Raw genomic sequence first — 45,838 nt, forward strand, 5'->3', positions numbered from 1 at the left:
AATCTTTAGCAAATATCCCCATGCGGGGCCCCTGCTTCATGCGGTATTAGTCCGACTTTCGCCGGGTTATCCCCCTCTGATAGGTAAGTTGCATACGCGTTACTCACCCGTGCGCCGGTCGCCACCCGGTATTGCTACCTGTGCTGCCCCTCGACTTGCATGTGTTAAGCCTGTCGCTAGCGTTCATCCTGAGCCAGGATCAAACTCTTCGTTGTTTAAATTATTTTATTATCCTCGCTCCGGAATCCGTTATTGTAGTCCAAAGTCATACTTCTTTGACGGTATCAATCCGGAAAATTAATTTTCCTATACTTGTACTACTTGTTGAATTATGTAAATCTCTCAAAGAACTCTTTTGTCGCTTTCGTTTTGCGAACGTGGATGCAAAGATAAGGACTTTTATTTTAAACCTCCAAATTATTTCGGAACTTTTTTTCTAAAAGTTTGTTTCATCATTTTGGACCGGCGTTCTCTCTCGAATGCGGGTGCAAAAGTAGTGCTATAAAACATAACTACCAAACATTTTCAGTATTATTTTTCAAGTTTTTTTCAAGACTTAACAAGTTATATAATGTACGTGTGATAAAGCCATACTACTCGATTCTCACCCTATTGGAGACATCCTGTTATAGAGACATAGCATGCCGCACTTCTACATGGAGGTATATTATGATTTATTGAGTGGCGATGTGATAATTTTCCATACAATAAGTGCGTGAATGATACAAAAACATAAATCACTGAACATTAACAGTTTAAAAGCACGATTATGTTTTACCGGAAAGTCGTACATGTTTATGAGAAAAGTCGTACGTGTTTTCAAAAAAAGTCGTACGTGTTTTTCCGAAGTCACATAATAGAAAATAAGAGTAGATAAAAAATACACAATAAGCATAGCCCAATCTCAGGATCAACATTTCTTTCAATCTTTTTCAGGAAACCGCCAAGACGTAATTATCTATGATAATCAAAAAACGATTTTAATTCTTATCACGAATCGAAACGAAGGTAATTTGCTAGAAAGAATTCAGACAATGAAATTATAAAGCTGAAAAACAAATTTATTCCTTACCTTTAGCACAAATAAAGCAAAAGACCATGATACACGTATTAATAAACACACTCGCAGAGAAAATGAACGAATTTCTTTCCAGCTATTATGAACGGGCAGAAATTATAGTGGAAGCCGGAAGTATTGATGCGACTCCAAATGAGGATCAATCGGATAAAATCATACTTTCTATCGTGAATATAGAGCGAGAGACAGCAATGGGAATCTCTGCCCCCTATAGGAACACAAAAAATAACACATTCCAACAAACATCTCCACCATGGTACTTGAATATATATATTATGGTTGCCGCTGTTTTTTCATCTAAAAGATACTTAGAATCTATACAAATATTATCGGATTCAATCTCCTTCTTACAACAAAATTCCATTCTTAAATTACCAGACCAAGGTACCATAACGCTCGAACCCGTAACAATTAGTATGCAAGAGCTCAGCAATATATGGAGTATATTAGGAGGGCATTATTATCCATCAATCCTATGTAAAGCACGAATCATATCTTTTGACGGAACAGAAATCAAGGATATAAAACAACGAATATCAAGTCAAAAAACAAATTAGAAATAATGTTATCAAACATATAGCATTTAATATCATGCCATATTCTTTTTATCTACTTTTGGAATATTATAACTATAAAACAAACCAATGATGAAATTTGACTTTTTAATTAACATTATATTTAGCCATGAATATTATAATGAATGTATTCCTTCTGAAATCTTCGAGATAGAACCCAGGAGAACGAATAGAGTCGTATTAGGAGGACCTAAATATCCTTTTAGGCAAACGGGTCGAAATCAATATGCACTAATTGGAGATCGAGAAGAGCTTCTTGATCACCTTTCAACCTCCCCGGATGGTCTCAACCTTGAGTTTCAAGCACATTCAAAAGATCCGAATTTTTTACTGTATACACAATCCCTGCTACCGGAAGAGCTAAATGATTCAGATATACAATTAAGTGTTATCGATAACCGACTGAATCGGCTCAATGTGATCATTCATGTTACCAAAGAATTATTAAAAACGAAATGCCCAATACAGAAAGAAATCCATTATCACACAAAAGAAGCCTATTGGGATTTTATCTTGATACCTCGTAATCCAGAAAATGCGTCAATGGATATTTTTATGGAGGATAATGGACCGGAAAATATTAGCTTCAAGAATCCCGAGCAAATCCGTTTCATGAATAAGGACATTTTTCGTATCAGCACAGAATATCCGATAAAGATTAAGGAAGAGTCTTATTACCAAAGAAGATCAGATATCACGATTTACGAGAAAAGAGAATATGCTAAAAGAATGCTATTAAGGCATGTTCCTGTTCCCTCTTTGGGACGTTTCCTTATAAAGGAATTACAATCTACCGAGAATTCTATTATACAAATTCTTTATATCTAAATCCTTAAAAAAATAACGTATGGCACAAATGAAAACCCCTGGCGTTTATATCATAGAGAAAAACGCTTTTCCTAATTCAGTCGTAGAAGTCGCTACCGCCATCCCTGCCTTTATCGGGCATACCCAATTCGCACGGGACGGTAACAAGGATTTGACCGGTATCCCTTTCCGTATATCTTCTATGGCTGAGTTCCATTCGTTCTTCGGTTTCGCTCCCACCTTGCGATTCGGAATTCGTCCGGAAGATTCCGAGAGTGAGGACACCACCAATGACATAAACGTATTATTCCCCGACGGAAGTTGCCAGCTTACTTTGCCAAAAACGTTCTATGCTTTATATTATAATATGTTGTTGTTCTACGCTAACGGTGGAGGACCGTGCTATATCGTCTCCGTAGGAGATTATGAGCATGACTTTAAAAGCATAGACTTTACAAATGCGCTCTTAGCCTTAAAAAAAGAACAGGAGCCCACGTTGGTCGTCGTTCCGGAAGCCGTATATATGGAGGAAGGCGATTGTTACAAAGTTCAAACTGCCGCTTTGATGCACTGTGGTAACGATATGAAAAATCGCTTTGCCATATTAGATGTTTTCAACGGATACAAAGATGAAAACGGTGCGGTTATCAAAAGTTTCCGGGAAAATATAGGTAGCAATTTCCTTGCGTACTGTGCCTCCTATTATCCATGGATAAATACATCTATCGTCACCGAGAAAGATATCACTTTTTATAATATAGAAAAGGATAGTTTAGAGAAATTGGAGGAACTGATCTTGAACGAATTCTCAAAGAAGTCCGGTGTAACGAATGAGGCTGTCAATGAACTTATGGACAAGTTCAAGCTTTTGCTTACCATGAAAGAGGACGAGGCGGAACGTTTCCATACCTTATTATACCAAGTCAGTTCCGTATACCGCTCCATTTTGAGAGAGATTCGCTTGAGGATCAATTTACTTCCGCCTTCAGCTTCGATGGCCGGTCTTTATACTATGGTAGATAACACCCGGGGAGTATGGAAAGCCCCTGCGAATATTTCCATCAATAACGTAGTCACACCCGCACTCTCGATCACAAATGCCGAGCAAGAAGATCTGAACGTACCGATGAACGGAAAAGCCGTAAACGCAATCCGTAGCTTTCCCGGTGAAGGAATCAAGGTTTGGGGTGCTCGCACGATGGATGGTAACTCGTTAGACTGGCGTTATATTAACGTAAGGCGTACGATGATCTTCCTAGAGGAATCGATCAAGAACGCCGCCCGTGCCTATGTATTCGAACCGAATGTAGCAAATACATGGGTAAATATGCGTAGTATGATAGACGGATTCTTACGGGGCGTATGGAAACGAGGTGGATTAGCAGGAACTTCCCCCGAAGACGCATATAGCATTCATATCGGATTGGGAGACACGATGACTCCCGAGGATATTCTGGAAGGTATCCTCAGGATATCCGTATTCGTGGCTATTACCAGACCTGCGGAATTTATCGAGATCACATTCCAACAACAAATGCAAAAAAGCTGATAATTTAAGAATTAAAACCTATTAAAGAAATACGAATATGGCAGGAGAAGCACAAGATAATGTATGGCCGTTACCCAGTTTTTATTTTAAGGTAGAATTAGGTAGCCTCGGGGAAATCGCTTTTAAAGAGGTATCTGGTCTGGATATGGAAGCCCAAGTAATTGAGTACCGACATGGTAATAGCCCGGTTTTCTCAAATATCAAGATGCCGGGACTGAAGAAGACGAGCAATGTCAGTCTAAAGAAAGGGGTTTTCAAAGCGGATAACAAATTATTCGATTGGTTTAACAAGATAAAAATGAACACAATACAGCGAGAAGATGTAACAATCAGCTTACTGGATGAAGCAGGAAGCCCTACGATGGTTTGGAAATTATCGAACGCATGGCCGACTAAGGTTACCGGTGTCAGCTTAAAATCCGATGGAAACGAGGCCGCCATCGAAACCTTAGATTTAGCGCATGAAGGATTGACCATAGAAAACGCTTAATGCTAAGGTTTGATCATATTGTCCCTCCTCCGGTAGCGTTTTATTTCAACGTGACTTTCGAAGGATTGATCGAGACCTCTTTCCAAGAGGTCTCGGGACTACAACTTGAAATGGAGACGGAAACGATTAAAGAAGGGGGAGAAAACAGTTTCAGCTATCAGGTGCCTACCCGACGAAAGCACGGTAACCTTGTGTTGAAACGTTCTTTAATGCCTTTGCCTCATGTGCTAGAGACATATGTGGTTAAAGTATTGGAAAATAATGGAAGTGCCCAGATCGTTCCCGTCAATTTAACTATATCATTGCTGGATGCCGGGCATTTTCCCCTAAATAATTGGTCTGTGCTCAATGCTTACCCTGTAAAATGGGACATTAGCGCATTGAATTCCCAAAAGAATGAGTTGGTGATTGAAACATTGGAGATGGCTTATACTAATTTGATCCGTATGTCGATAAGAGATACAGAAGATACGAAAAAAGAACAATTTAAGCAATGGCTATAACTATAAAAGAAATCCAAGTGTCCGCAAAAGTGACACAACAGAAAAAGGAACCCGACCTCCCTCTCTCCCGTGATTTGATACAACAAATCAAAGAGGAGATAATTCGTGAGGCCAAGAAAGATTTGTCTAACCTTTTTTCTTGTAGAAAGGAGCGATAAAACATGAACCAAAAGTTGATCATCGAGGCATATAAATCAATTGAATACAAAGGTGGCGAGAAATTGGGTAATATCACCGTCCAAATCAATCCGGATAGCTATAAGTTAAGCAAATCTACCTCCTATAAGAAAGACGAAAGCATAAAAGAGGATAAGCAACTACCGGAGTATAAACACACCAACCCCTCCACTCTCTCTTTTGATATACACTTCGATGGTACCGGTATTATCCCGACGGGGAAAAAAACCGTGACAGAAAGGATCAAGGATTTGGAGAATATCATTTTTCTACCTAGCGCGGAGATCGATCCACCCAGCCCTTGCTTCCTTAAAGTAATTTGGGGGAGTCTCATTTTCAAGGGGAGATTAACCAGCCTAAATTGGGATTACACCTTATTCTCGCCCAATGGCAATCCTTTACGAGCTAAAGGCTCCTTGTCACTAACAGAGGCGATTAGTAGTAGAGAGACACAAGCAAAAAAGAAAAATCAAAAAGCTGAGGGTAAATTCGTTACTTTTAAACAAGGAGACAGTCTAATCGGGTTATGCGCAAAAGAATATAAAAATTCTGGTTACGCTCCAATGATTGCCTCCATTAATAACCTAATCAGCTTTAGAGATATAAAACCCGGAACTCAATTATGGTTCCCTAAAATATAATGAATATGGATAATTCATTTATAATCAAACTATTCCTAAATGGTAAAGATGTAACGGAGCAATACTCCGTAATCAATGCAAAAATATACAGAGCATGTAATAAGATCGATAAAGCAACGATCTCCATCAGCGCTGATATTATCGACAACAGCCAATTTGAAATACCAGACAACAAAATATTCAATCCGGGTACGGAGCTTAAGTTTCAAGCGGGTCCAACAGATAAGGTCAGCACCTTATTTGAGGGATGCGTTACAACCCATCAGTTAAAAATCAATAGCGAACAACAAACTCTATTTGTTTTAGAATGTAGGGGGTTCGCATATCCTGCAACCTTTGGACGTAAAAATAATGTATATGAAAATAGTAAAGATGATGCCGTTATCAAGAAGATTCTGGGACAATACGGGCTTTCTGCCAAAGTAGATAGTACCGGTATAGAAATTCCACAACTGGTACAATATTATTGTACAGATTGGGATTTTGTACTCACACGAGCACAAAATAACGGATTAGTCGTTATCACTGACGGTAAACAAGTCAAGGTATGTAAACCGAATGTATCTGCCTCCCCGGTCTTAATCATCACCTATGGAGATAATTTAATCGCTTTCGATGGTTCTATATCCGCTTCCGAGCAATACACAGATACAAAAGCCTGCGCTTGGGACGTGAGCCGTCAACAAATTATCAAAGCCACCGCCAGCAAACCTTCTCTCAATGCCCAAGGCGATATCGCCGCAAAGGATCTATCCGGTCTGGCAAATGAAGTGATGCTTTATCAAACCAACGCTCCCATCGGCGACGCTTCTTTACATGCTTGGGCCGATGCGCAAGCTTTATGGAGCGGTCTGGCACGTTTTCAAGGCTCCATCACAATTTACGGGAATGCGTCTATTATTCCGGGCTGTATTATCAAATTAGAAGGATTAAGCAAACATTATAGTGGAAACGCATTTGTTCAATCAGTAGAACATACACTACAAGGAGGCGAATGGAAGACACAAGTCTATATGGGTTTCAATCCGGTAGTCATTACCGAAGAGCCCGATGTAGTGGCTCCCGCAGCTAGTGGTTTCTTGCCCGGCATACGAGGATTACAAATAGGGATCGTTAAAAAGATCGGAGATAATAAAGATTTCGAGAATTTTATATTAGTCGATATACCCTTGTTACAATGTGAGAAGACGGAGATATGGGCTCGGCCGGTCAGTCCGTACGCAAGCAATGGGGTCGGCATGTTATTTCTACCGGAAGTCGATGATGAGGTAGTCCTGCAATTCATCAATGAGGACCCCTGCCACCCTGTGATTATCGGAAGTTTGTACAGTCGCAAACGAAAAACGCCGGTTTCTTTAGATCCAAAAAATAATTTAAAGACAATTGTTACAAAAAACCAGTTGAAAATTACTTTGGACGATGATAAAAAGATTATCACAATAGGGACTCCCGGAGAGAACACGCTCATATTGGATGATGACAAAAAGCAAATTCTGTTATCCGATGCTAATAAGAACAAGGTCTGTATGGATAAAAACGGAATTATGGTAGAATCCGGCAAAGATCTCATATTTAAGGCAAGAGGGAATGTCAAGACAGAAGGAATGGGTATCGAATCCAAGTCTAAGCAAGATACCAAGATAAATGGCTTGAATATCGAGGTTTCCGCACAAATGGGAGTTAAAGTAAAAGGGTCTGCCACCGCCGAAATATCCGCATCCGGCCAAACCGTTGTAAAAGGAGGCGTTGTAATGATTAATTAAATCGAATGATTTATGCAGAACAAAAATAGTTTTTTAGGTAAAGGATGGGCATTCCCCCCAGAATTCAGCCATAATGATAATCCCACCCGCATGTCTAATTATGAAGAAGACATCCGGCAAAGCTTGATCATCCTTCTCTCCACTCGCACAGGGGAGCGAATACATCGTCCGGATTACGGTACGGAACTATATCGTTATCAGTTTGAACAATTAGATCTTACCATGGAGACCATGATTAAAAGCGCTATCGAGAAAGCTGTTCTCTTATACGAGCCTAGAGTCTCGCTTGATCGCATAGAAATTAATAAGGCTTCGATTCAAGATGGCATTCTGATTATCGAACTTTATTATACGATACGTATGAATAATGTCCAACAAGAATTGACCTATCCTATCTATTTTGATTCTAACCGATGAATAAACAATGGAATAAAGATGGATTGACAAGAAAAAAATTGGAGAATGATTTCCGGATACATGAGCCTTTTCAAGTACTCGAGAAAAATCTCTCCAATTTATTGGCTCGTGCCTTTTCGAAATCATCCTTTTTATATCATTACCAATCCTTAGCCATACTCAATGAGATCAAGCAAACAGATACAATTGGGATCGAACAGAGTTTCATTTTGTGGCAAAATGAGAACTCACCGGAAAGTAACAGAGAAATCACCTATCTAAGAAACGCTCTATACCATAAGTTCTCTGATTGGTATCAAAGATTGAATCATCGGATCTTTAGAGATTCCATGTCCGATTTATTTCTGGATATGGAGAAATATAACCAGAGACTTCAGCTAATAACCCTATCCAATCCTAAAACGGTTCGTAGAAGTCTCTACCTATTATTACGTATCCTCCGTAATTTACAAAACAAACGGGAGATTTACATCCAAGAAATCGCTAAAAGCGGAGAGACCGATCCCTCATTAGCTGTTTTAATCGCTTTCTTGAAAAACTATCAATATCTGGTAGATCAGTTCAATAAACGCTGGGAAGCTTATCCGTTATTTTATGTCAACCAAATATTGAAGGAATCTCCCCAAAAAGCGATTATTCCTTCCGCTTGGTTTATCGCCGTGAAGAATAATACCGCACGGCAAGCCCAGTTACCCAAAGGTACAGGTATTATAACACAGGTACCATTTCCTGCGCAAGATATCCAATTTTGTTATCGTACGGACGAAGATTATTCGGTCAATGACATGAAAATAACGAGTATACATTCGTTACTATTGGAAAAAGATCCGAAAAAATATCCAGCGAGCCGATTAGGCTTCGTTACGTCCATCTGGCAAAAACAGTTGAATGACAGGATCGGAAACGTTCCTTCTAAGAAGCCCAATCTGGACTCAGAGCTAATCTTTGAGAACCAATCCTCTATACAAGCCGGACTGATGATCGAATCTCCCATGTTATTACTTCGGGAAGGACATCGGGATATACATATCACATTCGGATTAGAAGAAGACTCCATATCATATTTCAAAGAATTAATCGCTACCACGGAACAATCTTCCCACGAAACCGGGCGTGTATTAAACGACGCTTTCCTATTGGAGTTAAGCACAGAGAAAGGTTGGGCCCCGATATACGCCTACACCTTGACATTCATCAACGAAAACTCCTTTTATCTGAAATTCGTCCTTAATGAGAAATTCGACCCTACAACACCTTGCTCTGAAGCTCATGGTTGCCAAACACGGAACCCAGTGCTCCGTATATTGATGAACACGGATGCTTGGTTATTCCCCTACTCTTGGGTACACCGTATTTTTATTACTAGCTTAAAGATAAAGGTACATGTATCCGGCATGTCATCCTTGAAAATCTATAATCCTCTGGGAGAAGTAGACGCAAGCGTACATTTCCCTTTATTCGGGTTAGAAGCTCAAAAAGGCTCATGGTTCGCATTCGGTAATTATGAGATAGCGATCAAGCCTATCCAATCCATGGGTATTACTTTGCAATGGGCGGATCTACCTTATTCGGAAGGAGGTTTCTATGATTTGTATCAAGCATATAAGACACCTATCGATAATACCACCTTCAAAGTTGAATGGGAAAAACTAACAGACCAGAAATGGGTAAAATTACCGGGAAGTACATCTTGTCTCTTCAATACGAAAAACAAGCATACTTCCCCTAGGGGAAAGCTCTCGGAGTACAGCGAGATCGTTTACGATAAACCATTCAAAAACATTACGGTCTCCACGGAAGAAGAGCAATATCAATATACGAAAACCCAGCAAGGCTTCTTCAGGATTAGACTCACAGATCCGAACGGCGGATTCGGGCAGACGGAGTACCGGATGCTCTTTGCGGATATCATGATAAGAAACAGCCATACCCGTAAACAGATCCCGGTGCCCAAACCTCCTTACAACCCTATGATTGAAAGTATAGGTATCGGTTATAGCGCCGAGGAAGAATACTTTTTCAATGGCGATACCCCAAGAGATAGATGCCGTATCTATCATATCCATCCATTGAGGCAAAAGGAATTACATGAAATCGATCTACGTCATCCGTTCCCAATGGTGGAAGTTCCCACAGAAGATGGGATTATTCTATTCGGTATTGGTAACTCGATCGGTAACGACCAGATCCGTTTATTCTTCGAGATGGCTGCCTTGAAACGGGAAATCGGAAAAGAATATCTTCCTTGCGTACAATGGTCTTTCTTCAACGGCAAGCAATGGGAGTTTATCAAACCGGGTAATTTACTTTCCGATACAACCGGGAATCTGTTGAATACAGGTTTGGTAGACATCCTACTTCCCTCACCTATTAGCGAGGAAATGCTAGACATAAATGGAGATTTCTGGCTTTCGGCAAAAGTATCTTGCCACACGCAAAATTGTTCATCCATACGAAATGTCTATCTAAACCCAGTGAAAGCCCGGTTAGAAATCCCCGAAGAAATGGAAGCCCTGATCAGTGAGGAACTCGAAAGCTTCACGGGACTCGTTTCTTTCGAGAAAAGTATGCCGGGACTTACGGATATTTACCAGATCATACCCGCTAAAGGAGGACGTTCGCCGGAAACGCCAGAGGATATGCGGCTCCGGATCACCCAAGAGATGTCCCATCGGAACCGGGCTGTATTGCCTAGGGATTACGAGCAAATAACATTGGCTCAGTTCCCCGAAGTCGAAAAAGTACTTTGCTTGCCCGGAATAGACAGTAAAGCTCAAAACAGGAGCCCGATCGTAACATTGGTCGTGATGCAAAAGGAGAAAGATAAAAAGATCTTGCCTTTATGCGAACATAGGCTACTCATGCGAATCGAAGATTATATAGGTGACAAGACAAGTCCGTTCATTACCGTTGACGCTATCACTCCGGTCTACGAGGAAGTAACCGTTTGCTGTAACCTCCGGATAAAGCCCGGATATCCCGTAGGAGATATACTCCGCCAGACAGAGGCACGCATTAATAATTGTATCGCGCCTTGGCGAGATAAGGAAGAGATCCCGGTATTTGGGCTTTCGTTCTCATCGACAGATCTTTATAACTCCATACGAGAGTGTGAAGCCATCGTGGACATTGATATATTAAGCGTAGCGCATGTCGTATATACGGCAAAAGACCAACAAAAGAGCTATTATCTAAACCGCTACCCGGAAGAGGCAAGGCAAAATTTCAACGTTAGCCCTTCCCAACCTTGGTGCATATTAGTTCCTTCTGATAGGCATTTGCTATATATTGACCAAAAAGACGAACTACTGGAACAACTCGGACTCGGATATTTAGGAGTTGGAAGTAATTTTATTATTAACAAATAAAACAAACCGGATATGCCTCGTACAAACAGAAATACACTAAAAGAATACTTTAAGCGCGGAAGTATGCCCAACCAAAAGCATTTCTACGAATTAATCGATTCCATGGTCAATATTTCCGACGACGGGATCGATAAAAATCCGGATGATGGCTTACGGTTAGCTCCTTCCAAGGAAAACAGTCCCGTCATCAGCTTATTCACGAACATACAAGACAATATTCCAGAGTGGAAAATATACCTAGGTAACAATAGCCAACTCCATATCATACGTCAAGGGCAAGATGAACCGATACTATCGCTTCATCCAAACGGTCGCATCGAGATGAACCAACCCGGTATGGATATACGTATCAACGGCAGTCTTTCCGCAACCCGCTTCGACGGTGCGATACGGGGTAAATTTCCCGCAGATGGCGAATGGCATACCCTGCAAATACCAACGGAAGGATGTCGTGCCTACCGCATCATGGCTGGATGCGGTAAGTTAAAAAGCGGACAATACGCATTAGTGGAAGCCACGGCTATCCATTGTTACGGAAAACATCGAAAAATCCGTACGAATCAATCCTGGTTCGGTTCCTTTTTTAACAAGATCAAATTCCGTTGGTACGGCCCCGGACAAAAATGCAAGTTGCAAATACGTAGCGGACGGGATTATGGAGACAACATCTTTGTTTGTTTCCAGATAACCGATTTATGGAAAGATTACCGGATGGACGCCTCCGACCGGAGAAACACCTTTAATCAAGAATAGCCATGGATGATCTGCCCAACCTGCAAGAGCTAAAAAAGGAGGAATCCATATTCGATAGCCTCCAAAAGAATGCCTTGGAAACAATCCGGAAGCTTTCAGGGCAACTGTGGACAGACCATGCCCCGCACGACCCGGGAATCACGACTCTGGACATCTTAAATTACGCCTTAAGCGAATTGGATTACCAAATGAGTTTCCCATTAGAACAATATCTCACCGGATCGGATAATCGTTTCAATCCGGAGGATTACGGCTTGTTCAGTCCTGAACGGGTTTCCGGGATGGCCCCTGTGACACCCAAAGATTACCGAGACCATTTTTTAGATCAATTAGATAACACTGACTTCTTAGTTAACTTATCGGACATACAAATCCATCCCTATAGATCCAATGATCAGATCTGTCACGGATGGTTCGACATATTTATAGAACTCTCGTCCTTTATCTCAGAAGATCAACACAAACAGGAAGAAAAGAAAATCAAGGAAAAGATTAAGAAACTATATCACGCAAACCGGAATTTAGGTGAACACCTACACGCAATCCATTTCGTAAGAAGGAAACCTTTATTACTCATTGGAAATATCGATATAGACGGTAGTATCTCTCCGGAAAAAACCTTGATCGCCATTTATACGGAGGCGATTCAATTATTCGCACCGGGAAGTCATTATACAGGTAGCGCACTTCCCATATACAAGCTTTTCAAAGGGATCAAGCAGATACAAGGGGTTCTATCGATACACTCTTTGGAATTTCAAGGTTTTGAAGAGGGTGAATACGCCTATACATTGGCATTATCTTCCCCTGAGCAAATCAAGATACGACTTTACCAAAACCAACAAGCGGTAGAGATTAATGCCACAAAAGTATTGAATCGTTTGCATTCGCGGAATAATATCAACCATGCAATACGAGAACAGAAAAAACAAGCCAAATCGATCCTCATGGACAGTCGCCATATTCATCTGAATGATTATAGCGTCACAAATGATTTCCCAATTTGCTACAAGGACTCGTTTACCGATTCATTCAAGGCATATCTTTCTATATTCGACCATCTCTTTTCGGAGGGACATGAAGAAATGAATCATCTAAAAGATTGGATGGCCTTAAATATGGAAACACCCGGTTCCGCTTCTATGGAACAAAACAAAGATCTGCTATTGGATACGTTGGATAAAATCTACGGCGAAAATAGCAACCAGCCTTTTCTCCGCTACTCCAATAAAGAGATAAACCGTCAACGAAGAGTCCGGTTCCTGCGACAACTACCGGAACTTATCCGGGACCGGTATCTGGGCTGTAATCTATTCGACGCAGACTCCCTTTCCGGATTGGAAAGATATCTCTATTCCATACTCGGATGGGAAGATGCGGAAGAGCAAATTTTCATTCTGGAAAACATACTCCTGCATTCACCGAAGGCGACTGATCATTCAGTCCCCTCCCGGGAATTTACCTTAACGGCAATCCTCTCGCAAACAGAACGTACGCAGCAACGGCCGGATTTTCAGCTTCGTCTTGAAGAATTCTTGCGAGAGAAGATACCGGCACATCTACGATTCACGGTTCATTGGCTTCCTCCGAAAGAGCTAGCCCTATTTGTCAAGGACTATAAGGCATGGAGAAAAGCTTGGGCCGATAATGACGACAAAGAGATTGGCCGCACTGGAGAAGTCTTAAAGAATAATCTGATACGAATAAATATCGAACTTTAAATTTACCCTTATGTCAACCAGATATCGAACTACCTACCACGGCATTTTATTGGGCTTATTGCTTCATGTAATCATGGCACAAGCCGTTAACGCCCAAAGAAGTCTCTCGGAGCGATTGGATTATTTCCGGAGTTTAGGAGAGCGGAACGAGTTAGAACTGGAAGAGATTCGTACCCCGATCGTCTCTTACCAGACTCTTATGGACTCGATCACCCAGCGTATCTTAACGGAACAATGCGGTTATATCGTTTATCCCGCTGAATTGGGGAATGCTTTCACTTTCGTAACAAACCCGGACGCAAACCAAGCGATCTCACGTTTGGGTTATTTACAGTCCCCAAGTTCTTTATTACCCGATCATGTAGAGCAATGCGCATATACACCTTGGCTGTTCGGAAACGAGTTATTAACCGCATCCAAGAATAAAGCCAATGCGGATCCTCTCTGCCGCTTCTTCGATGAAAAGCTTGGCCCAGTCAAAGTAACGCAAGCTTTGTGGTATTATTTCAATAAAAGAGAACCGGAAAAGATCTTGCCTCCCCCTACCGTCGAGAATATGTATTTCTTCAAAGGTAAAACCGGAGATCTGGATAATATGCAATCGTTGCTCAACTCCGATAAACAAGGCTATATCATTTGTCCCGTATGGACAGAAGATGTTACAGGTGTTCTGGACAACCCGGACGAGAATCCTTCTATCAGAGGAAGCGGAACGATTGAGTTTTTCATCAAGGAAGCCCCTCTTTCCATCGCTCTCAACATTACGCCCTGGGAAGAAGACGCCATCGGATACAGGGAAACCGGCTTCATCCCATTCGTCTACGACACCACTTACACGCAGGCCGTAAAGAACTGGTTGCTATCCGTGCGTGAACTGCGCCCCTACACGGTTCGTACGTTCTTCTGTTATTTCGATAAACGTAGCAAAGAAGAGATCGCCGCACAAAAGAAAAAGGGAAATTGCAGTATTCCCGTATTCAAGGTAGATGGCGCATCATCGGAAATCGAACGCCTATCCGAACGTCTAAGCCAATACAACCAACGAGCTTTTCCGATCGTACCGTATTGGCTGCAATCCGTATATGAGCAATTACCGGCAAACCTTATCCGGAAATTCAGCCGAATGGAATATCTAGGGTATGTAGTGGATACAGAAAGCAGGCAACCTAGCCAAGTAAGCGACTGGCAACAACAGGAGTGCTTGATAGATATGCCCGTTTATTCGGATACACCCGTCGATTTACTAGTCCTATTCCGAAACTCAAAAGCAACGAATGATTTCTTAAGATCGAAAGAATCCCAGATGGCTCTTTTAAATAACTTATTCACAAAGGGTACCGGTACGATCAACCGAAACCCGTCTCTCCGGAAACTCAACGGATTGACTCTTTACTTCCCTGATTTCGATTTTAAACTGGAGAACCGGAGAGAACTTGTACAATTCGTGAAGTCCACTAGTTTCGTAATCGATTCTTTTTGCGTGGATGGTAATAAAATATATAAAAACTACGATCTAAATGTCATATTCCCTATCAAGGAGAAAAAGCACATCGGTTATCTATCTATTCTATTGAAATACCAATTGGTAGACCGCCTTTGTTTCGTCGATTACGATGAAATGGGCGTTCCCGTAACTACTTGCGAAAATCGAGAGAATAAGCAAGAACCAGTACTCAAGATGGTCATGTATGAGGAAGAATGCGAGGTATCCTTACTAGATAATCTTTTCAACTCTTTATTCTATTTGCTAAATCCTTTTCCGCAAGGCGAGCAACTCACCAGTTGCTCCGATGATCTGGCGCAACTGGCAAATACGGAATTCTCCAACCCGATGCTTATTTATTTCGTATTGGGTGATATATTCCTATTTCTCATACTATTAATCCTAATCACCCTGTATATGACATCCAGTAAGTTCTACATGTTGGCACAACATTATAAGCGATATGTCTTGCCTCTATTACTGGTATTCATATCCGAGATCGTATTGGTATTATACCTAATCACCAATATCGTATCCTCACGGGAAACTTTCGACATATGGACTCAAATGATACTGTTGGCGCTCCCACTCTTCTTTTTTCTCTTAATCATCGTACCGATCGGGCACCGGGAAAGAGAGCCGTTGCCTTAAATCACCACCGGCCCTCTTTATTCAATTCCCGGCGGATCGCCATAGATAAGATATCGGAATCTAGCCGGGGAGTGTCTTGCTTTAGCAACCGAAGGGCACAACGCCTGATCACATTCGAGATGGAGCCACCCGATAACTCATAAGTAGCTGCCATACGGATCATCTTGTCCGCATCCGCAGGTAGCCAAGAAGAGGGAAGCATTCTACGCCATAATTCCTCACGTAAGTCTTGATCCGGCATCGGGAAATAGATAATAGACTGGAAACGACGGGAGAAAGCTTCATCAATATTACTCTTTAAGTTTGTGGCTAAAACAACGGTTCCCGAGAAATCCTCGATCCGTTGCAGCAAATAAGCGATCTCTTGATTCGAATGGCGATCATTAGAAGTGTTCGTTGAGGTTCGTTTACCGAATAAGGCATCCGCCTCATCGAAAAAGAGAATCCAATTTCGGTTTTCCGCTTGGTCGAATACATTCGCAAGGTTCTTTTCAGTCTCGCCGATATATTTGGAGACAATCATGGAAAGATCGATACGATATACATCCATCCCGTTCTTCTTGCCGATCAAGGTCGCGCAAAGCGTCTTACCCGTTCCCGGCGGGCCATAAAACAAAGTGCGGTAACCGGCCTTCAAAAAACGACTCAATCCCCAGTCCGAAAGGATGACCCGATGCCCCGTAATCCAATTATTTATCTCCTCCAACTCCTCACGCACATAATAAGGCAATACGGCATCTTCCCAATTCAAAGCCGTACTAATCCGTTTGGCCGGAAAACCCATATTATAGTCCGGCTTATATTCTCCCTCAAAAGATAAACGGTACAAGAAATCCTCCGATATACGCAGTTGTCCGCTCAAGAACGGTTCACCATTCCCGGCTCCTTCCAAGCCAACGACGTGATACATATGGAACCAATGCTCCTCACGAAATAGACGAACCACTTCCAGACGGCGTTCCACACGATCGCCCGCCAACAGGAAAACGGCCGTCTCGCCCGTTGGCAAGAATCCTCCGTGCGATAGTCCTTTCCAACCGCCAAATTCCGTATAAGGACGGTCAAAATTCTTATTATGCACAAAAAAAATATCCAACATCTGCGGAGAAAGATGAGGCATTAAGGCCAACATCAACACCATCCACTCGTCGAAAGTAGGATCGACCTGTTCCGGCAACAACGCCTTCCAAAGCGGTCCTGCCTTCGGGAGTGGGATATCATAGACGGAAGATAAATCGCACTCCTGCCGGAAATACAAACGAATGGAGACATCCAATACCCGCTGGAACCAATCGATCCACTCGTTCATAAGACAGAAGCAGCTTTAGCACCCATCACATCCGCCTCGTGTTCCAAGGATAAATCATCGTTAACGGCCATTCCACCTACCTCGGTAGTAGGCTGCACACGTCCCTCGGCTTGCTGGATGACGTGTGTCAACTCATGTCCCAATAGCTGCTGCCCGGCAGACGTATCCGGTTTGAATTGCCCCGGGGCGAAATGGATATCCGTACCTTGCGTATATGCCAAAGCCCCAACCTCCGGCGCTTTCGATGAATCCGGGTGTACACGTACCGAGGAGAAATCCGTCCCGAAGGAAGACTCCATGCCTTGGATTACATGATCCGGAATCCCTGTCTGGTTCTTCGTTTGCCGTTGGGCCACAAATTTTCCTTGAAGAAGCTCATCCTCATCTTCCACATCCCGCTGAACGGCGAACTTACCTTGCAGCAAATCATCCTCATCCATTGCGTCACATTGCATAGTTTCCACCATTTTAGCCTGCAAGGCAGATTGTACCCGGTTATCTTCTATCAATTGTGTTGATTCACCTTTACGGTTTTGAAAGACCCGCGAAGGTCCTTCTTGAATCTGTATCCGATCCGCATTCATAATGTTATCTTTTAATGTTATTTACCGCCACTTTACTCTAAGTATTTTTTCCATCCATGGAGTTTTAATGAACCTGAAGTTCCAAGCAATCGAATCTAATAAGACGTCAAAAGCTCTCTCCTCGACCGTTAGCGTCCAATTATTCTTCTCCATCTTTAACACTCCCTTTCTCCGGATAAAAGTACTTTGAAGACCTTCCCAGCTCGTATTCCTCATCTTATCCCAATTCATAAGTACCGCTTTCTTCAATTGCTCTATCATCTCTAATTCATTCTCAGTTAAATCACACGAGCGAGGAAGCGGTTCCGGACTATCATAGCCCGTCAAGACTTTGTTTAAGAATAATTCTGGCTCCGGGATTTCCTTCTCATCCGTTACAAAACGTTGAGACGCAAAAATGGCCTTCACTTGGCATTCTCTCGATTTAAAGCCACGTCTGTCATCACTCAAGTAGCCTAACCTATGAAAAAGTATTGGCAGATAGACGGCTATGATCGTCAAGCCCGCATTGTTAATAGACACGCCATGATCTTCTAACTGGCCATTCAAAACATCCATATCCATATTATTTTTAAGTTGATATATAAAAACTGACAATTCAGATAAATTAGTTGTATGTCGACATATAAAAGTCTCTATCTTATGCAATTCCTCCTCTGACACAGACTCCCTCAAATGCTGCCAAAAGAGGAACAACAATCCATCTTTGGAGTAATTCCGGTAAACGTTGCCGGAAAGAGCCTGTAACCACCCCAACCAAAGGTTCTCTTCCAACCCGAAGCTATTGAGACGAAACAAGCGGATTACCTCCTCGACAAGTAAGCGCAAAGCGGGAGTTGCCCCTGTATATAATTCCTCCAATAATTCCATCTTTTGGGAATTGGACGGATAGATAGCGGGAAAAGCAGTACGGATGGGAAGCTCGGGCGCTTTCCCCGGTTTCGTGCCCAGTAAAGCATCCATGGTACGTGTAAACGCATCCATATTCTCCAACATACACTCATGCAATAACAAGCGCAGCCGAGCAGCATCTCCAAATGTACGATTCTCTTTTACATTCGTAAGGTATTGGATCAAGGATACCTGATTCGGAAAAGCCAGACCGTATTCACGGATGACAAGCAGTAATAAGGAAGCGAAGATACGAGCGGCCTCTATCGGTTCTTCCACCCTTATTCCAGATGAAGGAATATCCTTCAATTGCCGTAATTGGTCCAGTAATATTTTCGAGTTCGTCTTCTCCAAACCACTCACGTACTCGAATAGATCGCCCAGCGGTTCATCGGAACGGCCCGTGATTATAAATTGTCCCAACCGATACGCTTTCCTCTCCTCATTCAACCAAACAGAGAATAAAAGCTCGGGAGATTCCTTATCCATATCCTCGTACAGCAGGTCTATTATCTCACGTAACTCTTCCGGAACCCACGGATATTCCCCATGTGTTCCCTCATGAAAATAGGAGATCAACTCCCGCACCGTGATATTATAATGAGCAGAGAACTGTCCCAACACCGAACGTACGAATTGTTTCCGGCTAAAAGCGGTTAATGGCCCGCTAAACAGTACCAGAAAAATAAACTCCCATTTCAACAGCCGGAACTCGCCGCCCACCCTTCCTTCCAAACGCCCTTGCTCTTTCCCCTTATCCAGCGTCTGCGCATACCGGATAATGAAATGGCTTTCCACCGGAACGATTTGCCTAACCACCGAATAGATTTGCTCCTCGCGCAAGGAACGGATAAAGCGACGGCACAAACCGGAATTAGACAACCGATCTTTCAAATCTTCCGGGTAATAAACGGATATATCGGCGGGAGAATCATCGAGAGCATTCAAGTACAAAGCAATGATCAATTCCCGAACGGCTGGATAAGCCGTTAGCAGCCCACTTGCCAAGGTACGGTAAAAATATCCCAATAACTCCATTACCGTCAGATTGTAATGCGCCGCCAACTCCTTTAACACGGAGAAGGCGAACTGATGGCGGGAAAATACGCTTCCCCCCCTACCGAGAATAACCTCGAAGATAAACACCCATTTCAGTATCCTGAAATCATTCCCGGCTTTCCCTTCGAGCATACCCAATTCCTTCTCCTTATCCAACGCTCTCGCATAGTCAATGACAAACGGACTCTCCGCAGGGATCACCTGTTCCACGATCTGGTAAATCTGTTCCTCATTATACCCGGATAAGAAAGTCAAGCTCTTCTCCCGCCGCACGAGCAAAGCCTTCAATTCTTCCAGAGAAAAAAGAGAGAGATTTTTAGTGAATTCCTTTTCCGATAATGTCTCTAGCCGGATATCCTTCAAGAGCGACAATAACTCGGGCATGAACAAGCGGGTAGAGGCGAACTTATCTAAATCATACGTCAGCATCCCCAGTAAATCCACAAAAGAAATGGAATAATAGCCGGATAATTCCCGCAGCGTGTACGTCACCATTTGTTTCCGGTTGAAATAGCCTTGATCCTGAGATAATAAATATCCCCATAGGATTATCCAGATGGCGTTTCTGTAATCATTCTTCCCTATCTCCGGACGCTTTATCTCGGGATAAGAGTCTTGCAAGAAACGGGCATAAGCGTTTATAAACGAGCTTTCCGAGGGTGCCACCACATGTACCAAACGTTCTTGATAGATATCATCCAATTGAAAGACCAGACGTTTACGAATGGTAAGCGCCTTTCCCTTCTCACGCAGGAAATGACTTAATTCTATCCGGGATATTCGTACTAATTTATCTAGAAGTTCCGGTAAGGTGAGCCTCTCCTCTTCCAGCCAAGGCCAATATCCGTGCGACATATAATAGGTAAATACTTCCAGCCAAGATTGCTTGATGGGAACAACAGCGATTCGGTCGGGATGCTCTTCCTTACTTCGCAAATAAGAAGCGAAAGTCTCGTCCAGTCTCTCTGCCAGTCTACGGGGGAATTGCTCATAGAATTCATCTTCTTCTAGCTCACCTAGATCCAAGTCTAAACTCTCGATCCGGATCAACTCATCTTCCGTATCATAACGGCTTAAAATCTCATCCACGATCCCTTCTAAAGAGGTTCGGTTAAAGGTATCCCAACGACCATATAAATCATGAACGAAAGGTTCTCGATCCGCAACTAAATCTAGTTTTAAGGTGCCTATTGTTATCATATGGTTTGCAGGGTATTTCAGTCTTTATTAGATGCATGCAATATCTATATTATTCTTCGATTAAACAAGTATTATCCAGATTCTTTTCCACAAAAACATATAAAAGTTGATTGTGCCAGAATAAAACTTATGCGTACCTATAGGTAAGCCTGATCGGTACCTATTCTATTCTTAAATTATCGCCACTGATTTTACAATCAGCGGCGGCATTTGTATATTCAGCGGCTGTGAATATAAATTCAGCGCCGCCAAATTAAGAAATAGAGCTTATTCGACAAAGAATATATAGGCTCTTGGAGAAGTATTTCGTAGGGAGAGAAGCGTTTTTCCTCCAACAGAGAGAGATATCAAAGATATTTACGTAAATTTGCCATTCAGTTACAATTTATCAACCTAAATTCTTTATTTACATGGAATCTGTAATGAAAAAAACAGCCGCCACAAGCTTGTTAGCCTCTTGTGCGGTATCGCTGGCCTTGTTTTCCTCTTGTGCCAGTCAAGAACAAAACACACTTACTCCCGAGGAAATCGCCGACGGATGGGTTCTGCTTTTTGATGGAAAGACATTGGATGGTTGGAAAGATTACAACGGGACTACATTGACACAGCCTTGGCATGTAGTGGATGGTTGTATACAAGCCAAAGGAGATGGCAGCGACGCTAGTGGCTACATCGTAACCGATAAAGAGTATGAGAACTTCGAGCTTTCTTGGGACTGGAAATTGTCCAAGGGTGGCAATAGCGGTATGTTGTACCATGTGGTAGAGCGTCCCCAATTCGCTGTTCCTTACGTAACGGGGCCGGAGTATCAATTGATCGACGAGCCGAACTTCCCGGACCCATTGGAAGAGTGGCAGAAATTAGGTGTGGATTACGCGATGCATTTGCCGGATAAATCCAAGATGAAGGTGAATCCGCAAGGCGAATGGAACAACTCCAAGATCGTATTCGATAATGGACATGTGGAACATTGGTTGAACGGACAAAAGATCCTAGAGTTCGAGGCATGGACAGACGATTGGCACGCTAAGAAAAATAGCGGCAAATGGGCCAACGCGCCGGAATACGGATTGGCGAAAAAAGGTGTGCTTTGCTTGCAAGATCATGGTTATCCCGCATCTTTCCGTAACTTGAAGATCAAAGAACTTCCTCGTAAGGCCGGTAAGGAAGTGAACTTGTTCAACGGCGTGGATTTGACGGGATGGGAACCATACGGTACGGAGAAATGGTACGTAAAAGACGGTTTATTGGTTTGCGAAAGTGGTCCCGATAAGCAATACGGTTATCTCGCTACCCGTGATTATTATGATGATTTTGATCTGACCGTAGAGTTTAAGCAAGAGGCTGACGGAAACTCCGGCGTATTCATCCGCTCTTTCGTTGAGGAAGGCGTGAAAGTAAACGGCTGGCAGGTAGAAGTAGCTCCGAAGGGTCACGATACAGGTGGTATCTATGAGTCGTACGGACGTGGCTGGTTGGTTCAGATTCCGGATGAGAAAGAGAATATCTTGAAAGAAGGCGATTGGAACACGATGCGTATCAAAGTACAAGGCGATAACGTACAGACTTGGCTGAACGGACAGGAAATGGTAAACTTGAATGATGAGAAGATCGGAGCGAGTAAAGGCCGCATCGCCCTTCAGATTCACGACGGTGGAGGCATCAAGGTTCTTTGGCGAAATTTAAAACTTACGACATTATAATAGAACGAAGCTAGATTATAAACCAAATAAGGTGTTTCAAAAGAAGTCTTTTTGAAGCACCTTATTTTTATCATTGATAACACCCTCTTTTATCACTGGATTTTATGAATAAACTTATCTTTACAGCTATCCTTTCGGGATTTGCCGGCCTCTACGCCATGGGCCAGAACGAGATCCGGCTTATGGACATGGACCTAAATAAATCCTACCAAACTTACGGTGGCGCCGTCAAAGGGAAATCAGTTACCAACGAGCCCGCCTCTATACAAGGAAAAACGTATGATGACGTGATCGGGGTACAAGCCAAAAGTCATATCAAGATCGATTTACACAAGAATGCGTCACGCTTTCAAGCGCAGGTCGGGATCGCCGACTCACATATCGATTATACGGATAAAAGCCTCACGGTTATCCCTTTTGTTGACGGAACGAAAATGTATTTCGATACCCGAAAAAACGCCAAGACATTTGTTGGTCTAGAAGGTAAAGACGGAAAAGTACATCCGGGCTCGGCCTTATTTATCTTGAAAGGAGATGACAAGGAGCTTTATAACAGCGGTATCGTCAAACTTGGCGATGCCCCGAAAACAATCGATATCCCCCTAAATGGCATAAAGATATTGGATCTTATTGTAGAGCCTACCGACGATGGACCTAGCGGAGATCATGCCTTATGGATCACGCCCCAAATAGAGTATATGGAGATCATCCCCTCGATCGTCTCCACGAGCTATCAAGGGAAAGGGCCGGAAGTATCATCCGGTACGGAGAAGAAATTACTTGATAAAATCAAGCAATTACCCCAACAAGGGCTTCCTTTGGAAAACACCTCTTTCGACTGGCTTTTACAACCCTCACGATCAAAAGCCGGCATATATGCGACTCCAGATGGCAAAAGCATCTTATTGTCAAACGGAATGGTAGCACGTATGTTCCGTGTCTTGCCCAATCTTTCCACTCTCGATATCTTTAACCGGATGACCGGAGAAAGTATGCTTCGTGCCGTAAGTAGCGAAGGTAGTTTGACGATTGACGGGAAACGTTGGGAACTTGGCGGGCTGACCGGCCAGCCCGAGCGCGGATACTTCCAGATGGAATGGGTCGAGCAGATGACTACCCGCCCCGGTTCTTTTCTCATTGAGGATTTCCGCATAGAGGAGCTGCAGGAAGATATCAAATGGGCCAGAAGCCGCTGGGCACTGAATAAGGAGGTGCCCACAGGGAAAAGACTGACTTTCGTATTAAAAGGAGAGAAAGAAACAGAAGGTGTCACCGTAGAACTCCATTACGACTTATACGATCATATCCCGGTTATCCGGAAAAGTATGGAGGTTACCAACAATACCCCGCAGTCCATAAATATCGATGCCTTTCAATTGGAATATCTGGCATTCGCCGAACCGGAGTCGCCCGGCGGTGGAGATCCCTCCAAATTCAGGCTCCCGAACATACATATAGAAAGCGATTATGCTTGTGGCGGAGAGTTTACCGAGCGGGAAACCGATATCACGGAGAAATGGGTAGCCGATCCGGAATATACCTCCCAACGCAATTATCCTTTGCTCACGCCTTGCATATTAGACGTATCGCCTAAGCTAGGTCCCGATTATACCCTAGCGGCGGGCCAGGAGTTCAAGTCCTTCAGCGTATACGAGATGCCGTTCGACAGCGATGACCGGGAACGGAAGGGCTTGTTCAAACGACGCTTTCATTATACGGTAGCTCCATGGGCTACGGAGAATCCGATCTTCATGCACCTTACCTCTTCCGATCCGGATGTTATTCGTACCGCTATCGATCAATGCGCTACCGTGGGCTACGAGATGGTGATCATCAGCTTCGGGTCTGGATTGAACGCAGAAGATATCTCGGAAGAAAATATCTCCAAATACAAATCCTTGGTGAATTACGCCCGCGACAAAGGTGTAGAGTTAGGATGTTACTCCCTCTTATCAAGCCGTTGGATCAGCGACGAGGTGGATGTTATCAATCCCAAGACGGGCAAACGGGGAGGCATGCGTTTCGGTAGCGCTCCCTGCCTGTGCAGCGATTGGGGATATGAGTATTTCCATCATATACGAACCTTCTTCGAGCGTACGGGCATGCGTTGCTTCGAGCACGACGGCTCCTATCCCGGCGACGTATGCGCCTCCACCCACCATACCTATCATAAAGGGCTGGAAGATTCCCAATGGAATCAGTTCCATAAGATAACCGATCTCTATCGTTGGATGTGCGAGAATGGCATTTATATCAATGTTCCCGATTTCTATTTTTTGAACGGGTCTACCAAGACAGGCATTGGTTACCGTGAAGCCAACTGGTCGCTTCCCCGGGACCGGCAGATCATCCATGCCCGCCAATTGAATTATGATGGTACATGGGATCGGATGGCTTCGGCATGCTGGAGCTTCGTTCCTCTCGTGGAGTATCAAGGAGGAGGAGAGGCCGCCACCTTGGAGCCCCTCCACGAACACTTGTTCGAATACAAAACACATATGATGCAAAATTACGGAGCTGGTGTCCAAGCTTGCTATCGAGGGCCACGCCTATATGATACCCCGGAAACCCAAGCGGCCGTAACCGAGGTTATTCAATGGTATAAGAAATACCGCGATATACTCAACAGCGATATGATCCACTTACGCCGGCCGAACGCACGAGACTGGGACGGGTTCATACACGTCAATCCTCACAAGAAGGAGAAAGGTCTAGCCATGTTCTTCAATCCGACCCATCAAGAGATCACCCGTACGATCCATATTCCACTCTATTATACCGGCCTGACACAAACAGCCCGCATCCGGGAAAAAGAGCAAAAGCCTGTCACCTACAAACTGAACCGGGACTATACGGTGGAGCTTACGGTTAAAATCCCTGCCAACGGATATACTTGGTATGTGGTTGAAGCAGCCGATTAGAACTAAAATGGCCGGGATAATCGCTACCCCGGCCATTTTATCTATCTATAGACTTCTTTATCTACGTCCGTTACCTAGATGTTTTCTGCCATGTTTATTCCCTTTAGGCTGCTGTTTCTCCAGATATTGTTTGTATTGTTCCTCCGTCAATATCTTTTTCATCTGGGCGTTCTTATCCTCACGCATGGCCAACATCTTTTCCCGTTGCTTCTCACGCTCAGCCTTCATCGCCTCACGTTCTTTTTGAGCCTTTTCCATATACTCTTTTTGAAGTTTACGGAACTCCACCGCTTGTTTCTCATCCAGCTTCAAGTCGGCGATCATCTTCTCGCAACGTGCGGACGGATCCATCTTACGCTTGTCCATACGCCTGTTCTCACGAGCGAACACAGAAGTTGAACTCAACAATACAACCAAACACAATCCTATTACCTTTTTCATAAACTACTACTTATTACTTTTATTATAAATTACCTGTTTATGAAGCGCTTCGAAAGAATAGACATCGATAAAAAGGAAAGGTTTAATCGGAAATAACATTTAACATCTTACCACAGGCCATTTACCATCTCGGAATCTCCAAATCATCCTTACTGGGTAATGCCGGGAATTTAGCGTGTGGTTCCGCCTGATACCAGAAAGTAGTCGATGAGATATCCGACTTCTGGTTATTATACCTACCGTCGTGCCGCCAACCCAAATCTTGAATCGTAACCTTCAGATCCTTTTCAAAACGAACCGGGTCCAAGATATGCCAGCGATACAAGCCGAACGCCGTAACAGCCCGATATAGGCCATCCGGACGGATCACTTGGTGCATTCCCGCATAAGGAGTGGTGAATTCTTGGTACTGATGTGTTTTCTGATTCTCGAAGTTATACGAACCGCAGAAATAATCCTCCGTACCTGTTCCACAGATTGTCGGGTATTCCTTGTCGCCATCCATATAGAACTTGATCTCTCCTTCACCCCACCAACAGTTATCATTGACACGCCAAGCTAAATAAGTTCCGACATATTGTCCCTTTCCCTTGATTCCATCCACCAACGTATGGATAGAGCCTTGTGTCGGGTTGGAACGGCGGAACTGCGCATGGAAATATCCCTCGTCCTCCGGCACTTCCGTCAAGGTATAATTAATCTGGTAATACAAACGCATCTCTTCCGCATTATTAATATTCTCCAACGTTATGCGTGCTTTCTTACGGAACGGCATCTTCCAGTAGCAATTGAAAGAGCTCCCGGGATTTACACAGACCGCCAACGAGGAAAGTTGGGCATACTCATTAAAAGCACTGGCGAAGAAATCCCCGACCGGACATTCAACCGAAGGCTCTTTCTCGTCGTCCCAATACATACGGAGTATCGAGAATCGCCAGTTGCCAGTGGGAGTCATCCATATCTGCTGGATAGCCCCCGGGCCATCAATCTCCGCGATAGTAACTGTCTCCCCCGGTTTCACGATAATAAAAGGATTTACTTTCCAGCCTTTCCCCAAATCTTTCGCTGGGCCGGCCGCATTCGCCTTATTCCGGACATCCTTATCTCTCACGGGATCAGCCATCGCTCCTTTCCCTTTCTCCCCCGTAAAATTCTCCGGACTGATCGAACGACTCTGCGCATTCGACAAACGAGAAAGGTTTCCCATATTCATATCCAACCCGTTAAAAGGATACTGCTGGGCATTCGCCCAAAAACTCAACAGCAAAAAGGCTAACAGCAAAACATTGATCTTCTTCATAATGACTTTTATTATTTAAAATTTATACATCGTCTACCTATCATCCGCCTCCAAAATTAAGATCCAATCATTTCCCCTCTCTCCCGCTTCTCCGGGCGCATTGAATGTACGAATTCCCTTATTCTCGACCGGTCCGATCAAGGTTCTCGCCCCATTCCTCGGATTGAACCAATAAGCTTTACCTAAAGATCGCAATTTACTCATTTGTATTCTTACATCCTGCCCTTGGCTCAAATAAACTAAAATAAAAGTCTTATCTTTTGCTAAAACGGGAGTGATATAACTTGCGTCATTGTAATTAATTCCAAACAAAACGGATAGATCCAGACGGAAACGATCTAACGGATACATCGTAAACAAAGACTTTACATAGCGCATACATTCGGCTCCCGGCCTATCCAACGCACCATCCCAAAACGAGAGGCATGGTACATGATATTTACCACCCGGCTTATACATTTGCCAAATAGCGTTATTCCCATAGGTATATCCGGCAGCTCCAGACAAATAAGTCCAATAAGCCTGCATACGGATATCATAGTCATCGTAAATTCCATCCGTAAAATAAGTCGTATCCTTAATCAACCCGTTATCACCTATTATGTCCTCCTTTTTCTTCCCGAATTTAGCATAATCAAAATATTCCCAGAAACGAACCGGTATGTCCTCGTATGAAGGTTCTGCGTTTACAAACGGTTTAATCGGATTCAATTGAGCATACATACCCGAAAAACGATATACCGGATCCATCCGGCGGTAATGCCCGCTTTGGAGAATATTGAATGATAGCCAAGACTCATTGTGGAACCAATAATGCGAGGAAATCTCTCCCGTCGGATGATAGGACATTAGTTGTGTTCCTCCATTTCCCTCCTGAATTCCCTTCGCCATAGATTGCCAGATCTCGAACTCCTTATCCGTAACCACATTTCTATCACCACCAAGAATCCATATTACAGCTTCATTTTTATATCGGGTTCCCAGTATTTTCCCGTATGTATACGCATTATCTGGATTAAACAATGCTGGATTTCCGTCTTTCTCTACCACATTGTTTGCCCAAGTAGGTAGAAGCCCTATATACATTCCTCGTTTGCCGGCCTCTCGAATCACAAAATCCACCAACTCAAAGTACCCTTCCGTGATTTGGGTAGGGTCTTTATCAACCAAGGGCAAATATCCATACGCATTCGGTTTATCCAAACCATCCAGTTCAGATAAGATAACAGCCTGTATTACCGTAAAGCCCTTTTCTTGCCGGTTATCCAGATAATGAACGATCTCCTCCTTATCCAATACATGAAATAACTCCCAAGCCGTATCCCCCAGCCATAAAAAGGCACCGCCCTCTTTCTTATAAATAATAGGATCGTTCGGACGGACAATCAAATCTTGAGCCAAACAACCCAATACACAAAAAGCTAGACAAAACAAAAGATATTTTCGCATACTAATTCTTTTTAAGATTAAAAACTTACATTATAAATCTCCACGGACCCCACATTATCGAAACAAGAGGCTGGGCCAACTTTCCCATTCTCACAATCTAACCGAACATTCCGTAAAATCACTCGATCTAAATTATGAAGGTAAAGCCCCCAGCAAGGGAGCGCACGATAATCGGTCAATGGCTTCGAGGGAGTACGTCCTACTATTTCTTGATCTTTGTTTCCAACATACGATAAGGAAACATCCGAAAGCCGGACATCTTTCAAACTACTATCTCCCCAACTCTCTACCGAGGCGGCCGCTTTCATTAAACGTGTACCTCTTATATGCTCCAGACAGATCCGCTCTCCCCGGTTCCCCTCATTCAATGTGACTAGAAACGGATTATCCAATTAATCAAAAGAACAGCTAGATATCAATATATCCTTTACTTCCCCAAACGCAGGGAACCATGCGCCCGGTTGGAGCAATATCCCAGAAAGCATATTCCTACGTTTTTGTTCACCGGAAGTCCGATGTGGATATTTTCCCGGACCTCTAAATTCACAATCAACGATCTTTAAACCAGTAGCCGGCATTATCAACCTTATCCCATTGCACGATGAGTTCATATAGCAATTCTCTATTACCATATTCTTCCATAGCCCACCCGCAACAGCATCATCACCCGTATAAAAACGGCAATTTCGGATACGGATATCTTTTCCGCCACGAATATGAATCCCATCCCATCCTTCCTCCACTAAAAGATTATCGAAAGAAGCCCTTTCAATATCATAACTCATAAAAGCATAGTTCGATGCTCTTCGTAGTTTAACTCCCGATATCTTAATCCCTTTCGATCTCGACAAAAAGAGAATATGAGGGCCTCTCATCCCTTCTTCACCTTTTTTATCTTGAATATGGGCACCATCGATTACCCCCTCTCCTGTAATTGACACATCTTCAACTTGATCTCCTAAAAGCAATGCCTTGTTCCAATTCCGGGGTTTTACTTTATAATAAGCCTCATCTTGATTAAGATCGGATATAGAACGGTACTTTTCCAGATTATTTATGCCTTTCACTACGGCATTACTTTCTAAGAATAAGTTTACTTTACTTTTCAGCAGAATACTTCCTGTCAAAAACGTTCCCCCCGGAATGATAACCGTTCCTCCCCCTCTCAAGGAACAAGCTTCTATTGTCCTGTTGATGAACTGGGTATTGTCTGTTATTCCATCTCCTTTAGCTCCAAAATCCACGATATTATAGGTACTATCATCATTTGAGGCCCAACCTATCCGCATAAAGAGCATAAGCAATACAAAGAGACTCCCCCGAAAGACTCTTACTTTCGACACATCTATCATCTTCATTATTCAATAAGATTTAATATGATCATAAAGGAATAAAAAAAGAATAGGATTAGCGATCCCAAGAGAACTATCCTATTCCTTTTCTTTGATGAACTTTTCAACAAGTTATATCTACTCGTTCTCGTAACCTATGCTTTGTGTCATATTCGGATTATTCTCCATTTCAACCTTGGGTATCGGGAAATACAAATCTTTCGCATCATAATGCGGATTACCAACACGTGTCTTTCCATACCAACGGCTAATCTCCTCATCCAAGACCTTCCAGCGGGAAACATCTTGCCAATGTTGTACGCCCTCACCACAGAACTCCATGAAACGTTCCTCCCGAATCGCATCTCTCAAAGCTTCTCCACTAGCCGTTATATCATGGGAACTATCTCCATTATAAGCTCTTCTTCTTACCAGATTCATATAGTTCCGGGCATTTACCTCATCTCCCGTAGCCTGACAAGCTTCCGCATACATCAAATATACATCCGCCAAACGCATCAAATACATATTAATACCAACCCCTAAATTCAACTCATTCACCGTACTTTTCAACGGATTGTATTTTCGCATGCTCCAACCTTGAATGTCAGCCTCCGTATCCTTATATTTCAGAACATGGGTCTGCTGTCCATTCATGATAACAGGAGTTCCCGGACGCAAAGCGGCGATATCCAAACGAGGATCTCCATTAAAACGTTTAATATTCGCATCATGAAAGAAAATATTACCCCAACCGGCCGCCTCGACATCTCCACTTGCGTTCTGGAAACATAAGGCAGCGATCAATCCATATTGAGAACCTTCTCCATACCAAAAATATCCAGAAGTATCCCCATTACGGAAATTAATCTCTAAGATCGATTCTCTATTAAATTTCTCCTGATCCTCATTAAACATCTTCGCATATTCATTGAAAGGGAGCAATTCTTTTCCGGAAGAATCAATAACCTCTTTCAACGCTTTCTTTGCCGCATCATAATTACCCATATACAAATTCGCTTGCCCGATGTAACTAGCAACGGCAACAGAGGTTGGACGTGGATAGTCCGCCCGCTCTTCCCATACAGCAGGTAGCAAAAGTTTGGCTGCCTCATAATCTTTCAAGATCTGATCGTAAACCTCGGCCACCGTGCTACGTTCTATATTTAGCATATCCGGAGTCGATGCTACCTGTAAACGAACAGGTACACCTTTTTTATCGCCATCCCCGTTGCAAGGATATCCCTCCCCAAAAAACGCTACTAACTGTTGGTGTGCCCAACCTCTCCAAAACAAAGCTTCTCCCTTCATCTGCGAAAGTCTTGCTAAATCCGCATCCGTAAACTTCTCCTTGTCGATTCTTTCCAATTGCTCCAATACGGTATTCGCACAAGAGATCATTTTATAATAACCAATCCATAACGTCCCAATGTAAGCATTATCAGAAGTCACTTGATTGGTCGCCAACTGGTTCCAGTTGGCGTCACCAGTCCAAGCCATATCTACCGTATGATCCACACAAAATGTCCCTTTCGCCATAACCCTTTTTCCATACAAAGGCACAGCGACCATATTCGCATAAACTGAAGTTACGATAGTCTCCATATCCGCCATAGATTTAGGGTAGACACTTGGAGATAACGCACTGGGATTTGATAAATCCAGAAAACTATCCGAACAACTATTAAAAGTTAACGCAGCAGCTAATAATATAACTAATTTCTTCATCTTCCTATTAATTTAGAGGGTTAAACTTAAACCGCCCATAATGGTGCGGGTGGATGGAGCCCGTTTCACAGAATACATATTTCGTTCCAAATATCCACCACCCAATTCAGGATCTCCTTGAAACTTTGTGATAATAAATAAATTATCGCAATTAATATAAAACTTCAAACCTTCTATCTTCAAATGAGAAAGTATTGATTTCGGTAAATTATAGCCGAAATGTAAATTCTTCAATTTAAAGAAAGAACCATCCTCCACAAAATAAGAGGAGACATTCTTGAAGTTTCCATTCGGGTCCTCTTTCGTTACTCGAGGATGTGAAGTAGCCCGGTTCGTCGGACTCCACGCCTCATATACCTTATAAGTCGTATTATAGTCGCCATAGAAACTTCTTTCATAAAGCTTAGCGCTATTAAAGACATCAACACCTGCGTTTCCTAACCAGCCCATACTTAAATCAAAGCCTTTCCATGACAAATTTATATTCAATCCATACATCAAATCCGGCCAAGGATTACCGATATATGTCTTATCCTCATTCGTCACCTTTCCGTCTCCATTTAAATCCTTATATTTCAAATCACCCGGAGCCGTACCTGCTTGTTGGTACAATCCATCCGGAGATTGAGCGTTTAAGACATCGATTTCCGCTTGGTCTTGAATAATACCATCCACGACATATCCATACATCTGTCCCATCGGTTGTCCATTTTCCGTACGATAAATAGAACTATTCAAAGCCGCATCGCTTCCAGCCCAAATGATCGGATTCACTTGGTCACTTAACTTTACCACTTTGTTCTTGTTGGTAGACAACGTAAAAGCCACGTCATACCTAAAATCTTTATAGGAATCCCTCCATTGAACCATCCATTCGAAACCTCTATTGCTTATCTTTCCGATATTAGCCCGATAAGAAGAAGTCTCGCTAAATGGTTCCGAAGAAGGTCCGGCAGAAGGTGGCACACCTACTGAATATAACATATCGGAAGTTTTCTTATCATAATACTCGATTGTCGTATTCAAGCGATTATCCAGAAAACTTGCGTCAACACCTATATTCCATTGGGCCACGTCTTCCCATTTAATCGTAGCATTCGCAACATTTGAATACCAGAATCCTCTCTGCGTATTTTGCCCATCATATGAATAATATAGATAATTATTCGTAAAAGAAGGTTCATACAAGAATTGAGGAATTGTATTGTTACCAATTTTACCATAACTTCCTCTCAATTTCAATTGAGACATCCATGTTATATTATCCTTTACGAAGCTCTCTTTTCCCACATTCCAACCGACAGAAGCAGAAGGAAACACACCAAACCGATTCTCTGGACCAAAGTTATCATAACCATCCCGACGAATACTAGCCTCTAGCAAATACCTGTCATCATAAGCATAGTTTACACGAGCGAACTGGGATAAACTACGACCTTCCGTTTTCGTTCCGGATACATCTTTATCTCCCGTACCTAAACTAATATCATCCGAAGGCTGAACCAAAAAGCCATTTTTCCAACCACCTGCCGAAGAAGCCGTCGCCCGATAAGCCTCGTAGCCAACCATACCTTTTACATAGTGTTTCTCCCCAAAAGTATGGTCATAGGTCAATGTATATAACATACGTAAATCATAACCGGAGCCATAATCTTTCGAGTAATAATCCTGTTGAGATAAAGATCCCAAATTCCATGACTCTAAAAACAAATTATTCGCATGGGAGTCAAAATTGGCAGAGAAATTCGCTTGGAATTTTAAATCATTGATAATCTCCCAATCCAAAATCGCATTTGCCCGGGCCCAAAACCTACGTTCATTCTCATGATGAGACATTAGTGTAGCCACATGATTAGGTCCCTCGTAGTAACCACCTGCCGGATGTTTTCCCCAACCTCCACCAGCTTCGTTGGTATTATCATAAGGCACCATCGTAGGAACTTGGCGGTAATAAACATAATCATTATTCGTCTGCCCATACAAATGGGGATCCGTATTATTAAAACCAACAGTCAGGATCTCGGAAAATTTCACGCGTTTACTTATATTTGTCTGGCTAGCCACACGGAAATTACCCGCATCCTCAAATGAATAACGTTCGATAAACTGATTCTTGTAGAACTCCGCAGACATATTAAATGTAGTTTTCTCATTACCACCCGTCATCTGTAAAAAATAGTTTTGCCTAAAAGCATTACGCCAAACCAGATCTTCCCAGTCTGTATCTGGTAGCGAAGCGGGATTATCCCAGCCGGAATTGGGATTATTAGGGAAGCCTGCCGCCAATTTCCGGTCAATAAAGTCCGCGGTATGCAGCATATCCGGCAAATCGATCGGAGTCTCTATTCCAAAGTTTACTCTCGCATTAATAGAAAGTTTCCCTATCTTTCCCTTTTTAGTGGTAACAAGGATCACACCTCCTGCTCCCCGAGCACCGTAAATAGCAGTCGAAGCCGCATCCTTCAAGATCTCGATAGATTCTATATCATTAAAATTAGGAGCGCTACCCGGCACTCCATCCACGATCCACAACGGATCTGCGCCATTGATAGAAGCCGCTCCACGAATGATAATATTCCCATTGGAAACATTGACACCTGCCACACGGCCTTGAATAACATGCGACACATCCATATTTAAATCATTAAAATCATCCGTCTTAATAGAAGCCACAGATCCCGTTACATTCGACTTCTTCTGCACGCCATAACCAACAACGACTACCTCATCCAGTTTTTGAGTATCTTCCTTCAAGTTTATCATTAAACTTGATTTTCCGTTCACAGCTACATCTTGAGTATTAAACCCAATATACGAGATCTGTAAAATACCGCTATCATTTATATTTAATGAGAAATTTCCCGAAATATCCGTTACCGTTCCATTCGTAGTTCCTTTCTCAACAACATTCGCTCCGATAATCGGTTCACCGTTACTATCCACGACAGTACCAGATACCAGCTTTACATTACCGGCAGTCTTTAAAGTTACGACAATTGAATGCCCTGTCATCGTATATTGCAAGTCTCTTTGATGCAGTACATCATCTAACAAACGCCGAATCGGCTGATTCGTCACGTTTAAAGTTACCTCTTTCTTTCCTTCCACTATAGCATCCCGATAAGAGAATATATATGTGGTTTGTTTCTCTACAGCCTCAAAAAATTGCTTTAATGTAGCATTCTTCATGGAAAGAGTGACACTTCCTGTCTGAGCTAATACCAAAATAGGATTAAAAAACAGAAATAGAGCCAAAAAAATTATATAGCTACATTGATTTTTTCTACTTTTGAACATATATTATTTTTTAAAATTGATACAATCCGTTTTATGGCTTGATCGCCATTCTCGTAAATGGAGTATTAATTGGGGAACCGGAAAATCTCGACCATTTTTCGGTTCCGTTTTTATTATGAAGAATCTTGTCGCATAAGAACTGATTTAAGGTTATACATTTTATTTTCACTCGCTCAAGGATGTATAAAGATATCATCTCCTCGTATATCATATGTAAAGTCATAATGCCTCTCTAAAAGGTCCATTACATCTACGATATATTCACTATCAAAATTTCCGGTAAATAAGTCATTCGCTAAAGAAAAATCATTCAAATGGATATTCACGCCATATCTACGCTCTAGTTTGGCCAAGACATCACTTAATTTCGTTGATCGAAAAACGAGGTCTCCTCTTAACCACGCCGTTTCAAATCGATTATCTGTTTTCTCCACGGTTATAATACCCGATTCTTTATTGAACAATGCTTTTTCATTTGGTTTTAGATAAACGACACGAGAAGGGTCTGAACAAGTCTGTATCTTGATCCGTCCCGATATCAAGGCCATTTCCATGACATTCTCCCGCTCATACGAATACACATTAAAACTTGTGCCCAACACTTCTATATCCAGATATTCAGTATGTACCACGAAAGGTTTATCCTCATTCCGAGTCACCTCAAAATAGGCCTCTCCCTCTAAATTGACCTGTCGAAGCTCTCGACCGAAATCGTGAGTGTAACTTAAGCTCGATTCCGCATTTAGTTTTACTTGTGTTCCATCCGGTAAAGTCACCCCCGATCTTTCCCCTCTATCGGCATGAACCACTAAATTGCCAATGCTACCCTTCAGATCGACTGGATTGAAATATAAATAACCAGACAATATACTTAATAAAGGTATTAATAGTATTGCGGCGATACGAGCCAGTTTCCTAAACACCATAACGAATCGTTCTTTTCTCGTTCGATTTTGAATCTCACTGAACATATCTCGTATGATTCTCTCATCAACCTCTTCAAAGGGTCGCCCATTTTCCCATAAATGAGACAATGACAGCGATAATTCATCATCATCAGACAAATTAACCAAAAGCCGTAGTGTTTTCAACTCTTCCGCAGAGATCGTATGATCCATGTACTTTGAGAGCAAATAATATGTATGTGATTCCTGCATAATATCCTTTTTATAAGGTATACACATGAGCCGTTAATTTATAACATGTCTTTTTAGATGTTATAAAACATAAGAATATTATTTTTTCAATTTTATTTATCCGATAAAGAAAAGAGAGAACAGCAAAGCATACTTACCGAGCTCCTTTCTTAAAACATGTAAGGCTTGCGATAACTGGTTACGCACAGATTGTTCTGAAATTAAGGCTTTAGCCGCTATTTCTGTTATAGTTATACCTTGTTCCTTATTTAACTCAAACAGTTCTCGTTGGCGAGGTGTCAACTTTTGTTTCGCTATTTCCAGTCTATGGTTAAATTCCTCAAAAGATAATTTACGTTCAATCGCTGTTTCCTCTCCATCTCCAGACTCATTCAGTACAACATCTTCCAAAAAAAGCGGACTATTTGCCTGCCTACGAAACTCATTCAATAATTGGTTCTTGGCCATCGTAAATAGGAAAGCTCTGAAAGACATATCTAAATCAATTTGTTCTCTCCGCACCCACACTTTGATAAATGTCTCTTGTACAATATCTTTTGCAAGAGCATCAGAATGAGTCAAGTGCAATGCGAACGCATATAGGCGTGAAGCGTATGATTCATACAGTTTCGTAAAGTCTCTGTATGAACCGCTTCGTAATCGTTCTAGGTATATCCGTTCTACATCCATCTCCTCTAGCACATATTGACCGAACAAATATAAAATAAAAAAATAAGAAGAGGTTATTTCCTCTTGAAAAGAAATAACCTCTATCTATTACGGATACTCTTTAACTAAATGACATCCAACAGTAGTTCACGACCTTTCTATGTTCTCAGAATGGCATACTAGGTAAACTAAAACCATTATTATAAGTATGCTTAATCCACTCATTCGCAACATCAAGAGCATTAAAGTCTGCAAAACGACGATCAAAACGAGGATCACCATCAACAACTTTAAAATCATCAACTGTTACAATCTTAATTGTGTCAGTAGGAGATATATTGGTAAATTTCATATTCTCTCCATCCCATAACAATTCTCTATGTAGCCCATGAAGACCAGAAAGACGTACCGCAAGAACTCCCATTACTACCATTTCATTAAAAGGTCCGGAGAATTGGAAATTTGAAGATGATTCTACTCGGTTTTCTGGAGATTCTTTACAAGCACGAATCCAATCTTGCTCATGGGCATTCGTAGACCAAATATTGCCATTACCTCCTTTAACTCTTGGTATTGAAGGCTTAGGCTGGTTAAAATGTTCCATATCAGATACGGGCAATAAAGTTGGATTCATTCCATAACAGCCAGTCATGATTTTCCCTTTTGTCCCAATAAAAATAATACCACCATTTTCATCTCCCATCATTTGTCCATCTTTTAATTCCTCCGGACGAGGAGGCATTAAACCTCCATCATACCAATATACCTTAACCTCAGGCATTTTTGTGTTTCCTTTTGGGGGACGAGCCGGGAACGTATAAGTTACAATTTGTGCATGAGGTGGCGAATATAAATTACTCAAGGTTGAACTACCTATCACACTTATCGGATACTTCAAATCAAGTGCCCAATAAAGTGGGTCCATAATATGGCAAGCCATATCTCCTAAAGCACCCGTTCCAAAGTCCCACCATCCCCGCCAATTCCAAGGTGTATAAACTGGATTATATGGTCTTTTTTGCGCCGGTCCAATAAACAAATCCCAATCAAGAGTCTTCGGGCATTTCGGATTATCGCTAGGCCGCATTAATCCTTGAGGCCAAATCGGACGATCTGTCCAACAATGAACTTCATATACTTCCCCAATAACACCGGATTGAATCCACTCTGTTATTTGACGACACCAATCAAAAGAATTTCCTTGATTACCCATTTGCGTCGCTACTTTATATTTTTTAGCGAGTTTTGCTAGTAAACGAGATTCATAAACAGAATGAGTTAAAGGTTTTTGAGTATAACAATGCTTCCCTAATGTAATAGCATGAGCAGTAACTCCTGCATGTGTATGGTCTGGAGTAGCAACCAATATCGCATCAATTGATTTTCCGAACTCATCGAACATAACACGCCAATCTTTAAATTTTTTTGCTTTTGGATAATCATTGAAAGTCTTCTCTGCATATCTCCAATCTACATCACATAAAGCCACAATATTCTCTGTACTCATATTCCGTAAATTACCACGGCCCATTCCACCGACACCAACTCCAGCAATATTCAATTTATCACTTGGTGAAGTAAACCCATGCGTTTTACCTAAAACAGAATTTGGTACGATCGTTAAACCTGCTGCTAAAGCTCCTGTCTTCAAAAAATCTCTTCTTGATATATGTCTCATAATAATGATGATTTTAAAGTTGTTTCAGTTGAATATTCCTAAACCAAATATTAGATTCTCCATGTTTCCCTTGCAAACCAATATAACCTTTTGTTGGCATATTCGCATACGGGATTGGTAGCCATTCCGGAATCTCTGTTCCATCTGGATTTGTTGTTCCAGAAGTCCAATCTGCTAAATTAGCCGAAACAATATGTTTTCCATTCAATTCGATATCTATCTGCTGACCTTTAGCAGTGATAATCATTCGGTTCCATTCTCCCGGTTTCTTCACGACCAATTGTTCATTTGCTCCTTTATGTCCATAAATAGAACCACAACGCCAATATTCTGGATATGATTGCCATTCAGGATGATGATCATCCGCTATTTGAATCTCAATGGAAGATGGGATCCAATTACCCTTATCCGTACAATAAATCACAACCCCACTATTTGTATTCACATCTGTCTTGAATTCTAAATCCAAGATAAAATTTTCATACTGCACCTTTGTCCAAATAGATTGATCGGCTGTGGCAGTAAGTATGCCATTTTTAAAGGTCCAAACCGAACTATCATAATCAGCATTTGATAAATCTTTGTCAAATAATAGTCTATAATCAGTTTCGACCCTACACGATATTAATAACAAAAGTATAATCAATACGGTAAATACTCTTTTTACATTTATAAACTGTTTCATATATCGATTCTATTTATTAAAAGCCAGCTGTTGTTTGTTTTAACAAAGGATTCGCATTCAATGCACGATAAGGAATCGGAAATACGTCTTGATTCGTCGCATCCGGAGTTTTATCCCACCACGCACCTTCACTAAAACGATTCCATCGTATTAAATCAATACGACGATGACGTTCTCCTATGAACTCACGACCTAATTCATCGACAAATTCATCATCGGTTAATTTCGAGATATTAGATTCGTAACTAAATTTAGACCAATCTTCCGCTTTATAATAACGTTTCCTAACCACATCCAGCAACCGAGCAGCCCCTATCTTATCCCCTGATCTATATTTACATTCAGCTAACGAATAATAAATCTCTGCCAATCTGATCTCTGGAATAGAGTTCATTTGGAACAAATCTTTCGATTGAGGTAACCAAGGGAATTTTATCAAACGATATCCTGTATTCTCTTCTCCGTAAATTACATGAGATCCTTTGGCTAAACCAGTCTCTCCCTCCGAAAAACGTCCAACTTGATCCACATAAACTAGAGGTTTACCATTATATTCTTCCGTACCAGTTATTACTTCATCTGTAAATCCATACCCTTTTTCATAATCAAATTTATATTGAGTTCCCATCAAGAAAAAGCCCTCATAATCTCCATCATTTGAAATAACTCTAAAAGCTTTCTTTCGGATATCTCCATCCGGGAATTTTTCAAACGGCATACCTAATTTATCTTGGTATAAATTTCCATATAAGTCCCGAGACGGTGCTAAATTACCTCCATTCCAACCTTGCCAGTCATTATCCAAGGAATAACGATCTTGATAGTGCATCCACATATTATATAGCCAAGATGCCTCAAAATAATTTTTCTTAATCGCAAATTCCATAATATTCTCTTTAGATCTATAACCGTTTATCCCCGAGCGGAACGGGCCTCTATAATCAGGGTCAATACTATATTCTCCATATTTTCCATCTAATATAGCCTGAGCCATTTGCTCACATTCATCATATTTTGAGATTCCTATCCATTTTTCCGCATTCAAGTATAAACGGACAAGTATAGAAGCTACTCCTGCTTGATCAAACCTAGATACCCCCCTATTTTTAGGTAAGTCCGGTAATATAGCTAAAAGCTCTGACTCCATAAAGTTAAATACTTCTAGGGGTGTAGATTGAGCCTTCACTTCTTCTATATCTGTAACAATTGGTACATGCCTAAAGAAATCTATTAAAAACATATAATTCCAAACCCGAAGAGCTCTTAATTCGGCTATATATTCATTTTTCGTTTCTTCCGTCAATTTAAACGTAGAGAAATCTAGATTTTCAAAATCAGACAATGTATTATTACATAATGCTATACCTTGAAAAGGAGCAGCCCAACCATTATATACGAAATTCTCCTCCACAGTCCATTTATGCTCATGCAAACGAACATACTCCCCACCATTATAACCATGTTTTCCTCTTGTCGGAATCATTAACTGGTCGGCAGTAACTTCCTGTAAAAAGTATCGAGCATCAGACCAACCCGTACTAAAAGCCTTAGCATAGTTATTCACCAACGCCGCATAAATATTATTGCTATTTTGATAATAGTTATCCGTTGTAATCTCACTAAAAATCTCTTCATCTAAATCTGTACAAGAAAATGAGATTAATCCCATTACGAAAAGAACTATTATATATTTAAACTTCTTCATAATAAATGAAATTAAGATTAATATGAAATTTGAATTCCAAATGTGAATGATCTGGCAATAGGATACACATTTAGACCGCTAATACCTGGTTCTAGACCATTTATATCCACAGATGTCGGGTCCATTACTGAATATTTCGTAATAGTAAACGCATTTTTAACTGTCGCATATACCCGTAAATTGCTAATCCACTTTGTATCTAATTTTGGAGTCCATCCTAAAGTTATGTTATCCAACCTAAAATAATCTCCATCCTCCAAAAAATAATCACACATCACTTTTCCTGACTTAATATGCCCATTCTTTCCATAAGCATCTTCTAATAAATTCATACCCGGTTCAGCAACTAATCCATAATACATTTGATACATATTCAATATTTGATAGTCAAAGCGCCCTTGGAAATATAGACTTAAATCAAATCCTTTATATCGAAATGTATTCCCCCAAGACAAAGAATATCTAGGTGTTCCATGGCCAATATAATCTTTGTCTGTATCACTAGCTTCACCATTAGCGAGTATTTTTTCTCCTCCAATTTTAGCGTCTTTCCAAACCAACATATTGCCATTATCATCAACTCCCGCATATCTTAAGCCATAAAAAGAACCAATTTCCACTCCGTCTTGTAAGCGTTGGGCATAGCCGGGATTTCCGGGAGCTGGCAGTAAATATCGATCCATATATCCTTTCTGATATGTACCATTCGAGAATTTATCCAGTTTAGATTTCGTAAAAGAAGCAACTAGATTAGTCGAATAACTAAAATCTTTCATGTTTACAACATCCCAATTTAAAGTCAGTTCCAAACCTTTTGAACTAGTAGAAGCTACATTTGTAAATATCTGATCAAACATAAAAGGGGGTAGTGGAGCGTCATAATTAGAAATTACTTCTTTACCTTGTTTTACATAGGCATCCAAACTACCTGATAACTTATTCTTTAAAAGAGAAAAATCCACACCCAAGTTATAAGATATCTGCTTTTCCCAATGTAAATCAGGATTAGGATTATTCGTAGGTCCCCACGCTTGGGTCCATTGTCCATTATCGTCTAGCCAATACCCACCTTGCTCATAACGAGCCAACGCTGAATACTTTGGGAAACCAGAGCGCCCTGTAACTCCATATGAAAAACGGAGTTTTAAATCATTGATGGCCTCTATATTTTTAATAGCAGGCAAACTTGACATTCGCCATGCCGCAGAGGCTGCAGGGAACCATCCCCATTTATGATTTGCCCCAAATTTACTATTTCCTTCATATCTAACAGAAGCCGTCAAATAGTAAGTATCATCATAGTTATAAATCAATCGCGCAGGAAAACCTATTGTCTTTTCTTTTTCTTTCAACGAAGATACCCCTAAACGACCTGCTGCCATATTCCAATCTCCAGCTTCCAGATTGTTATAGGACATCGCATCCGAAGGAAAATTTGCATTCTCTGAAGAAAAACTACGATGATTAAACTCTTGATACGAATATCCAGCCATTAATTTAATTGTATGCTTGTCAATTGTCGTAAAATAATTACCGATCCATTCCAATGTATAATCCGTATAATTTTCTTCCTGCAGAGTTCCTCGTCCGGAACGCATATTATCTATAGATTCCTTATGATTTGAATTAACATATATACGTTTAAAATACTCTTGACTCTGTCTAGCTAGAGATAATTCAGTATTTAGCGTCGGTAAAATATTTAGTTTCACTTTAAAATCAGCAAGGGAAAACTGTCTATCACCTCCATCCTCCTTATCTTTCAACCATCCTACAGGATTATAGGTATCAAACCCATACAGAGTACTATATTTAGAAGGATCTTTTTCATCCATCAATGGATGAGTCGGATTCAATTTTACCGCTTGCTGAAATACGCCATAATCCACATATTCCTCATTGATAACTCGTGTGGACAAGTTTCCTTGAATCTCTAGCAGACCTTCTAATGTCTTTGCGGTGAATCCCATTCTAACTCCATACTCTTTTCTAGAAGACGCTATATCCAAGCCATCTTTCTTCTTATAATTGGCTGAAGCTCTAAAGGTCAAATTTTCACCTCCTCCTGAAACAGCTAAATAATGACTTTGACCCAGATTACTCTTATTCAACAATTTGTCATACCAATCCACCCGATGACCAAAATCTACATCTCTTTCATGCGCAAGAAACTCATCCACAGAAAGTACTTCTGGTTGATTAGCTACCATATCATGATCGATATAGCCATCATAAGATATAGAAACTTTTCCAGCCTTTCCTTTTTTTGTTTGCACCAAAATAACTCCATTCGCTGCACGTGAACCATAAATCGCTGCAGCCGAACCATCTTTCAATATTGTAATTGATTCAATATCTTGGTTAGCGACACTTCTTAAATCTGCACCCGGCATTCCGTCTATAATAACCAATGGCGAATTCCCTGCCTCTATGGAAGAAGCACCTCGCATCTGGATATTAGGAGAAGAGTTAGGATCTGCCGCCGCCGCATTCGAGACATTAACGCCTGATACTTTTCCATCGATCATTGACAGCGGACTTGTAAATGCTCCTTGTAAAAAGTCTTTACTAGAAACAGCGGTTACAGCAGAAGTCAACTCTTTTTTGTCAACTGAGCCATAACCAACAACGACTACCTCATCTAATTTTTGTGTATCCTCTTTCATAATGACCTGAAGTACATTTTTATTTTTCACGGCTTCTTCATGAAGAGAAAATCCAATATAAGAAATCTGGAGTACCGCATCGGAAGACACTACAATAGAGAAATGACCATTCAAATCAGACATAGTTCCATTTGCTTTACCCTTCTCTACAATATTTGCACCAATAATAGGCTCCCCCGTCTCATCAACAACAGTACCTGTTACTGTCTTTTCATTTTGATCAGACTTACTGCCTTTTACTGATAGAATCACATCTTTTCCTACTATTTTATATCGTATATTCGAATTCTCAAATATATGATCTAATGTAGTGAACACATCTTTATCCTTTATATCAACAGATATTACTTGATTGATATCAACTAATTTACTATTATAAAAGAAGTGGAAATCAGTTTGACTTTCAATCAGTTCCAAAACTTCTTTTATAGATTGATCTGTCGCTTTAAAAGAAAGTGAGGTGCTTTGAGCATTTGTTGTCATAGCAAATGACATACTAATTGATAAACATACAAGAAATAAGGTCAACTTCATAATTCTTGATATTTTAGATACCAACCTGACAAACGCTGATTTATCTCCATCAAGTTGGAAATATAAATTATTCATCATATTTTTGTAATTGATTTAAGATTAAAAAATAAATTTCTTAGTCGGTTTAAAGACCTTCTATCAAATTGTTTCATATGGGAAGATGCTGGTAACATTTTCCCGTATGTTTTTTAGATAGACCAAGTCTACTTTCTTGTTCTTTTATTCCATAGGCCCATATTATTTAATTATTATACATTTTTCTTTATTTTCCTTTCCAAAGTATAACTCGAGTACGGTTAGTACCTTTGCTGTCATCTGTCTTCATATCTTCTATACGATAATCAATATTTGAAGATATTCTCAAATAGTCTAGTGTCTGAGATAGCAACCTATTATCTAAAATACCGGTTAAACAATAGCTTTTAATCTCCGCATCCTGAATCACAAATTCAACATTATAGTAATATGACAATTTTTTCAAAGCCTCAGGTAAAGGCGTATCCTTGAACATCAGTTTGCCATCCATCCATGCGGTTTCATACATCGTGTTTATTTTCATCACAGAAATTTCTTCTTTATCCAAGTTGCAAATCGCTTTTTCGGATGGTAGTAACGTCCTATGACTCACATTCCCTGATTTATTCTTCACCTCGAGATTTACGGAGCCCGTCACTAAAGTAGTCGAAATTATATTCTCATCCCCATAAGCTTGTATATTAAACTCCGTGCCTAAAACTCTAACCCTATGCTGATCTCCTGAAGTACTGACAATAAAAGGTTGTTTTTCGTTGTGAGTGACTTTAAAATAGGCTTCTCCTGATAAATATACTTTTCTTTCTTTTTGGTCATAAGACATCGGATAGGATAAAACACTACCCGAATTTAGATAAACAACAGTACCATCCGGTAAATTAAAGCGTGTACGGACTCCCGCATTTGCCTGAAGTGTTATAATTTGAGGATCTCCAAATTCAGAATCAACCTTTCTATGGGAAAATAAGGTTGATAGTCCAATGATAGCAATTATACAAGCCGCAGCGACAGAGAACCTCTTCAGCCAATATAAACGGGTCCGTTTTGCTAATCGTTGTTCCAGCTTTTCGTAGGCAATCAATGGATTTCGGCTAGCGATCCGTTCCATCGCATTGTTCGCATAATATATACGGGCGGTCTGTAATAAGATCCTCTTATTATTTTCATCCGCTTCCAGCCAAGCTTCAATATAAGATTTTTCCTCATTGGAAGCTGTGTCCTTTATATACCGTAAAAGCATCATACCTTCCGGCTCTTGGAAATTAATATGTCTATTTTCAGTTTTCATTCTTATCTGTTTCTATAACTAAGACAATCCTGAAAGAACACACCCTTAACTAAAAAGCAATTTTTTTCAACTTTCTCATTTTTAGTCCAAGGTAACCGCATCAATTTTTTTTACGGAAGACCGTTAGACTTTTGTCTTGTCCTGAAATAGCTTGACACTTTTAAGGGGCTAAAAAGTATAGAAATGATCAAAAGAAAGCCCAAAAGAGTGTTCACGGAACCCTTTAAATTATCCGTGTTACGCGAGTATTACAGT

The 45,838-nt window shown here is 41.3% G+C and carries 31 protein-coding genes and 1 rRNA gene; 14 read left to right on the forward strand and 18 right to left on the reverse strand.

Annotation, left to right across the window (positions count from 1 at the left end; genetic code table 11):
• Positions 1-215: ribosomal RNA gene (locus tag NBH16_RS18020) — 16S ribosomal RNA — on the reverse strand; the annotation flags it as partial.
• Positions 216-1,098: 883 nt separating this feature from the next.
• Between NBH16_RS18020 and NBH16_RS18025 the strand changes: the two genes are divergently transcribed.
• The 12 genes from NBH16_RS18025 to NBH16_RS18080 all read left to right on the forward strand — a co-directional run bounded on the left by NBH16_RS18025 (position 1,099) and on the right by NBH16_RS18080 (position 15,976).
• Entirely contained in the window at positions 1,099-1,635 is a 537-nt protein-coding gene (locus NBH16_RS18025) for a Pvc16 family protein (protein ID WP_250788927.1), read from the forward strand.
• Positions 1,636-1,725: 90 nt separating this feature from the next.
• Complete coding sequence (locus NBH16_RS18030) at positions 1,726-2,481, forward strand: hypothetical protein (protein WP_158532589.1); 756 nt, start codon at positions 1,726-1,728, stop codon at positions 2,479-2,481.
• Positions 2,482-2,500: 19 nt separating this feature from the next.
• Positions 2,501-4,009 (forward strand): phage tail sheath family protein, encoded by a 1,509-nt coding sequence (locus tag NBH16_RS18035; RefSeq protein WP_005867035.1) that lies wholly within the window; start codon positions 2,501-2,503, stop codon positions 4,007-4,009.
• Positions 4,010-4,046: 37 nt separating this feature from the next.
• A complete protein-coding gene (locus NBH16_RS18040; RefSeq protein ID WP_005861441.1) occupies positions 4,047-4,499 on the forward strand; it encodes a phage tail protein in 453 nt (150 codons plus the stop codon).
• A complete protein-coding gene (locus NBH16_RS18045; RefSeq protein WP_005861439.1) occupies positions 4,499-5,002 on the forward strand; it encodes a phage tail protein in 504 nt (167 codons plus the stop codon). Before NBH16_RS18040 ends, NBH16_RS18045 begins: the two co-directional genes overlap by 1 nt.
• 161 nt (positions 5,003-5,163) lie before the next feature.
• Positions 5,164-5,820, forward strand: a complete 657-nt coding sequence (locus NBH16_RS18050; protein ID WP_005867031.1) for a CIS tube protein — start codon at positions 5,164-5,166, stop codon at positions 5,818-5,820.
• A 5-nt stretch (positions 5,821-5,825) separates the two neighbouring features.
• Positions 5,826-7,583 carry a type VI secretion system tip protein VgrG gene (gene vgrG / locus NBH16_RS18055; protein ID WP_250788928.1) on the forward strand — a complete coding sequence of 586 codons (1,758 nt, stop codon included), beginning with the start codon at positions 5,826-5,828 and terminating at the stop codon, positions 7,581-7,583.
• Between the two features lie 90 nt (positions 7,584-7,673).
• Entirely contained in the window at positions 7,674-8,000 is a 327-nt protein-coding gene (locus NBH16_RS18060; protein ID WP_228002619.1) for a GPW/gp25 family protein, read from the forward strand.
• Complete coding sequence (locus NBH16_RS18065) at positions 7,997-11,368, forward strand: baseplate J/gp47 family protein (protein WP_250788929.1); 3,372 nt, start codon at positions 7,997-7,999, stop codon at positions 11,366-11,368. The genes NBH16_RS18060 and NBH16_RS18065 overlap by 4 nt, the downstream gene beginning before the upstream one ends.
• A gap of 63 nt (positions 11,369-11,431) precedes the next feature.
• On the forward strand, positions 11,432-12,121 hold the full coding sequence (locus tag NBH16_RS18070) for a hypothetical protein (RefSeq protein ID WP_226766670.1): 690 nt from the start codon (positions 11,432-11,434) through the stop codon (positions 12,119-12,121).
• A 2-nt stretch (positions 12,122-12,123) separates the two neighbouring features.
• Entirely contained in the window at positions 12,124-13,842 is a 1,719-nt protein-coding gene (locus NBH16_RS18075) for a hypothetical protein (protein WP_250788930.1), read from the forward strand.
• A gap of 10 nt (positions 13,843-13,852) precedes the next feature.
• Positions 13,853-15,976 (forward strand): hypothetical protein, encoded by a 2,124-nt coding sequence (locus NBH16_RS18080; protein WP_250788931.1) that lies wholly within the window; start codon positions 13,853-13,855, stop codon positions 15,974-15,976.
• Position 15,977: 1 nt separating this feature from the next.
• Here the strand turns inward: NBH16_RS18080 and NBH16_RS18085 are convergent, their stop codons facing one another.
• Genes NBH16_RS18085 through NBH16_RS18095 form a run of 3 tightly spaced genes read right to left on the reverse strand, consistent with a single transcriptional unit; the run spans position 15,978 to position 21,019 of the window.
• Complete coding sequence (locus NBH16_RS18085; protein ID WP_121773669.1) at positions 15,978-17,285, reverse strand: ATP-binding protein; 1,308 nt, start codon at positions 17,283-17,285, stop codon at positions 15,978-15,980.
• Complete coding sequence (locus NBH16_RS18090; RefSeq protein ID WP_121773670.1) at positions 17,282-17,869, reverse strand: eCIS core domain-containing protein; 588 nt, start codon at positions 17,867-17,869, stop codon at positions 17,282-17,284. The genes NBH16_RS18085 and NBH16_RS18090 overlap by 4 nt, the downstream gene beginning before the upstream one ends.
• A gap of 21 nt (positions 17,870-17,890) precedes the next feature.
• Positions 17,891-21,019 carry a contractile injection system tape measure protein gene (locus NBH16_RS18095; RefSeq protein ID WP_250788932.1) on the reverse strand — a complete coding sequence of 1,043 codons (3,129 nt, stop codon included), beginning with the start codon at positions 21,017-21,019 and terminating at the stop codon, positions 17,891-17,893.
• Positions 21,020-21,429: 410 nt separating this feature from the next.
• Between NBH16_RS18095 and NBH16_RS18100 the strand changes: the two genes are divergently transcribed.
• Positions 21,430-22,722 carry a 3-keto-disaccharide hydrolase gene (locus NBH16_RS18100; RefSeq protein ID WP_250788933.1) on the forward strand — a complete coding sequence of 431 codons (1,293 nt, stop codon included), beginning with the start codon at positions 21,430-21,432 and terminating at the stop codon, positions 22,720-22,722.
• Between the two features lie 104 nt (positions 22,723-22,826).
• Positions 22,827-25,643 (forward strand): NPCBM/NEW2 domain-containing protein, encoded by a 2,817-nt coding sequence (locus NBH16_RS18105; RefSeq protein WP_250788934.1) that lies wholly within the window; start codon positions 22,827-22,829, stop codon positions 25,641-25,643.
• A 57-nt stretch (positions 25,644-25,700) separates the two neighbouring features.
• On the opposite strand, the gene NBH16_RS18110 is transcribed toward NBH16_RS18105, so the two are convergent.
• From NBH16_RS18110 to NBH16_RS18175, 14 genes are all read right to left on the reverse strand, one after another.
• On the reverse strand, positions 25,701-26,084 hold the full coding sequence (locus NBH16_RS18110) for a DUF4890 domain-containing protein (protein ID WP_005861419.1): 384 nt from the start codon (positions 26,082-26,084) through the stop codon (positions 25,701-25,703).
• A gap of 121 nt (positions 26,085-26,205) precedes the next feature.
• Complete coding sequence (locus NBH16_RS18115; RefSeq protein WP_196007007.1) at positions 26,206-27,384, reverse strand: glycoside hydrolase family 172 protein; 1,179 nt, start codon at positions 27,382-27,384, stop codon at positions 26,206-26,208.
• Between the two features lie 33 nt (positions 27,385-27,417).
• Positions 27,418-28,833 (reverse strand): glycoside hydrolase family 140 protein, encoded by a 1,416-nt coding sequence (locus tag NBH16_RS18120; RefSeq protein ID WP_217935214.1) that lies wholly within the window; start codon positions 28,831-28,833, stop codon positions 27,418-27,420.
• Positions 28,834-28,850: 17 nt separating this feature from the next.
• A complete protein-coding gene (locus NBH16_RS18125; protein ID WP_250788935.1) occupies positions 28,851-29,201 on the reverse strand; it encodes a hypothetical protein in 351 nt (116 codons plus the stop codon).
• Between the two features lie 24 nt (positions 29,202-29,225).
• On the reverse strand, positions 29,226-30,191 hold the full coding sequence (locus tag NBH16_RS18130) for a glycoside hydrolase family 28 protein (RefSeq protein WP_250788936.1): 966 nt from the start codon (positions 30,189-30,191) through the stop codon (positions 29,226-29,228).
• Between the two features lie 111 nt (positions 30,192-30,302).
• Positions 30,303-31,892, reverse strand: a complete 1,590-nt coding sequence (locus NBH16_RS18135) for a RagB/SusD family nutrient uptake outer membrane protein (RefSeq protein WP_250788937.1) — start codon at positions 31,890-31,892, stop codon at positions 30,303-30,305.
• 12 nt (positions 31,893-31,904) lie between these two features.
• Positions 31,905-35,189 carry a TonB-dependent receptor gene (locus NBH16_RS18140; RefSeq protein WP_250788938.1) on the reverse strand — a complete coding sequence of 1,095 codons (3,285 nt, stop codon included), beginning with the start codon at positions 35,187-35,189 and terminating at the stop codon, positions 31,905-31,907.
• A 173-nt stretch (positions 35,190-35,362) separates the two neighbouring features.
• Positions 35,363-36,373, reverse strand: a complete 1,011-nt coding sequence (locus NBH16_RS18145; protein WP_333558127.1) for a FecR family protein — start codon at positions 36,371-36,373, stop codon at positions 35,363-35,365.
• A 69-nt stretch (positions 36,374-36,442) separates the two neighbouring features.
• A complete protein-coding gene (locus NBH16_RS18150; RefSeq protein ID WP_250788940.1) occupies positions 36,443-37,015 on the reverse strand; it encodes an RNA polymerase sigma factor in 573 nt (190 codons plus the stop codon).
• A 145-nt stretch (positions 37,016-37,160) separates the two neighbouring features.
• Positions 37,161-38,672, reverse strand: a complete 1,512-nt coding sequence (locus tag NBH16_RS18155) for a glycoside 3-dehydrogenase (RefSeq protein ID WP_250788941.1) — start codon at positions 38,670-38,672, stop codon at positions 37,161-37,163.
• A gap of 13 nt (positions 38,673-38,685) precedes the next feature.
• A complete protein-coding gene (locus NBH16_RS18160; protein ID WP_250788942.1) occupies positions 38,686-39,357 on the reverse strand; it encodes a 3-keto-disaccharide hydrolase in 672 nt (223 codons plus the stop codon).
• 16 nt (positions 39,358-39,373) lie between these two features.
• Positions 39,374-41,062, reverse strand: a complete 1,689-nt coding sequence (locus tag NBH16_RS18165; RefSeq protein WP_009018303.1) for a RagB/SusD family nutrient uptake outer membrane protein — start codon at positions 41,060-41,062, stop codon at positions 39,374-39,376.
• Between the two features lie 17 nt (positions 41,063-41,079).
• Entirely contained in the window at positions 41,080-44,340 is a 3,261-nt protein-coding gene (locus NBH16_RS18170) for a SusC/RagA family TonB-linked outer membrane protein (RefSeq protein ID WP_195205473.1), read from the reverse strand.
• 184 nt (positions 44,341-44,524) lie between these two features.
• Positions 44,525-45,583, reverse strand: a complete 1,059-nt coding sequence (locus NBH16_RS18175; protein WP_009018305.1) for a FecR family protein — start codon at positions 45,581-45,583, stop codon at positions 44,525-44,527.
• Between the last annotated feature and the right edge of the window lie 255 nt (positions 45,584-45,838).

Source organism: Parabacteroides sp. Y3-G-102 (genome assembly GCF_023656845.1).
GTDB lineage: Bacteria > Bacteroidota > Bacteroidia > Bacteroidales > Tannerellaceae > Parabacteroides > Parabacteroides distasonis.

Coding starts and splice junctions, on each gene's coding strand:
- NBH16_RS18025 (WP_250788927.1), top strand. CDS start 1,099: ATGATACACGTATTAATAAACACACTCGCAGAGAAAATGAACGAATTT.
- NBH16_RS18030 (WP_158532589.1), top strand. CDS start 1,726: ATGAAATTTGACTTTTTAATTAACATTATATTTAGCCATGAATATTAT.
- NBH16_RS18035 (WP_005867035.1), top strand. CDS start 2,501: ATGGCACAAATGAAAACCCCTGGCGTTTATATCATAGAGAAAAACGCT.
- NBH16_RS18040 (WP_005861441.1), top strand. CDS start 4,047: ATGGCAGGAGAAGCACAAGATAATGTATGGCCGTTACCCAGTTTTTAT.
- NBH16_RS18045 (WP_005861439.1), top strand. CDS start 4,499: ATGCTAAGGTTTGATCATATTGTCCCTCCTCCGGTAGCGTTTTATTTC.
- NBH16_RS18050 (WP_005867031.1), top strand. CDS start 5,164: ATGAACCAAAAGTTGATCATCGAGGCATATAAATCAATTGAATACAAA.
- vgrG (WP_250788928.1), top strand. CDS start 5,826: ATGGATAATTCATTTATAATCAAACTATTCCTAAATGGTAAAGATGTA.
- NBH16_RS18060 (WP_228002619.1), top strand. CDS start 7,674: ATGTCTAATTATGAAGAAGACATCCGGCAAAGCTTGATCATCCTTCTC.
- NBH16_RS18065 (WP_250788929.1), top strand. CDS start 7,997: ATGAATAAACAATGGAATAAAGATGGATTGACAAGAAAAAAATTGGAG.
- NBH16_RS18070 (WP_226766670.1), top strand. CDS start 11,432: ATGCCCAACCAAAAGCATTTCTACGAATTAATCGATTCCATGGTCAAT.
- NBH16_RS18075 (WP_250788930.1), top strand. CDS start 12,124: ATGGATGATCTGCCCAACCTGCAAGAGCTAAAAAAGGAGGAATCCATA.
- NBH16_RS18080 (WP_250788931.1), top strand. CDS start 13,853: ATGTCAACCAGATATCGAACTACCTACCACGGCATTTTATTGGGCTTA.
- NBH16_RS18085 (WP_121773669.1), bottom strand. CDS start 17,285: ATGAACGAGTGGATCGATTGGTTCCAGCGGGTATTGGATGTCTCCATT.
- NBH16_RS18090 (WP_121773670.1), bottom strand. CDS start 17,869: ATGAATGCGGATCGGATACAGATTCAAGAAGGACCTTCGCGGGTCTTT.
- NBH16_RS18095 (WP_250788932.1), bottom strand. CDS start 21,019: ATGATAACAATAGGCACCTTAAAACTAGATTTAGTTGCGGATCGAGAA.
- NBH16_RS18100 (WP_250788933.1), top strand. CDS start 21,430: ATGGAATCTGTAATGAAAAAAACAGCCGCCACAAGCTTGTTAGCCTCT.
- NBH16_RS18105 (WP_250788934.1), top strand. CDS start 22,827: ATGAATAAACTTATCTTTACAGCTATCCTTTCGGGATTTGCCGGCCTC.
- NBH16_RS18110 (WP_005861419.1), bottom strand. CDS start 26,084: ATGAAAAAGGTAATAGGATTGTGTTTGGTTGTATTGTTGAGTTCAACT.
- NBH16_RS18115 (WP_196007007.1), bottom strand. CDS start 27,384: ATGAAGAAGATCAATGTTTTGCTGTTAGCCTTTTTGCTGTTGAGTTTT.
- NBH16_RS18120 (WP_217935214.1), bottom strand. CDS start 28,833: ATGCGAAAATATCTTTTGTTTTGTCTAGCTTTTTGTGTATTGGGTTGT.
- NBH16_RS18130 (WP_250788936.1), bottom strand. CDS start 30,191: ATGAAGATGATAGATGTGTCGAAAGTAAGAGTCTTTCGGGGGAGTCTC.
- NBH16_RS18135 (WP_250788937.1), bottom strand. CDS start 31,892: ATGAAGAAATTAGTTATATTATTAGCTGCTGCGTTAACTTTTAATAGT.
- NBH16_RS18140 (WP_250788938.1), bottom strand. CDS start 35,189: ATGTTCAAAAGTAGAAAAAATCAATGTAGCTATATAATTTTTTTGGCT.
- NBH16_RS18145 (WP_333558127.1), bottom strand. CDS start 36,373: ATGTGTATACCTTATAAAAAGGATATTATGCAGGAATCACATACATAT.
- NBH16_RS18150 (WP_250788940.1), bottom strand. CDS start 37,015: ATGGATGTAGAACGGATATACCTAGAACGATTACGAAGCGGTTCATAC.
- NBH16_RS18155 (WP_250788941.1), bottom strand. CDS start 38,672: ATGAGACATATATCAAGAAGAGATTTTTTGAAGACAGGAGCTTTAGCA.
- NBH16_RS18160 (WP_250788942.1), bottom strand. CDS start 39,357: ATGAAACAGTTTATAAATGTAAAAAGAGTATTTACCGTATTGATTATA.
- NBH16_RS18165 (WP_009018303.1), bottom strand. CDS start 41,062: ATGAAGAAGTTTAAATATATAATAGTTCTTTTCGTAATGGGATTAATC.
- NBH16_RS18170 (WP_195205473.1), bottom strand. CDS start 44,340: ATGATGAATAATTTATATTTCCAACTTGATGGAGATAAATCAGCGTTT.
- NBH16_RS18175 (WP_009018305.1), bottom strand. CDS start 45,583: ATGAAAACTGAAAATAGACATATTAATTTCCAAGAGCCGGAAGGTATG.